Annotated in this window: 47 protein-coding genes and 1 CRISPR repeat array (1 of these 48 cut by a window edge); of the genes, 4 read left to right on the plus strand and 43 right to left on the minus strand. The window is 35.6% G+C overall.

Annotation, left to right across the window (positions count from 1 at the left end):
• Positions 1–166: direct repeats of the CRISPR family, unit length 33 nt; unit sequence TTGGAACCATTCGAAACAGCACAGCTCTAAAAC.
• Between the two features lie 100 nt (positions 167–266).
• The 13 genes from csn2 to cdaA form a co-directional block, all read right to left on the minus strand.
• On the minus strand, positions 267–932 hold the full coding sequence (csn2, locus tag HMPREF2818_RS07835) for a type II-A CRISPR-associated protein Csn2 (RefSeq protein ID WP_000590706.1): 666 nt from the start codon (positions 930–932) through the stop codon (positions 267–269).
• A complete protein-coding gene (gene cas2, locus HMPREF2818_RS07840) occupies positions 919–1,260 on the minus strand; it encodes a CRISPR-associated endonuclease Cas2 (RefSeq protein WP_000122197.1) in 342 nt (113 codons plus the stop codon). Before cas2 ends, csn2 begins: the two co-directional genes overlap by 14 nt.
• Complete coding sequence (gene cas1 / locus HMPREF2818_RS07845) at positions 1,257–2,126, minus strand: type II CRISPR-associated endonuclease Cas1 (protein ID WP_000929491.1); 870 nt, start codon at positions 2,124–2,126, stop codon at positions 1,257–1,259. The genes cas2 and cas1 overlap by 4 nt, the downstream gene beginning before the upstream one ends.
• A gap of 1 nt (position 2,127) precedes the next feature.
• Positions 2,128–6,261 carry a type II CRISPR RNA-guided endonuclease Cas9 gene (gene cas9, locus HMPREF2818_RS07850; RefSeq protein WP_001040102.1) on the minus strand — a complete coding sequence of 1,378 codons (4,134 nt, stop codon included), beginning with the start codon at positions 6,259–6,261 and terminating at the stop codon, positions 2,128–2,130.
• 388 nt (positions 6,262–6,649) lie between these two features.
• The gene (locus HMPREF2818_RS07855) at positions 6,650–7,306 is read right to left on the minus strand and encodes a TIGR01906 family membrane protein (protein ID WP_000653350.1); all 657 of its coding nucleotides are present in this window, start codon (positions 7,304–7,306) and stop codon (positions 6,650–6,652) included.
• Positions 7,296–8,066 (minus strand): TIGR01457 family HAD-type hydrolase, encoded by a 771-nt coding sequence (locus tag HMPREF2818_RS07860; RefSeq protein ID WP_000323544.1) that lies wholly within the window; start codon positions 8,064–8,066, stop codon positions 7,296–7,298. The genes HMPREF2818_RS07855 and HMPREF2818_RS07860 overlap by 11 nt, the downstream gene beginning before the upstream one ends.
• Positions 8,067–8,804, minus strand: coding sequence for an acyl-ACP thioesterase domain-containing protein (locus HMPREF2818_RS07865; protein WP_000523795.1), 738 nt, complete (start codon positions 8,802–8,804; stop codon positions 8,067–8,069). It lies immediately after the preceding gene.
• 3 nt (positions 8,805–8,807) lie between these two features.
• Positions 8,808–9,938: a radical SAM family heme chaperone HemW gene (gene hemW, locus HMPREF2818_RS07870; protein ID WP_000914658.1), complete on the minus strand. Its 1,131-nt coding sequence runs from the start codon at positions 9,936–9,938 to the stop codon at positions 8,808–8,810.
• Between the two features lie 91 nt (positions 9,939–10,029).
• On the minus strand, positions 10,030–10,410 hold the full coding sequence (locus HMPREF2818_RS07875; RefSeq protein WP_001241816.1) for a TIGR02328 family protein: 381 nt from the start codon (positions 10,408–10,410) through the stop codon (positions 10,030–10,032).
• 24 nt (positions 10,411–10,434) lie between these two features.
• Positions 10,435–10,806, minus strand: a complete 372-nt coding sequence (locus tag HMPREF2818_RS07880; RefSeq protein WP_000159235.1) for a YbgA family protein — start codon at positions 10,804–10,806, stop codon at positions 10,435–10,437.
• Between the two features lie 122 nt (positions 10,807–10,928).
• Positions 10,929–12,281: a phosphoglucosamine mutase gene (gene glmM, locus HMPREF2818_RS07885; protein ID WP_000521427.1), complete on the minus strand. Its 1,353-nt coding sequence runs from the start codon at positions 12,279–12,281 to the stop codon at positions 10,929–10,931.
• Positions 12,282–12,334: 53 nt separating this feature from the next.
• Positions 12,335–13,294, minus strand: coding sequence for a CdaR family protein (locus HMPREF2818_RS07890; protein WP_000713236.1), 960 nt, complete (start codon positions 13,292–13,294; stop codon positions 12,335–12,337).
• A 2-nt stretch (positions 13,295–13,296) separates the two neighbouring features.
• Positions 13,297–14,148 (minus strand): diadenylate cyclase CdaA, encoded by an 852-nt coding sequence (gene cdaA, locus HMPREF2818_RS07895; protein ID WP_000350949.1) that lies wholly within the window; start codon positions 14,146–14,148, stop codon positions 13,297–13,299.
• 139 nt (positions 14,149–14,287) lie between these two features.
• On the opposite strand from cdaA, the gene murT reads away from it, so the two are divergent.
• Together murT and gatD are read left to right on the plus strand one after the other, a co-directional pair.
• On the plus strand, positions 14,288–15,631 hold the full coding sequence (murT, locus tag HMPREF2818_RS07900; RefSeq protein ID WP_000700877.1) for a lipid II isoglutaminyl synthase subunit MurT: 1,344 nt from the start codon (positions 14,288–14,290) through the stop codon (positions 15,629–15,631).
• On the plus strand, positions 15,631–16,416 hold the full coding sequence (gene gatD / locus HMPREF2818_RS07905) for a lipid II isoglutaminyl synthase subunit GatD (protein ID WP_000222746.1): 786 nt from the start codon (positions 15,631–15,633) through the stop codon (positions 16,414–16,416). The genes murT and gatD overlap by 1 nt, the downstream gene beginning before the upstream one ends.
• Before the next feature lie 106 nt (positions 16,417–16,522).
• Here the strand turns inward: gatD and HMPREF2818_RS07910 are convergent, their stop codons facing one another.
• The 6 genes from HMPREF2818_RS07910 to HMPREF2818_RS07935 form a co-directional block, all read right to left on the minus strand.
• Positions 16,523–17,512 carry a lipoate--protein ligase gene (locus HMPREF2818_RS07910; RefSeq protein WP_000875296.1) on the minus strand — a complete coding sequence of 330 codons (990 nt, stop codon included), beginning with the start codon at positions 17,510–17,512 and terminating at the stop codon, positions 16,523–16,525.
• Between the two features lie 97 nt (positions 17,513–17,609).
• Positions 17,610–19,367 carry a dihydrolipoyl dehydrogenase gene (gene lpdA, locus HMPREF2818_RS07915; protein ID WP_000863368.1) on the minus strand — a complete coding sequence of 586 codons (1,758 nt, stop codon included), beginning with the start codon at positions 19,365–19,367 and terminating at the stop codon, positions 17,610–17,612.
• A 59-nt stretch (positions 19,368–19,426) separates the two neighbouring features.
• A complete protein-coding gene (locus HMPREF2818_RS07920; RefSeq protein ID WP_000257571.1) occupies positions 19,427–20,815 on the minus strand; it encodes a dihydrolipoamide acetyltransferase in 1,389 nt (462 codons plus the stop codon).
• A gap of 126 nt (positions 20,816–20,941) precedes the next feature.
• Positions 20,942–21,940 carry an alpha-ketoacid dehydrogenase subunit beta gene (locus tag HMPREF2818_RS07925; RefSeq protein ID WP_000005087.1) on the minus strand — a complete coding sequence of 333 codons (999 nt, stop codon included), beginning with the start codon at positions 21,938–21,940 and terminating at the stop codon, positions 20,942–20,944.
• Positions 21,941–22,014: 74 nt separating this feature from the next.
• On the minus strand, positions 22,015–22,983 hold the full coding sequence (locus tag HMPREF2818_RS07930) for a thiamine pyrophosphate-dependent dehydrogenase E1 component subunit alpha (RefSeq protein ID WP_000258166.1): 969 nt from the start codon (positions 22,981–22,983) through the stop codon (positions 22,015–22,017).
• A 148-nt stretch (positions 22,984–23,131) separates the two neighbouring features.
• Positions 23,132–25,042, minus strand: coding sequence for an ABC-F family ATP-binding cassette domain-containing protein (locus tag HMPREF2818_RS07935; protein ID WP_000584918.1), 1,911 nt, complete (start codon positions 25,040–25,042; stop codon positions 23,132–23,134).
• A 127-nt stretch (positions 25,043–25,169) separates the two neighbouring features.
• Between HMPREF2818_RS07935 and mnmE the strand changes: the two genes are divergently transcribed.
• Entirely contained in the window at positions 25,170–26,546 is a 1,377-nt protein-coding gene (gene mnmE, locus HMPREF2818_RS07940; RefSeq protein WP_000028890.1) for a tRNA uridine-5-carboxymethylaminomethyl(34) synthesis GTPase MnmE, read from the plus strand.
• Positions 26,547–26,576: 30 nt separating this feature from the next.
• Here mnmE and HMPREF2818_RS07945 read toward each other — a convergent pair whose 3' ends face one another.
• The 3 genes from HMPREF2818_RS07945 to rexB are packed head-to-tail and all read right to left on the minus strand — an operon-like array spanning position 26,577 to position 34,353.
• Positions 26,577–27,494: a magnesium transporter CorA family protein gene (locus tag HMPREF2818_RS07945; RefSeq protein ID WP_000634649.1), complete on the minus strand. Its 918-nt coding sequence runs from the start codon at positions 27,492–27,494 to the stop codon at positions 26,577–26,579.
• A gap of 12 nt (positions 27,495–27,506) precedes the next feature.
• Complete coding sequence (gene addA / locus HMPREF2818_RS07950) at positions 27,507–31,130, minus strand: helicase-exonuclease AddAB subunit AddA (protein ID WP_000143226.1); 3,624 nt, start codon at positions 31,128–31,130, stop codon at positions 27,507–27,509.
• Positions 31,120–34,353 (minus strand): ATP-dependent nuclease subunit B, encoded by a 3,234-nt coding sequence (gene rexB, locus HMPREF2818_RS07955; RefSeq protein WP_000772292.1) that lies wholly within the window; start codon positions 34,351–34,353, stop codon positions 31,120–31,122. Before rexB ends, addA begins: the two co-directional genes overlap by 11 nt.
• Before the next feature lie 177 nt (positions 34,354–34,530).
• Here rexB and HMPREF2818_RS07960 point away from each other — a divergent pair, with 177 nt between their 5' ends.
• A complete protein-coding gene (locus tag HMPREF2818_RS07960; RefSeq protein WP_000686767.1) occupies positions 34,531–35,433 on the plus strand; it encodes a KPN_02809 family neutral zinc metallopeptidase in 903 nt (300 codons plus the stop codon).
• Positions 35,434–35,501: 68 nt separating this feature from the next.
• Here HMPREF2818_RS07960 and pheT read toward each other — a convergent pair whose 3' ends face one another.
• The 21 genes from pheT to HMPREF2818_RS08065 form a co-directional block, all read right to left on the minus strand.
• A complete protein-coding gene (gene pheT / locus HMPREF2818_RS07965) occupies positions 35,502–37,907 on the minus strand; it encodes a phenylalanine--tRNA ligase subunit beta (RefSeq protein WP_000961585.1) in 2,406 nt (801 codons plus the stop codon).
• Between the two features lie 53 nt (positions 37,908–37,960).
• On the minus strand, positions 37,961–38,482 hold the full coding sequence (locus tag HMPREF2818_RS07970; RefSeq protein WP_000078403.1) for a GNAT family N-acetyltransferase: 522 nt from the start codon (positions 38,480–38,482) through the stop codon (positions 37,961–37,963).
• Between the two features lie 82 nt (positions 38,483–38,564).
• On the minus strand, positions 38,565–39,605 hold the full coding sequence (pheS, locus tag HMPREF2818_RS07975) for a phenylalanine--tRNA ligase subunit alpha (RefSeq protein ID WP_000365658.1): 1,041 nt from the start codon (positions 39,603–39,605) through the stop codon (positions 38,565–38,567).
• A 290-nt stretch (positions 39,606–39,895) separates the two neighbouring features.
• Positions 39,896–40,753 carry a DNA/RNA non-specific endonuclease gene (locus tag HMPREF2818_RS07980; RefSeq protein ID WP_000163019.1) on the minus strand — a complete coding sequence of 286 codons (858 nt, stop codon included), beginning with the start codon at positions 40,751–40,753 and terminating at the stop codon, positions 39,896–39,898.
• A 74-nt stretch (positions 40,754–40,827) separates the two neighbouring features.
• A complete protein-coding gene (locus HMPREF2818_RS07985; protein WP_000168511.1) occupies positions 40,828–41,019 on the minus strand; it encodes a DNA-directed RNA polymerase subunit beta in 192 nt (63 codons plus the stop codon).
• Position 41,020: 1 nt separating this feature from the next.
• Entirely contained in the window at positions 41,021–42,292 is a 1,272-nt protein-coding gene (gene murA, locus HMPREF2818_RS07990) for a UDP-N-acetylglucosamine 1-carboxyvinyltransferase (protein ID WP_000357884.1), read from the minus strand.
• A gap of 62 nt (positions 42,293–42,354) precedes the next feature.
• The gene (locus HMPREF2818_RS07995) at positions 42,355–42,585 is read right to left on the minus strand and encodes a DUF1146 family protein (protein WP_000602601.1); all 231 of its coding nucleotides are present in this window, start codon (positions 42,583–42,585) and stop codon (positions 42,355–42,357) included.
• Positions 42,586–42,649: 64 nt separating this feature from the next.
• A complete protein-coding gene (locus HMPREF2818_RS08000; RefSeq protein ID WP_000068053.1) occupies positions 42,650–43,063 on the minus strand; it encodes a F0F1 ATP synthase subunit epsilon in 414 nt (137 codons plus the stop codon).
• A gap of 12 nt (positions 43,064–43,075) precedes the next feature.
• Positions 43,076–44,482, minus strand: a complete 1,407-nt coding sequence (gene atpD / locus HMPREF2818_RS08005) for a F0F1 ATP synthase subunit beta (protein WP_000094375.1) — start codon at positions 44,480–44,482, stop codon at positions 43,076–43,078.
• Between the two features lie 73 nt (positions 44,483–44,555).
• Positions 44,556–45,437 (minus strand): F0F1 ATP synthase subunit gamma, encoded by an 882-nt coding sequence (locus HMPREF2818_RS08010; protein WP_000919082.1) that lies wholly within the window; start codon positions 45,435–45,437, stop codon positions 44,556–44,558.
• Between the two features lie 15 nt (positions 45,438–45,452).
• Positions 45,453–46,958: a F0F1 ATP synthase subunit alpha gene (gene atpA / locus HMPREF2818_RS08015; RefSeq protein ID WP_000996613.1), complete on the minus strand. Its 1,506-nt coding sequence runs from the start codon at positions 46,956–46,958 to the stop codon at positions 45,453–45,455.
• Positions 46,959–46,973: 15 nt separating this feature from the next.
• Entirely contained in the window at positions 46,974–47,510 is a 537-nt protein-coding gene (locus tag HMPREF2818_RS08020) for a F0F1 ATP synthase subunit delta (RefSeq protein WP_001036760.1), read from the minus strand.
• A complete protein-coding gene (gene atpF, locus HMPREF2818_RS08025) occupies positions 47,510–48,007 on the minus strand; it encodes a F0F1 ATP synthase subunit B (RefSeq protein WP_000025478.1) in 498 nt (165 codons plus the stop codon). The genes HMPREF2818_RS08020 and atpF overlap by 1 nt, the downstream gene beginning before the upstream one ends.
• 17 nt (positions 48,008–48,024) lie before the next feature.
• Entirely contained in the window at positions 48,025–48,741 is a 717-nt protein-coding gene (gene atpB / locus HMPREF2818_RS08030; protein ID WP_000446423.1) for a F0F1 ATP synthase subunit A, read from the minus strand.
• Positions 48,742–48,773: 32 nt separating this feature from the next.
• Entirely contained in the window at positions 48,774–48,974 is a 201-nt protein-coding gene (locus HMPREF2818_RS08035; protein WP_001046538.1) for a F0F1 ATP synthase subunit C, read from the minus strand.
• Positions 48,975–49,305: 331 nt separating this feature from the next.
• A complete protein-coding gene (gene glgA, locus HMPREF2818_RS08040; RefSeq protein ID WP_000699871.1) occupies positions 49,306–50,736 on the minus strand; it encodes a glycogen synthase GlgA in 1,431 nt (476 codons plus the stop codon).
• Positions 50,733–51,866 (minus strand): glucose-1-phosphate adenylyltransferase subunit GlgD, encoded by a 1,134-nt coding sequence (gene glgD / locus HMPREF2818_RS08045; protein ID WP_000687079.1) that lies wholly within the window; start codon positions 51,864–51,866, stop codon positions 50,733–50,735. The genes glgA and glgD overlap by 4 nt, the downstream gene beginning before the upstream one ends.
• Positions 51,856–52,995, minus strand: a complete 1,140-nt coding sequence (locus HMPREF2818_RS08050) for a glucose-1-phosphate adenylyltransferase (protein WP_000787295.1) — start codon at positions 52,993–52,995, stop codon at positions 51,856–51,858. Before HMPREF2818_RS08050 ends, glgD begins: the two co-directional genes overlap by 11 nt.
• Positions 52,996–53,036: 41 nt before the next feature.
• Positions 53,037–54,905: a 1,4-alpha-glucan branching protein GlgB gene (gene glgB / locus HMPREF2818_RS08055; RefSeq protein ID WP_000066071.1), complete on the minus strand. Its 1,869-nt coding sequence runs from the start codon at positions 54,903–54,905 to the stop codon at positions 53,037–53,039.
• Between the two features lie 205 nt (positions 54,906–55,110).
• The gene (pulA, locus tag HMPREF2818_RS08060; protein WP_000370740.1) at positions 55,111–57,411 is read right to left on the minus strand and encodes a type I pullulanase; all 2,301 of its coding nucleotides are present in this window, start codon (positions 57,409–57,411) and stop codon (positions 55,111–55,113) included.
• A 3-nt stretch (positions 57,412–57,414) separates the two neighbouring features.
• Positions 57,415–57,671 carry the 3' end of a diacylglycerol kinase family lipid kinase gene (locus HMPREF2818_RS08065; protein ID WP_000744288.1) on the minus strand. 763 nt of this gene lie beyond the right edge of the window, so 257 of the gene's 1,020 nt are visible here — the last part of the coding sequence; the start codon falls outside the window, past its right edge — the gene reads right to left on this strand; the stop codon is at positions 57,415–57,417.

Below are 57,671 nucleotides of genomic sequence, written 5' to 3' on the forward strand. Positions count from 1 at the left end.
TTGGAACCATTCGAAACAGCACAGCTCTAAAACTACGACAGAATACAGAAATCAGGTATCGTTTGTTTTGGAACCATTCGAAACAGCACAGCTCTAAAACAGTGCAAAAGCGCCCGTTTCATTTGCGATAGTTTTGGAACCATTCGAAACAGCACAGCTCTAAAACCTCGTAGAAAATTTTCTTTTGAGCTTTCGTAATCGCGCCATTCGTCTCAGCAGGACTTCAGTTTCGATGATTCCTTGTTATTACTGTGCTTTTACTAATATTATACCATATTTTCGCCTATCAAGAAATAATCCTTATCAATAACATATTGCGGTAAATCATAGAGTCTTCTAGGTTCTAGAAAGAGTACTGACTTTTGCATTAAATTGATGTATTCACATAATTTTATAACTTCATCTTTGGTAAGATAAGCTCCGCTATTAACAAAAACTAAGAGATTCTTTTTCGTTAAATAATGGTAAACTTGTATAATTTCAAAACATTTTTCAAAGATAGTGTCGCTCTGTGTCTCAATTTTGACTCCCAGTGCCTTAATGAGTTCTAAAATCGTAATTTCATCGTATTCTAAATCAAGCTCATTCTCTAGACACTCAAATGCGATAAGTTCTGTAATAGTAGCTGCTAATTTTTCTACCATTGATTTCACTTCTGGCTTTTCGTTGAATTGATTTTCTAAGTCACCATGTATCAACTTTAGAATAGGTGCTGAGTTGACATCGTATCCTAAGATATCTGTAACTAACATTAACTCCGTTGCCTTCAGACTTTTCTGCTTATCATCAAATAATTTCAAATGTTCATCTACGTCATATTGATAAAAATGTTTCACCAATGAAGAATAAACTGAAACATCTTCTATCGTTAAAATCGTAGCATTACTTAACACTAATGGTTCATCTAAAATTGGAAAATTAATCTTGATCATAAGAATCTCCTAGGAAAACCAAGCGACTATCAGAGTTGGCAACACTCATATTATGTTCACCATGTAGATAAACCATCCTTGCAAACTGCTTCTCGGTAACTGTCAAAAGAGTTATACTCCCTTTCTTAGGATTATTCACTTTAAGCCGACCTATCATGGCATTATTAGCTGTATTATTGAGCAATAATTTACTATAAACAGAGAACTGATGCATAATAAAACCTTCGCTCAACAGAAACTTTCTAAACTTACGATACGCCTTACGTTCTTCTACTGTTTCAGTAGGCATATCAAACATTAAAATCATTCTCATATACCGATAACTCATATCCTAAACTCCGGAATTCCATTCCCATCACTATTTAGCGACTTAATAACTTTTTTGGTGTAATCGCTGACAATATTTGAAAGATACATTTCTTTACCGTTGTAGCTGTATGTCTCTGAAAACATAGAAAAGAGTTCTCTTTTCATTTTGACAAAATCACTCTGCCTATTTTCATAAATAATCCTATCAACGATTGGGCGAAATGGTTCCATAATATCGCTTGCTAGGTTGAACTGATTAAATTGATTAGCATGCTTTAAGCCAAATTGTGTCATGCAACCACACTTAACAACTTCACGCGCAAACATACTCAAAATCAGAGAATATCCATAGTCTAAACCAGCATTTATTGGATTATCCTGCTCTCTTGAAAAATCATTTCCAAAAAGTGTATTGAAATAAAGCCTAGCTGCATGACCTTCACGATTGGAAGGGTCAAAAGATTCTAAATCATGATAGAGATTCATAATAGACTGGGATTTTTCAAAGAAAGAACACTCACCGAGATAAAAGGACTGATTCAAAATTTTTTGTGCAATAATTGATGTCCAAACATCCGCTTTGACATCCTCAATCCATGACATCTGCCTAGATAATTGTAAACTCGAATCATGTCTAGCATAGTACGGCATTAACATAGCTGTTGGCAAGCGTTTATCATCACAAAATATGACTAAAATATTTTCATCAACCAAACGTTTAATCAGCATAGTCGACAAAACAATATCTGTCGTTTCCATGATTAGAATATCAATCTCTGAAAGATGAATCATTTCCGTCTGATAAGAATCTTTAAAAATCAGATGATTATTTTTATAAGAGAGCTTAGAATGTGTATTTACAACAACAGTTCGCCAACCTGCCATATCAATCTTCTCCTAATTTACCCAAATCAATACGTGTTTCATAAAGTCCAGTAATAGATTGATGGATTAGAGTAGAATTAAGTACTTCTTTAGTTGATGTATAGCGTTTTCTATCAACTATTTTATCAAAAAATTTAAAAGCTGCTGGAGCTCCTAGACTGGTAAAAGTAAATAGATTGATAATATTATTAGCAAGTTCATCTACTGGTATATTTTCCTTATTATCCTGGTAAAGCTTATTGATTTTCTCTAAATTAGCATCTGCTAGAATAACTCGTTTTGAAAAATCATTAATTAATTGAAGGATGTCATCAAAATAAGAGACATGTTGATTTACAAATTCTTGTTTCTTCTCAATCTCCTCTGGTTTACCTTTTGACTCATTATAACGACTTGCAAGGTATAAGAACTTCATAAATTGTGTTGGTAAGGCTAGCTCGTTACCTTTTTGTAATTCACCAGCACTAGCAAGTAATCGACGACGCCCATTTTCTAATTCGAACAGACTATACTTCGGTAAAATCATTAATTTATCGTCCCTAATATTTAAATAACCTTTTGATTCAAGGAAAGCTGATGGATTTTTCTCAAATCTGGACCTCTCCATGATGGTAATTCCTAAAAGTTCCGTAACTGTTTTTAGTTTTTGTGCTTTACCTTTTTTGATATCAGCTACAACTAAAACAGAGTAAGCTACTATCGGACTATCAAAACCTCCATATTTCTTAGGATCTAAATAAATATCCTTCGTTTTTCTTGGAATCAACTTATCTGAGTTACCATGCGCCAAGATTGATTCCTTAGAGAAACCACCTGTCTGAATCTCTGTCTTCTTCACGATATTGTTCTGAGGGTATGACAAGACTTTTCTAACTGTCGCAAAGTGTTTCTTTTTATCCCATGCAGTTTTTCCCATATATCTACCAGTTTCTATTACTGGTCTTACAACAATAGAACCATCTGCTAACCTCACAACTCTTTTGAACATATTCATCAAGTTGGAGTAGAAAAACATTTTCCTGGTTGCTTCACTATATTTTTCTTCCTTATCCTCATGAACGATTTTCGAAAGTTTTTTCTGTCTATACATTCCGTAGACAAACTCTGGCTCTAACTGTGGATATTTGGTTAGAATAGCTTTGGCAACTACTGCATTAAGATAAGCATCGTGTGCATGGTGATAATCATTAACTTCACGAATTTTATAGAATCCAAATTCTTTTCGGAAATTTGAAACCAAATTTGACTTCAAGGTTACAATTTTAACCTTGCAAATCTTTTTACCATTATCAACTTCATTATTGAAGCGTTCATCCAAGATACGAGCTACATGCTTGGTAATTTGTCGAGTCTCAACCAACTGACGTTGGATAAATCTTGCCTTATCATCGGAAGTTAGGCCTCCGCGCTCTGCCTTAGTCAAATTATCATACTTACGCTGACTCATTAACTTAGCATCCAGTAAATTTTTCCAGAACATTTTGCGAGCTTTTACAATTTCAATGCTAGGAACATCATCTGATTTTCCACGATTTTTAGCAGATGATACCAAAACACGATTATCAATAGAATCATCTTTTATGAAAGCTTGAGGAATAATGTGGTCAATATCATATTGACTTAAATTATCAATATCCAGAGCCTTTTTTGTATACATATCTCTTCCGTTTTGTAAGTAGTAAAGGAAAAGACGGTCATCAGATAAATGATGATTTTCAACTTGATCTTTCACATACTTAGGCTTTTTCTCTTCCAAAATATTACTCTTCAAATTAGCAAGAGATTCTCTCAAGGTTGTCAAGCGTTGTCGTGAACGACTTAATCCTTTTGCTGTCGTTTGGTTCTCACGTGCCATTTCAACCACGATTTGTTCAGGTTCATAGCCCATGACTTTAACCAGCTCATCAACTATTTTCAAACTTTGTAGAATCCCTTTTTTAATAGCAGGGCTACCAGCAAGTTCACCTACAACTTCTTTCAGATTATCCGAATGACTACCAGTTCGTGCCTTGTCAATAATTGGTTTAAATGATAGATCATCATCATTTATCAACTGCATGAAGTTTCGGTTTGCACTTCCATCATCAATAAGATAGTCCAAGATTGTTTTTTGATTCTCTTTATTTCGGATGCCATTTATTAGCTTAGCAGACAATCGTCCCCAGCCAGTATAGTGACGGCGATAGAGCTTTTTAAGCTGTGACTCTGTAAAAAAATCTTTATAGATGTCAAGACACTTCTTAATCATTTCTCTATCTTCAAATAAGGTTAGAGTTTGGACGATATCTTCCAAAATAAGCTCGTTATCTGTATTATCAAGGAAATCCTTGCCAAGTATTTTTTTAAGATCATGATAGGTTGAAAGGCTAGCGTTAAACTGTTTCTCAATTCCTTTGATTGCAATTCCTTCATATCCATCAACTTTATTCAAAAAACTAATAATATCCTTTTCAGTTACTTTACGTTTTTCCTTAAACAAGCTGTTAAAGATAGTTTCTTTTTGCTTCCTATTTAAAAATTGAAAATCTTTAAAGCCTTCTGCCAAAAATCTAACCTTCGTTAATTCATTGTAAACAGTAAATTTTTCATAAATAAGACTATGCTTTGGTAAAACTTTTTCTTCTGGAAGATAGAGGTCATTGTTGGTCATGCGATGGATAAAAGCTTCCGCAGATTTTTCTTTATCAACCAAGTCTTCAAAATTCCAAGGTCGAATACTGTCATCTGTTTTGCGAGTCATCCATGCAAAATCACTCTTCTCACGTGCTAGTGGCCCGACATAATAAGGAATTCTAAAGGTAAGGATTTTTTCAATCCTATCTTGATTCTCTTTCAAGAATGGATAGTATTCTGATTGACGTCGAATAATAGCCCTCAATTCTGTCAAATGGACTTGATGCGGGATTGAGCCATTATCAAAGGTTCTCTGTTTTCTCAAAAAATCTTCATTCTTAATTTTCTCAAGAAAATACTCGCTACCTTCTTGTTTGGTCAACAATTTTAACAGATATTTATAAAAAGCTTCTTGATTAGTTTTGCCTTCAATATAGCCAGCGTAGCCATCTTTTGATGAATCAGCAAATACTTCCCGATAATTTTCAGGTAATGAAGCTTTTACGAATTGTTTTAGATGCTTTAAGTCCTCATGATGTTCATCATAACGCTGAATCATAGAGGCAGAAAGTGGCGCCTTGGTACTGAGATCAGTTACTGTAAGAATGCCAGATAAAAGAACACTATCATATAGCTTTTTCGCTACTGAGAATAAGTCTGCAAATTCATCACCAATCTGTCCAAGAAGATTTTCTAAATCTTCATCGTAGCTATCCTTAGCGAATTGAAGCGGTGTTTTATCCTCCAAATTGAAATGTTTCTTGAAGTCAGCTTGATTTCCGACAATCAATTTCAAAAATTCTGCAAAAATACCAGTAGATTTTTGGTTAGGATACTGCGCTAAGATGCGATCCTTCTTCGCAGACTTGCTAATCTTATCTGTTAGAATTGCTTCTACATCTACATTTTGAGATAACAAATGATTATTTTCAAAGGTAGTATCAAAAATTTCTAAAAAGGCTTGATATTGTTTTTGAATATCGGTATTCCTCACATCAAATCTATCATCCTCAATTAGGAAATGCCCTCTGAATTTAATGATATGAGCTAGAGCCAGATAAACAAGACGAAGGTCTGCTTTTTCTTTCTTGTCAGCCAATTCTTTTCTCAAATGATAGATTGTCGGAAATTTTTCATGATAATATTTCTCCTCCTGCATTGTTGCAAAGATAGGATACTTGCTACCTCTCTTATCTTCCTCAACTAGAAAAGAATCCTCTAATCGATGAAAGAAACTATCATCAACTTTACTCATTTCCTCTGCAAAAATTTCTTGTAAATATAGAATACGATTTCTACGACGTGTATAACGACGACGAGCAGTTCGCTTCAAGCGTCTATCTGCAGCAGTATTCCCGCCATCAAAAAGCAGAGCACCTATGAGATTCTTCTTAATATATTCTTTATCAGTGTTCCCTAAAACTCTCATCTTCTTAGCAGGTACTTTATAATCATCTGTAATAATGCTCCATCCGACGGAATTAGTACCGATGTCAAGGCCTATTGAATATGGCTTATTCATAACTTTTCTCCTTTTATTTAAAACACCATTCTAAAAACAACACCTTTAAAACATACTTTAATTATATATTATTTTTTTGAGTTTTAAAAGCATTATCTTTATCTTTCATCTGTTATTTGTTAAAATATCCTAAAGTATGTTTTAAGTTTTAAAGCTTTGCTGATTTTTATTTTTTACTTGATTATTACACTAAAATAACATATAATAATTTTGTTAGAACTATTCGAAACAGCACAGCACGTTAAAATAAGGCAGTGATTTTTAATCCAGTCCGTATTCAGCTTGAAAAAGTGAGCACCGATTCGGTGCTTTTTTTATGTCATTGTTATAATTCCGACATTTCTCATATTTGTATTATAAAAAAATAGCAAACAAAATGCAAGCGCTATTATAAGGCTTGCATTTTGTTTTTATATTTTCTTAATTTTAAATGTTTTCTACCTATTATCAAAAGAATTATAGTTATTGTTTCATAGATTAACAAAAAAATGATGAAACAATGGAGGAAAAAAGTTTCAGGAAGTATCCAAATTACTGGATCCGTTAGAGGATTAAATTGCCAAGTAGAATCTCCTGGAAAAAGCACCTCATGAAATAGAGTGAAAAACTGATCAAAACCCAACAGAAAAGCACATACTACAATAAAAATAGGCAACATAATAGCTATCTTGAAGAAGCCTTCATATAGAAAGATACTTTTTTGCTTCCATCCACGTCTTAAAAAATAAATAACTGGAAAAGTTAGTATAACAAAAAGCCCATGCGCTAGAGTAAAAAGATATTTTACATCCGCAAAATGCTTTAAACCATCCTCTGAAGAAGGAAAGCTAGGCATATTTAAATCAGAGATAAAAGGATGAGTCAGATATATCATCAACTTATTAAAATTATAATAAATTGTTTCAGCCTTTAAATACACAACCTTTTCTAATTTTAAAAACTGAATTTCTATAGGATAGATCAACCAAGCAATATAAATTGTAGCTAGAGTTGCTAACGATATAATCCAAATCCAAGTTAAAACTATTAATAACTTATCCTTCATTAAATGTCCATTCATCTAAACTTGCTAAAACATAACTTGGTTGAATTGGTAAATCTGGTACTTCTTCAACTGTTGTAAAACCCGTTGTTACTAACAAAGTATCAATATCATTATTAATACCAGCCATGATATCTGTCAAATAATTATCACCGACCATGACTGCTTGATTCCTAGGGATATTTAAAATTTCAAGTGCCTTATTCATAATGATGGCATTTGGCTTTCCAATAAAGACTGGTTTTATACGCGTTGCGGCTTCTAATAAAGCATTTAAGGAGCCAGCACCGGGTAACAAACCACGTTCAGTAGGAATATTCAGATCTGGATTGGTTCCAATAAATAAAGCACCATTTTGAATTGCTAACGTAGCAGTTGCCAATTTATCATAAGTAACATTCCAATCTAAACCAACAACCACATAGGCTGGATTTTTTGTATCCTCCACATAACCTGCATCTGCAATAGCTTTTTTAAGCCCTTCTTCACCAATAACGTAAGCTGTTTTTCCACGGTTCATATCATTCATATAGTCAACCGTAGCCATAGTTGCGGTATAGATTGTTTCAAGTGGTGTTTCAACATTGAAACCTCGAAGCATTTCCTGAACGCTTTCTGGTGTGCGAGTCGTGTTATTAGTTACTAACATATAAGGAATGCCTTTTTCTTGCAAGCGTTCGATAAAACGCTCTCCTGCTGGGATACGACTTTTCCCTTTGTAAATAGTACCATCTAAATCAATAAGATATCCTTTATAAGCCATTTAATCCTCCTTTTTTTCCTGCCATTCAATCCTAGCTTGAGCATGAATAGCATCGCCACCAATAATATCATGACGTGTCACAAGACCATCTTGATACCAATGAGACTTAATATCCGTACCATATTGGATTTCCTTAATATATTTTAAATCAATTTTTTTAGGAATGTGGCTACTTAGAAAATCTAAGTCCAACACATCATACATCCATTCTAGGTACTTACTATTATTAACATGTCCATTCATATCTAAATCAAAATAACGAACATGGTATTGTTTAACCTTACTATCTCCAATGGGATGATATTTCGGCCCTCGAATAACTTTTTTGATTCTTTGGGATTGGTAAATTGAAGTAATATCATCAAGAACAGGATGAATCTTCCGTGTTTTAAAATCCATTAAGACAAAAGCAGATGAAATCGTTATTATTTTTTGCCCGTCTTCACCATAAATATAAAAATAGCGGTAACACAATAATTTATTATGAGCTTTGGCTTCAGTCTCAATGACTATCTTTTCAGCATGCTTGGGTAAACGCTCAATATCAATAATATAATCTGTAACGACCCAAACCAATCCGTATCTTTTAAAAACGATGTCATCGCCTATTCCTAATTTTAAAGATTGTTTGGCTGAAATTTGTAACGCTAAAGCCAACAACTGCGGTAATTTCATATAATGATTAGTGTCTGATTCATAAAAAGGCACTTCGTAAGTTTCTCGATATAATAAACCCATTTTTTACTCCACAATAAATTTCTCGGCAACCGTATCTCCTAAGAAGAGACCTTTTTTAGTCATCTGGATAAAACCATTATTTTCTTTCAAAAGCCCATCACTTTGGAGTTCTTGAACAATCTGACCGTAACGTTTCTCAAAGGACGTTCCAAATTTTTGTTCAAATTTTCCGATGGAAACACCCTCTTTTTTACGAAGACCGAGGAAAAGCTCCTCTTCCATCATTTCATTTTTTGATAATACTTCTTCAGATAACCTTGCATTACCTTCTGAAACACCCTTTAGATAATGTTGTATTGGCCCTCTATTACGATAACGAATACCATCAAGATAACCAGAAGCACCTGCACCAACACCATAATATTCTACATTATCCCAGTACATCAAATTATGACGACTTTCAAAACCCGGCTTTGTAAAATTAGAAATTTCATAATGCTCAAAACCATTTCTTTCCATTTCAGAAATGATATATTCAAACATCTCGGCTTCTAAATCTTCTGTTGGCAAATGTAATTTCCCACGACGCATTTTATTCATAAATACAGTATGGTGTTCTAAAATTAAACTATATAAACTCAAATGAGGAATATTTAGAGAGAGAGCTTTGGCTACATTACTTCTAACATCATCCATCGTTTGTCCAGGTAAGGCATAAATTAGGTCAATAGAGATATTTTGAAAACCGGCTGTTTTAAGAGCATCAATTGTAGAATAAATTTGTGCCTCATTGTGACTGCGTCCAATACGCTTTAAATGTTTATCATTAAAGGTCTGAACTCCTAGAGAAACTCTATTGACAGCTGACTTTTGAAGCACCTCTATTTTATCAACGGTTAAATCTCCTGGATTAGCTTCGATAGTGAACTCCTCTAAAGTATTTAGGTTTAAATCTCTAATTAACTCCGTCAATAAATAGTCCAGTTGCACAGCGCTTATAGATGTAGGTGTCCCTCCTCCAATATATAAGGTGCGCAATTCTGTAATATCATAAGACCGAAATTCACGGATAAGAGCCTGAAGATAAGCGTCTACAGGCTGATTTTTAATAAAAACTTTTGAAAAATCACAATAATAACATATTTGGGTACAAAATGGAATGTGTACATATGCTGAGGTTGGTTTCTTTAACATGTTTCTATTTTACCACTTTGCCCTTAAAAAAACACTCCTCTAAAACTTGATAATATAGCTTTTTATTCCAAAATAAAATAGAGATAAATCTCTATTTTATCTTATTTATAGGAAGGTCAATTCCTTTTGCTTTTAAATTCCATAGACATTCTTGTAGATAGTCTTGATTGTGCTCAGGATAGATAGGTGTCTCCAAGTCAACAGGATTAAGTGTATCATATCTTGGGCACTTCATTCCCCTATATTCTGCAATTAGCCATTCTTTAGATACACGATACCCACGCTCCATCATTTCTTCCATAACTAATTGATGATATGCAAATAACCTATAAGGTGAATATCGAAAAACATAATCAACAGTCTCATGTTTTCTCCCCCACCCATTCCCTCTCAATGCACAACACTCTCTATGCTGTCCTAAAAGTTGCTGCCTAGGCAATAACTCAATAATATCTTGATGCCATAATCTCATTTATATACCTCAACTATCAATCTTTTACTCTTCTTCGAAAATAGAAGAGTTTTGTAAATAAGAATTTGGGTATTTAGCTAATAGCTGTTTTAGAAAAGCTAACAGTTTTCTTCGTTGATAACCTGTTTTCCTGTATTTTTCCAGCAAGGTTAAAAATTCTTCTTTTTCTTGACGCTCTGCCTTATTTTTAAAATAGCCCCATATATGCATATAAGCATTAGTCACTTGTGATGGTGATTCTTCTAAAAGCACTGCTTGGTCAATGAGTGACTGAACGTCTAAAACGGTACAATTTGGTGATTTCAAAGTTTGTCTAATATCCAAATAAATTTTCTGAGATTTACTTAAGACTAAATACTTGTGTTTAGCCCATAATAATTTTGCTTCTTTAGTCATTTTCTCTAAACTCCCTTCTCAAATCAAAAAGAGAGAGAAAGGCGTATGCTTGATGCTCCACTCCAATTCCCTCTCTTTATTATTTTATAACATTGACGACTTTATAGCAGAATAACGCCGTTTTAATCTAAACCAATTTCTGTACGAACGACATCTGCGATAGTATCAACATAATAATCAACTGCTTCATTTGTTGGCGCTTCTGCCATAACTCTAAGAAGAGGCTCAGTACCACTAGGACGTACTAGAATACGACCATTGCCATCCATCTCTTCTTCCATTTTAGCAATAATTTCCGCAATTGCAGGAACTTCCATCGCTTTATCTTTCATGTTATTTTCAACACGAATATTTACTAATTTTTGAGGATAAATCGTCACTTCACTAGCTAACTCTGATAATTTCTTACCAGTTTCTTTCATGACCTTAGTCAATTGGATGGCTGTTAATTGTCCATCCCCTGTAGTATTGTAATCCATGATAATAACGTGGCCTGATTGCTCCCCGCCAAGATTATATCCTGATTTACGCATTTCTTCAACCACGTAGCGGTCTCCTACAGCGGTAATCGCTTTATGAATACCTTCACGGTCGAGCGCTTTATGAAAGCCGAGATTTGACATAACCGTTGTTACGATTGTATTCTGAGCAAGCTGCCCTTTATCAGAAAGATATTTCCCAATGATAAACATAATTTTATCACCATCTACAATCTCTCCATTTTCATCAACAGCGATCAAACGATCACTATCACCATCAAAAGCTAGACCGATATCGGAACCATTTTCTCTAACTAAACTTTGTAATTGCTCAGGATGTGTCGAACCAACACCATCATTGATATTCAAACCATCTGGTTGATCACCAATAACACTTATATCAGCATTCAAGTCTAAAAAGATATTCCGAGCTGAGGCTGTTGCTGCTCCATTTGCTGTATCCAACGCAACCTTCATACCTTCTAAATCAATACCAGTTGATTCCATAAACTTCTCATATTTCCGAAGTCCTTCAGGATAATCTACTAAAGTACCTAAACCTTGTGCTGATGGACGTGGTAAAGTGTCTTCCTTCGCATCAAGTAAAGCTTCAATTTCTAATTCACGATCATCATCAAGTTTAAAACCATCACTACCAAAGAACTTAATACCATTATCAAGTGCTGGATTGTGGCTTGCTGAAATCATAACCCCTGCACTAGCTTTTTCTGTACGGACAAGGTAAGACACTCCAGGAGTGGCTAAAACACCAAGTTTATAAACCTCAATACCTACTGAAAGTAGACCAGCAATCAAAGCAGATTCCAGCATTTCACCAGAAATACGAGTATCACGAGCTACAAAAACTCTCGGACGATCAGTTTCGTGTTGACTTAGAACATATCCTCCAAAACGTCCTAATTTAAAAGCCAATTCTGGCGTCAGTTCAACATTAGCTTCACCGCGAACACCATCTGTACCAAAATATTTTCCCATAATTTTTTTCTAGCGAAAAACGCTACCTCCATTTTTTTCGTTTTTATTATCTATTATTTTTTAGTAGTTGTCAATTGAACTGTTACTTGAGCAGGATCAACTGAAACATTGTTTGCAGAAAGATTAATTTTCTTTTCTGTATTTTTAGTTACGTCTGAAATATCTACCTCAGCATTAATAACAGAAATAGCTTCTAAAGCCTCTTTTGTTCCTGAAATTACTGCTTTTTCTTGACTCAACTTGTAGTTAATTTTTGAAATACTATCGCTGAATTGTCCTACTGGTATCAAATTAATCGGTACTGTCTTGGTCAATTTTTTTACTTTGACAGATAAAGTTGCTTTAGAAGGGTGAATAATACTTGCTAATACTGTACCATCTGCTGTTACAGCTTGTAAAGTAACTGTCTTGTTAAAATCATCATCAAGAACTTTATCATCAGGGATATTGGCAGCGACATGGTCAATACGATCTATAATAGATTCATCACTAGTAACTTTAACTTTTGACACATCAACTGACATCTTATCGACTGCATAACCAGCTTTAATTTGCTTATCATTAACATGTCCATAAACCGGAAACTCTTTTGTTTTCTTTTTACCCATAGTTACTGTAATTGTTGTTGGAGAAACCGTAGCATTTACACCAGATGGCAAATTTACTACCTTTAGTGGCACTTTGTGAGTCCCTGGTTTCATATTTGTCAAATCAGCGACTACTTTAAATTTTCGTGTATCCTCATTTATTTCAGAATCTAACTTAACACGATTAACCGATGACATATAGACATCTGCCCCATAAGAATATCCACTAATAAAGTAATCATCACTATCGTATTTGATGTCTATTGGCACATCTGTTAGGGTATGTGTATATGTCTCAGACGCTCCTGCAATCTTACTATTGTCTTGATGGTTCATACTTGTTGCAGTTGCCGTTAAAAATAATAAAATAGCCAGAAAGAGTGAGACAACGCCTAACCAAAATTTATTTGTAAAAAATTTTTTCATGTCTACTTCCTCCTCAATAGTTGATTATACCAAGCTAATTTTGAGTTTTCCTCTTGATTTTGAATCAACTGAGTTCTCAGAATTGCTTCAAAGCTATCTTTAGAAAGATCATGTAAAAATTCACCTTTCAAAGCGACAGAAATACCACCAGTCTCTTCAGAAACAATAACTGTTAGTGCATCTGAATTCTCTGATAGACCAATCGCTGCTCTGTGGCGTGTTCCAAATTCTTTTGAAATCGAAGATGATTCTGATAGAGGTAAGTACGAACATGCTGTAGCAATTTTTTTATCTTTTACAATAACAGCACCATCATGCAGTGGTGTATTAGGAATGAAAATATTAATTAACAATTCACTGGAAATATCTGCATCTAATGGGATACCTGTAGCTATATACTCTTGCAAAGTTTGGGTACGTTCAATTGAAATCAAGGCTCCTATTTTACGCGGACTCATATAAGCAACTGCCTTAACAAGGGCATCTACTAGCTTTTCATCACTGCTTAATTGAGAACGTTGCGTAAATAGTTGTGGTGTTCGCCCAAATTTTTCGAGACCTGTTCTAATCTCTGGAGCAAAGATGACAACACCTGCAATTACACCATAAGTAACAATCTGATTCATCAAAAATGTAATCGTTGTTAGCCCTATCCATTCTGACACAAATCTAATGATGATAAACAAAATAACGCCCTGAATTAAGGACATAATTTTTGTGCCTGCTAGCGCTTTGATAAATTTATAAATCAGAACAGCTACTATGATAATATCCATGAGATGAATAAGGATCATCCATGGATTTTCCATAATGCTCGCCCAAAACTTTGAATCAATAGCTGAAAAAATATCCATATCTTCCTCTCTACTGGTAGCCTGTCGAAGAGTTTCTTGCTTAACTCCTTGATTTCTTATTTTCTATCGTCTACATTATACCATGTTTTCATAATATTTTCTTTAGCAAGAAAGCATCTTTTTATGATAAAATATCTTTATGAAAATAAATACAGCACTAGGAGTGGCTGCCGGTAAGTCTGCTCATTACCTTTTAAGTAAAATGGGACGTGGCTCTACTTATCCGGGTAGTTTAGCACTCAAATTCGATAAAGATATACTAGATACAATTGCCAAAGATTATGAAATTGTAGTTGTGACTGGTACTAACGGTAAAACCTTAACAACAGCTTTAACAGTTGGTATTTTAAAGGAAGCCTTCGGTCAGGTGGTAACCAACCCAAGTGGAGCAAATATGATTACAGGTATTGTTTCGACCTTCCTAACAGCTAAGAAAAGTAAATCTGGTAAAAAAATAGCTGTTCTTGAAATAGACGAAGCGAGTTTACCCCGTATTACACAGTATATAAAGCCTAGTTTGTTCGTCTTTACCAATATTTTCCGTGATCAAATGGACCGTTATGGCGAAATCTACACAACTTATCAAATGATTTTAGATGGAGCTGCTAACGCTCCGCAAGCTACTATCTTAGCTAACGGTGACAGTCCACTTTTTAATTCTAAAAGCGTGACTAACCCTGTGCAATTCTATGGATTTGATACCGACAAACATGAGCCACGATTAGCACACTATAATACTGAGGGTATTCTCTGTCCAAAGTGTCAAGCAATTTTAACTTATCGATTGAACACATATGCCAACCTTGGTGACTACACTTGTCCTAATTGTGATTTTGAACGTCCAAACCTTGATTATGCCTTAACAAGGCTAACACATCTGACAAATACTTCATCAGGTTTCGTTATTGATGGCCAACAATATAATATCAACGTGGGTGGCCTTTATAATATTTACAATGCTTTGGCGGCAGTATCTGTTGCTGAATATTTTGGTGTAGAACCAAGTCAAATTAAGGATGGATTTGATAAAAGCCGTGCCGTTTTTGGTCGTCAAGAAACCTTTACAATTGGAAATAAAAAATGTACTTTAGTTCTGATTAAAAATCCGGTAGGAGCTAGTCAAGCTCTTGATATGATTAAACTTGCTCCATACCCGTTCTCTCTCTCAGTACTACTGAATGCCAATTATGCTGACGGTATTGATACTTCTTGGATTTGGGACGCTAATTTTGAAACTATTCTCACGATGAATATCCCAGAAATATTTGCTGGTGGTGTTCGCCACTCTGAAATTGCTCGTCGCTTACGTGTAACTGGTTATGATGAGAAACGCATAAAACAAGCTGATAAACTGCAAGATATTATGGCAATGATTGAGCAGCAAGAGACTGAGCATGCTTATATTTTAGCAACATATACAGCTATGCTGGAGTTTCGTGAAATTCTTGCTAACCACAACGCTATCAGAAAGGAGATGAATTAATGACTTATACCTCACTAAAATCTCCTACTACCAAAGATTATAAATACACTCTTAATGTAGCTCATCTTTATGGTAACCTATTAAATACTTATGGCGATAATGGGAATATCTTAATGATGAAATATGTGGGAGAAAAACTAGGATGTCAAATGACATTTGATATCGTTTCATTAGAAGATAGATTTGATCCCAACTATTATCAGATGGCATTTTTTGGTGGTGGACAAGACTACGAACAAGCCATTGTTGCACGCGATCTTCCCAGTAAGAAAGAAGACATTAACAAATTCATTCAAAATAATGGTGTAGTACTTGCTATTTGTGGAGGTTTCCAACTTTTAGGACAATACTATATTCAAGCTAATGGAGAACGAATAGAGGGCATTGGCGTTATGGGACACTATACGCTAAACCAAAATAATAATCGCTATATTGGTGATATCAAGATTCACAACGATGAATTCAATGAAACATATTATGGCTTTGAGAATCATCAAGGACGTACCTTTTTATCAGAAGATGAAAAACCTTTAGGAGCTGTCATTTATGGAAATGGGAATAACAAAGAAGATGATACTGAAGGGGTTCATTATAAGAATGTTTTTGGGTCATACTTTCACGGTCCAATCCTTTCTCGTAATGCTAATCTAGCTTACCGTCTTGTGGCAACTGCCCTCCGTAACAAATACGGTAAAGAGATTGTCCTCCCTAGTTATGAAGAAATTTTATCTTTAGAGATTCCTGAGGAATACGGCGACGTTAAATCAAAAGCAGATTTTGAATAATATAAAAACCAGCGTTATCAATAACGTTGGTTTTTTACTACTATAAGGCCACTTAACCATACAAAAACCTAGCCAAAGGCAAAGACTTTGACTAGATTTTTTGATTTTAGTCTACAATAGCTTTTGTAATCTCTTCGGGTGTCATACGTGAGAAGTATTGACTTGTATCAACTGTTTTAAGCGCTGCTAAAACATCTTTGTAATCGTAGCGGACACCCTCCAACATTTTTTCAATATCATCTACAGGTTTCACTCCAAAGAAGTCACCAAAGATTTTGACAGATTTTATCGTTGAATTTTCAACATTAGCATAAGTCGTAATTTTTCCAGCTGGATAACGGACACCACGTTCAATGGTGTATTCAGGTGCTTTACCATACGTCCAATCCCATGTAGCAAATTGATTATCGCGCATAGCTTGGATTTCTGATAACTCGGCATCACTCAAAACATATTCATCCATCTCTGGATATTCTTCCTTCATTTGAGCTAAAATGGCATCGCTAAATTCTTGTACTGTAATTTTATCTGAAAGATGGTCAACAATATTTGTAACACGTGCGCGTACAGATTTTATCCCTTTAGATTCAATTTTGTCTTTAGATACTTTGAGTGCTTGCCCTAAGACTGACATATCAACATCAAATAAAAGACAACCATGATGCATCATACGACCTTTGTAATAAGCTTGAGCATTTCCTGCAAATTTTTGTCCATTGATTTCTAAATCATTACGACCAGTAAATTCTGCTTTAACACCTAATTTAGCAAGAGTATCAATAACTGGTTTTGAAAAAGTTTGGAAATCAAAGGCACCTTCTTGTGTATTATTAGAAATAATAGTGTAGTTTAAATTATTCAAGTCATGATAAACTGCTCCGCCTCCTGACAAACGACGGACAACATGGATGCCATTTTTATCAATGAACTCTTTGTTAATTTCTTGAATTGTATTTTGATGGCGTCCAATAATGATAGCCGGTTCATTAATCCAAAGAATAAAAATTTCATCGATATCTGTCAACTTTTGAAAGGCGTAAGCTTCTAAAGCAACATTGTAAGCCGGATCATTAGACGTGTTAACGATATATTTCATTTTAAATTCCTAACTAATATTTTATAATATTCAGATAATATATACGTGAAAAGAGATTGAAGCTATAAAAGCTCAATCTCAAATATATTAAACAAAATTATTTGCGTTTTGGAGGGTTGTGAATAGCTTCACCGAGAACATCTAAGAAAGCTTCGTACATAACTTCAGAGAATGTTGGGTGACCATGGATAGATTGTGCTACATCATAGACAGTCAACTCATTTTCCATAATCGTAGAAGCTTCATTAATCAATTCCGCTGCAGCTGGACCAATAATGTGAACACCAAGAATCTCTTTATACTTAGGTTCAGCAATTACTTTTACAAAACCATGTGCTTCGTTTGAAGCGATAGCACGACCATTGCCTGTAAAGCTATTTTTACCAACTAATATGTCACCATATTGTTCACGTGCTTGCTCTTCTGTCATCCCCACCATTGCTACTTCAGGATGAGTATAAACAGCTGCTGGAGTGAAATCTAGATGTGCTTTACGCTTATTACCGCCGAGTGCGTTTTCAGCAGCTACTTCACCCATACGGTATGCAGCATGAGCTAACATACGAGTTCCATTAACATCACCTGGTGCATAGATACCTGGAATTGAAGTTTCTTGATAAGCATTAACTTTAATACGTCCACGTTCCATCTCAAGTTCAGGCTCAAGATTTTCAAGACCATTCATTTGTGGAACACGTCCAATTGAAAGAAGAGCTTTATCAGCAACAACTTCTTCGCCGTTGTTTAATTTAAGCGTTAATTGATTATTGGCTTCAACAATTTCAGAAACACCAACTGATGTTTTAATCTTCATTCCCTTCTTAGCAAGGATTTTTTGAAGTTCTAGCGATACTTCTTTATCCATTGCTGGAATGATGCGATCAGCCATTTCAATAACAGTTACGTCAACACCATATGAAGCCCATACAAGACCAAGCTCAATACCTACGACACCACCACCCATAACAGCAAGTGACTTAGGAATTTCACGTAAATCAAGAATATCATCTGATGTTAATACTAATGGTGATTCAATACCTGGAATATTAATACGAGATACCTTAGAACCAGTCGCAAGAACGACGTTACGACCTTTGATAACTTTATCGCCAATAACAACAGACTTATCAGGGTTTACTTGTCCAAGTCCATTGAAAATTTCAACTTTGTTCGCTTTCAAGAGACCACGTACACCGCCAGTCAGTGTCTTAACTACAGAATTTTTAAAGGCAACAGTCTTATCCATATCAATTGCATAGTTAGTTGAAGCAAGGTTGATACCACGTCCAGCTGCTACTTTCAAACCATCTAGGATTTCAGCATTTTTAAGATATGTTTTTGTAGGGATACAACCAACATTCAAACACGTACCACCAAATTCAGTTTTCTCAACAATGGCAATTTTTCCTCCAAGTTGAGCACCGCGGATTGCTGCGTAATAACCTGCAGGTCCACCACCTACGACTACGATATCGTACTCATCAGCTGCAAGTTCTTCTTTAGGAGTTGCTGCTGCAACTGTCTCTTGTGAAGGAGCAGCAGGTCCAGAAACTGATTGACCATCTTCAGCTGTGATAGTTGCATCAGCTGAAGGTGATGACGTACCTACTTCTTCACCTTCTTCTCCGATATAGGCAATCACTTCAGTGACGGGAACAACATCTCCTGCCTGATGTACAATTTTTAAAAGTACACCAGTGTCTTCTGCTTCAATTTCCATATTGGTTTTATCAGACATGATTTCAAGAAGGACATCACCTTCATTAACGGTGTCACCTTCATTTTTTTTCCACTCAAGGATTTCGCCTTCTTGCATGTCAACCCCAAGTTTTGGCATAATTACATCAAAAGCCATCTTTTATTTCCTCTTTCGTTTTTCGAATAACTTATTATATCAAATTAAGACCTACGGAATCAAATAAGTAAACCAAATGGGTTTTCCATTAAGTTCTTAAGATCAACCATAAACTTAGCACCATTCATTCCATCAACAATACGGTGGTCAATTGTTAAACACATTGCCATGATTGGTCGAGCTACAATTTCACCATCAACCACTGTTGGAGTCGGAATAGTAGCGCCTACTCCAAGGATTGCTGAGTTCGGTTGATTGATAATTGGGTTAAACGTCTTAGTACCAAACATACCTAAGTTAGTAATTGAGAATGTTGAACCTGACATTTCAGCTGATTTTAATTTACCTTCTTGAGTTTTCTTAATAACATCTTTAGATGCTATAACAAAGTCAGAAAGTGACATTTGATCAGCATTGTGAACAACAGGAACAATCAAGCCATCATCAAGACCAACTGCGATTCCAATATTAACAAAATTATGAAGCTCAATTTCTTGTGCATCGTTAATTAATGAAGCATTTAGGTATCGATGCTCTGGTTTCATCAATGTCTTAACAACGGCCATTCCAATCAAATCAGTAAAGCTGACTTTCAAGCCTGTTTTAGCCATGATTGGATCAATTAATTTCTTGCGAAGAGCCATCATTTCAGTCATATCAATGTCATAGTTAAGTGTAAAGCTTGGAGCAGTGAGGTAAGAGTTAGTCATACCTTTAGAAATAGCCTTACGCATTGCAGACATCTTAATGACTTCAACACCTTCTGGTAATTGTTTTTCTTCTGTTGTTGGTGTAGCTTTCGTTTCTACAGGAGCCTCTGCTGCTTGCGGTGACATAGCAGCCAAAACATCATTTTTAACAATTTTACCACGAATACCACTGCCAGTGATTTCTGCTATATCAACTCCTTGATCTTCAGCAATTCGACGTGCCAATGGTGTAATACGTGGTTGAGCACCCTTGAAGCTTTCAACATCTTCTCTGTGAACGCGACCATTTGCCCCTGTTCCAGATACTAGTGCAAGGTCAATAGACATCTCTCTTGCTAATTTACGAGCTGCAGGAGTGGCACGTACTTTTTCACCACTTGTAGCTGCTGGCACACTTGGTTCTGATGTTTCTTCAACTTTTTCTGGTTCTGAAGTTACTTGTGTCGCGTTTTCTTCAACTGATGTATTTTCAGAAGAAGATGCTTCTGTTACTTCTTCACCTTCAGCACCGATATAGCCAATTGTCTCAGTTACAGGAACAACATCTCCATTCCCATGTGTGATTTTTAGTAAAACACCTGAGTCTTCTGCTTCAATCTCCATATTTGTTTTATCTGACATAATTTCAAGTAGGACGTCACCTTCATTAACAACATCACCTACCTGTTTTTTCCACTCAAGGATTTCGCCTTCTTGCATATCAACCCCGAGTTTAGGCATAATAATTTCGACAGCCATAGTTTTCCTTTCACACTAAACTATATCGTCAAATATATGTTTCATCTAACGATATAAATTAAAACCTATAAACAAGGAAAGAGGCTAAGTTTTCACTCATTCCTCAGTCCCTCTTTGTTTTATGAATTATTTACCTTTGTTAACTACTATGTAGATAGCATCTTTAATTTTTGCTACATCAGGTAAGATTCCTTGTTCAAGTACACGTGAATACGGTACTGGAACATCTTCACTTGCAAGACGCACGATAGGATGATCAAGGTAATCAAATGCTTCACTTTCAGCAACCATAGTTGCAATTTCACCAGTGAAACCACCAGTTTTATAAGCATCGTTAACCAAAATCAATTTACCAGTTTTCTTAACAGAATCGATAATTAATTCTTTATCAAGCGGAATAAGTGTACGTGGATCAACAACCTCAACGTTAATACCTTCCTCAGCAACTTCTTCAGCAGCTTGCATAACACGCTCAAGCATACGGCCATAAGAAACAATTGTTAAGTCAGTACCCTCACGCTTAATATCCCCTTTACCAAGTGGAATATAGAAATCAGGATCCATGTTAACTTCTTCTTTCTTACCATAGAGAGCTTTTGGCTCTAAGAAGATAACTGGGTTATTGTCAAGAATAGAAGATTTCAAAAGTGCTTTTGACTCATTAACAGTACCAGGTGCAACAACTTTTAGACCTGGAATGTGTGTTAACCAAGCTTCTAATGATTGTGAGTGTTGTGCAGCCGAACCAATACCTGACCCTGATGCCACACGGAAAGTAACTGGAGTTGATAGACCTCCACCAAACATATAATTCGTTTTAGCACCTTGGTTAACGATAGCATCCATTGCGATTGTTACGAAATCCATGAATGTCAAATCAACGATAGGACGCAAACCTGTTTGTGCAGCACCGATAGCTGAACCTGCAATCGCAGCCTCTGAGATTGGTGTGTCGCGAACGCGCTTAGCACCAAACTCTTCTAACATACCAACTGATGTACCGAAGTCTCCTCCATATACACCTACATCTTCACCCATTAAAAATACTTTTTCATCTTTGCGCATTTCTTCGCTCATAGCGACATTAATCGCTTCGCGCAAAGCCATAACTTTAGTTTCGCTCATTATTTCCTCCGAATATCCGTTTTTTAATCAATTGAATAATAGAACGAGATAAATCTCATCTACTTTAGGTTATTTTAGTCCACAAAAACGTCTTCAAATGCAACAGACATATCAGGGAATGGACTTTCTTCAGCGAATTTAACCCCTTCTTCAACTTCTTTAATCACTTGTGCTTCAATAGCTGCAAGCTCTTCTTCAGTAGCGATTTCATTTTCAATTAAGTATGCACGGTAGCGTTTTACTGGATCTTTAGCTTTCCATGAATCAACTTCTTCTTTAGTACGGTATACCCCAGCATCAGCAGTTGAATGACCAAACCAACGGTATGATTCAACCTCTACAATAGCTGGTCCATTTCCTGAACGCACGTAATTGATAACTTCATGCATTTTCTCGTAAACAGCCATAAGGTCATTACCATCTTCAACGTAATGCCCTGGAATACCGTACGCATCAGCACGCATGTAAAGGTGAGGAATTTTAGTTGAGTATGTGATGTCTGTTGAGATACCATAACGGTTGTTGATGATAAAGAAGATAACTGGTAAGTTCCAAACAGCAGCTAAGTTAACTGACTCATGGAATGAGCCCTCGTTAGTCGCTGAGTCACCCGAAAAGGCGATAACAATGTTATCAGTTCCTTCATATTGCTGTGTAAGGGCAGCACCTACTGCAAGCGCATATCCTCCACCGACGATACCGTTTGTTCCATAGTTACCTTTTTCAAGGTTTGCTAAGTGCATTGAGCCTCCACGACCTTTTGATGTTCCTGTTGCTTTACCAGCAAGTTCAGCAAACATTCCACCAATATCAATACCTTTTGCAATAGTTTGTCCGTGTCCACGGTGGTTTGAGAAAATGATATCTGAATCTGTTAAATCTTGGATAGCACCTACTGAAGCAGCTTCTTCACCAACAGAGAAGTGAGTCATCCCTTGGACGAAACCACGACGAACCAATTTGTTAAATTTCATATCAACATCACGAATACGTTGCATTTTTAGAAACATATCCAAGTGTTGTTCTTTAGATAGAGTTACCATTCTAACCTCCAAAAAATCTTTATTACTTAATTATTGTATAAGTTTTTTTCACAAGATGCAAGAATTTGAACCGCTTTCTTTGTTTTCGTAAAAGGCATCTCAATTTAAAATGTACTTTTTTTCACAAACTATTGTTTTTGAAATTTTCTCACAAATCTAGTCTCATATTTAGATTTTCCCATTCTTCCATTAATAGCAATTGTTCTTCTTGGATTGATTCCAGCTCTTTTTGTAAGTCAGAGAGTTTTCCGATGTCATTGGTTTCTAACATTAAACCATTGATATTGTTTTCATTATTTTCAAGAACTTCCAAACGCGCCTCAATTTCTGCAATGCGACGGGTAATTTTCCTAAATTCCTTTTGATTTGCTTTTTGTGTCTCATAATCTGATGTAACGTCGATTTCTGTTTTTGAAGCACTCACTTCTTCTTCATTTAAACGTGCTAATTCCTCTAGTTCGGCTTTCTTAGTGAGGTAATAATCATAATCTCCTAGATAGAGAGTACTTCCCTTATCAGAAATTTCGAGAACCTTAGTTGCCACACGATTAATAAAATAGCGATCGTGACTAACAAAAAGTAATGTGCCATCAAATTCGATGAGTGCATTTTCTAAGACTTCTTTACTATCAATATCCAAGTGGTTTGTTGGCTCATCTAATATGAGGAAATTATTATTTTCCATAGATAATTTTGCCAATAGCAAACGCGCTCGTTCACCACCGGATAGCATTGAAACTAATTTTTTAACATCATCACCTGAAAAAAGAAAAGCTCCTAAACGGTTTCTAATTTCAACTTCTGGCGTTGTTGAAAAAGCATTCCATAACTCATCTAAAACAGTATTCGTTTTTGTTAAATTACTTTGACTTTGATCGTAATACCCAGTTTCGACATTTGCTCCTAATTTTGCTTCTCCTTTGATAAAAGGAATTTGCCCAACAAGCGATTTGATTAAAGTTGATTTCCCGATACCATTTGGACCTACAATTGCAATAGCATCAAATTTCTTCACGTCCAAATCGATTAGCTCCGATAAAGAAACACCTTCATAACCAATAGCTGCATTCTCAAGTGTTAAAACAACATTCCCTGAGACTTTCCCAGCATGAAAAGTCATATTAGCTGATTTTTGCTCTACATTCGGTTTGTCGAGTCGTTCCATCTTTTCTAATTGTTTACGACGAGCTTGTGCTCGTTTAGTGGTTGAAGCCCTAACAATGTTACGTTGTACAAAATCTTCTAACTTAGCAATTTCTTTTTGTTGCTTTTCAAAATTCTTTTCTTCAGTCGCTATTTTCTCTGCCTTAAGATCCATAAATTTCGAATAATTGCCTACATAGCGGTCTAGAGAATGTGTCGTTAAATCATAAGTTACTGTAGCTACCTTGTCTAAAAAATAGCGGTCATGGCTGACAATAATAAGGGCTCCTTGATAATTTACAAGATAATTTTCTAACCAAGCAATCGTATCAATGTCTAAATGGTTCGTTGGTTCATCTAAAACAAGTAATTCTGGCTTTTCAAGTAGCATTTTTGCAAGCGCTAATCGTGTATTTTGCCCGCCAGACAATTCACTAATAGGCATTTCCCACATATCACTGTTAAACTTAAAGCCATTTAAAATAGCCTTTATATCTGATTCATAGGTAAAGCCACCTTTTTCACGAAACTCTTCTGACAAAATATCGTATGTTTTCATCAATTGTTCCAGGTCACTTCCTGAAACTTGCCCCATTTGTAATTCCAATTCACGTAAGCGTTTCTCTACTTCTCTTAATGAGTCAAAAACTTGTAACATTTCTTGGAAAATTGTATTTTCAGATTGAAAACGACTATCTTGTGCCAAGTAGGACAAACTCAAATCACGCTTTTTATTTATTTCTCCTTTTGTCGGAGTCTCTTCACCAACTAAAATTTTAAGAAGCGTTGATTTGCCAGCACCATTACGTCCAACAAGAGCAATACGATCACGTTGATCAACTTGAATATTAATATTATCAAAAAGCACATCACCTGAAAATGAGCGCTCAATTTTGTTTCCTTGTAGTATAATCATAGTTTTATTATAGCATACCTTCAAATAAAACCATTATGGAAATCTTCTCTTTTAATCAAATGATTGCACCTTTTAGGGCTTTAGGTTACAATGAATGTTAGTAATTCCCAAGAAAGAGAGAGACTTTATGTCTATTACAAAAGAATTTGATACCATCGCAGCTATTTCAACTCCTCTCGGTGAGGGAGCTATTGGTATTGTCCGTATATCTGGTACAGATGCCTTAAAGATAGCATCAAAAATTTATCGTGGAAAAGATTTATCCGCTATCCAATCCCATACCTTAAACTATGGTCATATTGTGGACCCAGATAAAAATGAAATCTTGGATGAAGTTATGTTAGGCGTTATGCTTGCTCCAAAAACATTCACAAGAGAAGATGTTATTGAAATTAATACGCATGGAGGAATTGCAGTTACTAACGAAATTCTTCAGTTAATTTTACGACATGGAGCACGAATGGCTGAACCAGGAGAATTTACTAAACGTGCTTTTTTAAATGGTCGAGTTGACTTGACTCAGGCTGAAGCTGTTATGGATCTTATTAGAGCTAAAACAGATAAAGCAATGGATATTGCCGTTAAGCAATTAGATGGTTCTCTAAAGACACTAATCAATAACACTCGACAAGAAATTCTAAATACTCTAGCCCAAGTTGAAGTTAATATCGATTACCCTGAATATGATGACGTTGAAGAGATGACTACAACACTGATGCGTGAAAAAACACAAGAGTTTCAAGCACTTATGGAAAATTTACTTCGAACTGCCCGACGTGGAAAAATTCTTCGAGAAGGACTTTCAACAGCAATCATTGGTCGTCCAAATGTCGGTAAATCCAGCTTACTAAATAACCTCTTACGTGAAGAAAAGGCGATTGTGACAGATATTGAAGGAACAACTCGTGATGTTATTGAAGAATACGTCAATATTAAAGGAGTTCCTTTAAAACTAGTTGACACTGCTGGTATCCGTGATACAGATGATATCGTTGAAAAAATTGGTGTTGAACGTTCAAAGAAGGCTTTAGAAGAAGCCGACCTTGTGTTGTTGGTTCTCAATAGTTCCGAACCACTAACATTACAAGACCGCTCCCTTCTAGAACTAAGTAAAGAAAGTAATCGTATCGTATTACTCAATAAAACGGATCTTCCTCAAAAAATAGAAGTTAACGAATTACCTGAAAATGTTATTCCAATTTCGGTTTTAGAAAATGAAAACATCGATAAAATCGAAGAACGTATTAACGATATTTTCTTTGACAATGCTGGTATGGTAGAACATGACGCTACTTATCTATCGAATGCTCGCCATATCTCACTAATTGAAAAAGCCGTTGATAGTTTAAAAGCTGTCAATGAGGGCTTGGAATTAGGAATGCCTGTTGATCTCTTACAAGTCGATATGACTAGAACTTGGGAAATACTTGGAGAAATCACTGGGGATGCAGCTCCAGATGAACTAATAACTCAGCTCTTCAGCCAATTCTGCTTAGGTAAATAAAAATATTCGGTGCTTACGCACCGAATATTTTTATTTTCTTAAGTTAAAAACTCGTTTTAAAATTTGAGCAATAATAACCCAAAGTAAGACCGAAGTAGCAATAACAATTAACCATGAACTCCGTGATTCTGTAAGAGGTAATGGAATATTCATCCCAAAAAAGCCAGTAATTGCTGCAATAATCGCTAAATTAATCGAAATGATATTCAAACCTGTTAAGTTTTCGTTCAAGTTATTATTTAAGACATTGTTAAAAGTAGATGATAATTGTGAAAGTACCTGACTGTTTAATTGTGTCATACTGACTAACTGATGCGCTTCAATGAGAGCATCTGATAACTGTTCTTTTTCCACTTCAGAATTAAATCGCTGACTAGGATGAACATCTAATTGCTCTAATACCAATGCATTTTGATTGGCAGCTGTCAAAAGATAAACGGATCCTGTCTCTAGGTCACTCATGGCTAATAAGCGCTTATTGGTTGTTTGTTCTCTCAATTGACGGTTGAGAATATCCTTTTCTCTATCAATTTTCGATACAACATTAAAATATTGTTTTGTAATCAAAGTTAAAGCTGCAAATAAAAATTTTTTAGGAGAGACATCTGGATTACGGTCTAGATATTTTTGCAATAGTTCTAGCATATAACTATTTCGAGACCGTGTCACCGTTATCAAACGGTCGTGTGATAAGCAAAAGGTCATCGGAACGGTCTCATAATAACTTTCTTTCTGCTTTAGATCAATAGTATTAAAAATAATCGTCAAGACTTCTTTTCCTTTAATATGAGAACATTCCATAAAGGCTCGTTCATAATCATCCAGAGCATATGTAATAATCTCACTATCCAAATATTTTGCTTGAATTTCCGATGTTTCTGTTCGCAATTGCTCTGCTTCAATATTAATCCAAGTAAAACCATTTCCAAATTTTTGTTCGACTATCATTTTTTCCTTTCTTTAATCCATTTTTACCACTTCTAGCTGTTTACCACCTAAAAGAATTAAGTATTTGTCTATCTTTTCTATCTCGTAAGATTTTTTTAAAGCTTCTGCATATAAAGCCATTTGTCCCTGATAGCGTTCTTTTAATTCCAGAGGATTGACAAATTTATCAGTCTTATAATCAAATAGAATTATCCGATTTTCTAATAGTAGATACCCATCAATAATACCACGTACAACGAATTTCTCACCACTCTCCGGATCTTCTTTTAACATGGCAAAAGGTGCCTCTCGATGCAGATGTTCTACTTCTTCTTGTATATACTTACCGAGTGAGGTTTCTTGGAAAAAATAGTTGATTTTTTCAATCTGAATAGCCGCTTTGACACTTGTTTCAGCATTCACTTCTGTCAAGGCTTTTTGAATATCTTCCATTTTGACATGAGATGACATCTCTATGCGTTGCATTAATTCATGTACAGCAGATCCTAAAGCTGCTGGGTCTTGCTTTTTACTTGTAGAAAAATCAGGTAACTTAAAATCTACTGATGTTTTAGTAATAGTTTCCATCACATCAACGCCTTCTATATCTAGAATAGGCTCATAGAATTTTTTGACTTGACTTGGTGTTCTTACTGTCGGTAACTCAATAGCCGCTTTATAAGTTTGATTAATCTGTTCAACAGATTCTAACACGCTAATCGCGCGCACGATATCTTCAGACTGACGATTCTCTGCCTTATTATCGGGATTGAAAGGTAGACTAGGATTAACCATCCCTATGTGGTGATCTGTTAATTCCTCTAATGATACGAAGTTGATGTCATAAAACAACTCTTGTTTCTTATAGGTTTCATGAACAGCCAGTAACCAATCTTGAAAGGTCACAAAAGTCTCACGACTAGCTAATGGGAGATGATTATTTTCAGATACTAAGTCATAATGATCAGCCCATTTGGTTTGACTAGCCTTACCAACCAGATATAATTTTTTCTCTGCACGTGTCATAGCTACGTAAAGTAAACGCATTTGCTCTGATAAAGTAGCTAAGCGTAACTCTCTTTTATTAAGTTGGTAAGGAAGTGTTTCCATGCTAACCTTTACTGCAGGCAGTAGCTCTTCTTCGAGTTCATGTCGCATATCAGCAACATATTTAATACCAATCCCTTGATTTCGGCTTAAAATAAGAGGGGAAGTTATGTCTACCATTGAAAATTTCTTATCAATATTTAAAATAAATACATACTTAAACTCAAGACCCTTTGATTTGTGTATAGTCATTAGGTTAACAGCATTTTGCGGTAATGCCACCTCAACATCTGCCAAATCATTTTCATTTTCTAAAACTTTATCAATCATTCGAATAAAGCGTGATAAACCCTTGAAACCTGTTTTTTCAAACTGATTTGCTCGAAGTGCCAAGGCATATAGATTGGCTTGACGTTGCTCAGCTTTAGGCAGAGCTCCTACATAATCATAATAAAAACGGTCATTATATATTTTCCATATTAAATCATAAAGCGAATGCCATTTAGCAAAATCACGCCAAGTCTGGAATGTTTTCATAAAGTGATCTATTTTAGAAGATAATTCTGGAGTAATTAAATCACTATGATGACCTTCTTTATGATAAGACAATTTCACTTTATGATAAAAAGCCATTTTGACATCCTGAATAGCAATTCTTGTTAAATCATCTTCATTAAAGCCAAACATGGGAGATCTCAAAAGAGCAACTAGAGCATAATCATTTAAGGGATTATCAATTGACCGCAAAGTATCAAGCATTACCATCACTTCGACTGATTTTAAGTAATTTTGCTCCCCACCGTCAGTTACCAAAGGAATACCATAACGGTCAAAAGTTTGTAAGATACCATCATTCCTTGTCCTTGAAGAAACTAAGAGGGTGATATCTTGAAAGGGAACATTCTCTTCTTTATGCAATCGAATAATTTCTTTTGCGACTAACTTTGCTTCAGCTGGGCTAATATCATATTGTTGACTATCACTGTCATTTATATCATCTTCATCAGTATCTAATAGTAAAACTTGTGTTTTATTATTCGGATGTCTTTCTTGCTGTCTTGGACTACCAGCTTTTAATTGGTGACTTTCATCATAAAGAATGTCTCCTACTTCTTCATCCATAAGATGTGTAAACACACTATTTGTACTGTCTAAAACCTCTGATTGACTCCGAAAATTCTCTTTCAGAATAATTAATTTCCCTTGACTTGGATTGTCTTGGTAAGCTTTGTATTTATCATTAAAAATTTGTGGATCAGCCTGACGAAAACGGTAAATTGATTGTTTTATGTCTCCAACCATGAAACGATTATGTCCATTAGACAATAATTCTAACATTCTCTCTTGGGTATGGTTATTGTCCTGATACTCATCAACCATTACTTCATGATACTTATCTTGATAAAGTTGCCTAATATCATGATTTTCTTCCAATATTTGAATTGCAAAATGGGCAATATCAGAAAATTCAAAAGCATTTTCTTGAATCTTCTCCTGTAAATATTGTTCTGAGAAATCTAGAACAAAGGATTGCAATAATTCTAACAAGAAAAGAGATTCTCCTTGATACTTAAAAATAACTTCTAAGTGCTTAAGTCCAACGATACGATTATGCAATTGTTTAAAGATAGGATATTTAACGCCAGCAACTGTAACATCATTGCCTGAAGGAATCACATTAGTGATATCACGTGCCAAATTAGCCAATCCTTTTTTTCCATACAGCAAATTAAAGTCTTGAGACCAATGGACTAAATTTTCAATTATTTTAAGGTGTTTTTTGTAATTTGCTGTCGGAACCCCTTTAGCAGTTAATTGCTTATAATCTTCTTGATCCGTTAAATCACGTAATTGATTAGCAGTTGTTTGCATTACATTTAAAAGGCTTGAAACTTCTTGATCTGGAATAGCTTCAAAATCAGTGTAAGTTTGTGCACCTTTTAGAAAAACTGTTTGCATCCAGCGCTTGGGGTTATCGGTGGACTGGCTAAAAGCATAAACTTTATAAACCATTTCTCGAAAAGCTTTGCTATCTTTACGATTACCTGAGAAATTTTTGACTAATTTTATGAATGAAGCTGCATTCTTCCCAGTCATGTAGTCAGAAAATAAATCAGCATAGACCTCATTCTTTATGACGTCTTGCTCATTTTTATCTTGTAAAATCCTAAATATAGGTGATATGCCCAAAGTATAACCATATTGGTTAACTATTTTTTGCGTAAAAGCATCCATAGTACCAATATCAGCTGTTTGAATGCCTACAAGTTGCTGGGTGAGAAACTGTTTTAAATCATCTGATTCTGCGGATTTCAAAGACTCGTTTATTTTCTTTTCTAAACGTTCTTTGAGCTCACCTGCCGCTTTTACTGTAAATGTTGAGATAAACAAAGAGTCAATCGGAACCCCTCTTAAAAGTTTATCTAAAATCCGCTCAACCATTACAAAAGTCTTTCCAGAACCAGCCGAAGCTGATACCAGGACATTGTTACCAAAAGTATAAATGGCTTCAATTTGTTCAGGCGTTCGCTTTTGTTTTTTATCAGAATTTTTTTCTTCTGTCTGAATAACAGCAATATCTTCTGGATTTAAGAAAGGCTTAAAGGTCATCATTTTCCTCCTCTTGCTGCATTAATGTTAAGAAACCTTGACGTTTTTCCTTAGCAGGTAATTTATAAAGCGCTCTGGCACGCGCCATATGCCTATCCGCCTCGAACCCCGTAATACTCTTAAACTGATCACCGTCAACTGTTTTAGCATCTTCTGTATATGGATTGATCAAAAACTTACCTGACTTAATAGTCTCAGATGCTTTTTTGTAAAGCAATTGGTTATGTGCTTGTAAAATAGCAATTTCAGCCTCTGAATAAAGGGAATCTTTGAGATGGTATTTCCCATTTGCTAAAAATTCTTTTTCAGCTTCTGAAAATAATCCTTTATAAGTTAAAGCTTGATGATTTTTTGTTACTAAATCATCTAAATTTTTAATTTTAGACAAGTCTTGTTTAGGTTCTTGCATATGTAAATACATAGCTCCAAAAATCGGTGGTTTTTGTTCAACCTCCTTGTCACGACTGATAGCATCAATGTAGGTAACTAATTGTGGACTTAGACCGTTATAAAATTTTTGGATATCGAATTTTTGAGCGCTTGATTTATAGTCCACGACACCCAAAGAACCATCAGATAAACGATCGATACGGTCAATAATACCGTTAATTTTTATAGTATTATCAATCATTAGTTCAAATCGTTCTTCTTCACTTTCAACAGTCATCTGACTATCTTGTCGTAATATGGTTGCAGTTGCACGCGCGATATCTTCTAAAATTTCTAAAGAATAACGACTTTCTGCATCTTCTGAATACAAGGATTTGAAAACATCTTCTTGATTGGTTTTATTAATTGCAGAGTTGAGTTTCTCTTCAAAAGATTCTATCCCTTGGTTTTTCATCAGAATTTCAAAAACACGATGAAGGTACGTTCCATGGTGCCGCATATCTGGATGAATTGAGTCTTGTTCTTCCAAACCTAACACATATTGTAAAAAATACTTATATTGATTATTATAAAAAGTTGTCAAAGCAGATGAGGATAATTTAAGTGGGTCATCTTCTGGGAAGCGTCTGGTCATCACATCTGATGAAACTGTCACAGTATCAAGACTATCTGTAATTATTGGTATCTCAATCCCTTTAGAAGTTAATTGACGACGCAAATAACGAACAGCAACTGACCAAAAAGTTTGTTTTTCTTTAGTCATCTCTTTGTCAATAGCAGAGCGATACAAGTCAACAACACGCGATAATAAAGCTTTGTAATTCCCAATATTATCAGCTTCTTCTTTTAACGATTGGCGTCCTTTATGATTAAAAGGAACACCTATATCTCTTAGTTCGATAAGATATGGTGACATCTGATCTTCAGACTCATTCAATAATTGTGGTATAGTCAACACTAATGCTTGTTTAGCAGCATTAAAAAGAGAGAGAGCAGCAAAATGGTTTTTCTTCAAATTTTCTCGCGTCATAATGTCAAAATGACCATCAGTGTCATTGGCATCATTTATAAGCTGACGTTCAATATCAGATATTAAAGATTTGTTTTGAGCAATCTTTGGAAAATGTGATTGTGTCATGCCTAGGGCATAGACAAATTGATTACTATGTGGTTCTACCAAGTCGTAAGACTTAACAGTAACCACATCAACAGTAGCAGGGACCATACGATACTCGGCTTGCATCATACCTGAATTTAATAACGATAAAAATTCATCTAAATTTAATTTTTCTTGACCAAATATTGTTTGAAACTGCTCTAAAATATCTGTAAATGTTTTCCAAACTTCTTGATGTTTTTCTTGTTCATTTTCAGACATTTGACCAACTAATCGCGATAAATTGTCACTCAAACCTACCTGAGTAAGGAAAAACATGAATTGGTTGAGTGTTTTTATACCGTCTTGTTTTTTCGTTTTAACAAAACTTTCCAGTGGAGCAAGGAGGGACTGACGAATAGTGTTAAGACGCCCTAAATCAAATTTTTTAGCCCCCACAACAAAATCTGTAAAGAACTTCTTAGGACCTTTAATGTCTGCATATGAGATATAAGCCTCAAAATAATCTAAATCATCTTGACTAATCTCTCCATAAATACCTGTCTTAAAAAGATTTAAAACATCTTCAGCTCTAAATCGATAACGTTTTATTCGAGACAAGGAATCCATAAAATGAACTAAAGGGTGCGCAGCCATTGTTTCAGCTTTACCGAAATAATAAGGAATATCATACTGCTCAAAAATCTTGCTTAATTGTAGTTTATAACTATCTACATCTCCTAGTAAAACTAAAATATCTTTGTAGCGATATCCCTGATAAAGTTTCTGACGTATAGCTCTAGCCACATGTTCCACTTCATCTTTTTGATTAATGCACTCCCAAATTGTTATACAATCTTTAGCAGTGTCGTCTAAAATGTGACTACTATTTGTAAAATCATGTTTACCTTCGATATTTTTCGAAATCATTTCAAAACCAGACTTACTTTCCCACTTAGACAAGATAAATTCTGGTTTTGTTTGAAATGTCGTTGCTAGATATCTTAAAAAATCAACCCCTGCAGAATAAATATTTCCATTAGTAAAGTTAGCCTTATACGCTTTTTGGCTAGCATAAGCTCCGATGATAATCTCTTGACAACGTGAACTCAGACTTTTAATTAAAGCTTCTTCTTCAGCTGAGAAACGGGTAAAACCATCGACTATAAGGATAGTGTTCTTTAAATCCACATCTAGCTGGCCTGACCTTACTTGTTCTGTAAAAAAGGCAATTTTAGATTGATTGTCGTATTCTCCTTCTCTTAAAAGATCTGAAACCACTAGAAAAATAGCTAATAAATCTTCAAATTTTTCAGGAGAATGTAAATATTTTAAATCTAAAATACTCAGATTTGCTGTCTGCAATTCTTTGTATAGGTCTACCAATTGACTGATAAAGGAAGCATCTTGCTTCAATCGTCCAAAAACTTTTAATTGTCCATCTTCAAAACTTGCTAAAGCACGATAAAAGATCATTGCTAATCCAATATCGTTTAAACTTTCTTTTTGATTAGGCTGGTTTAAAGTAAAATAACGTGCCAATTGAGCAAAGCGAGTAATTGTAATAGCAAAAGAGGCTTCTTGAGGAAGGTTCTCTAATACTGCACGCTCTTTTTCAAAAGATAAAGAGTTTGGAGCAATATAAAAAATACGCCATCCAGCTTCAGCAGCATGCGCGGCCTGATTGACTAAGATTTCTGTCATATCATGATTAATATCAGTATAAAGTAATTTCATGAATCTCCTATCTAATAAGTCAACTGAGAAGTAAACCTTCTTCAACTTATCCTTTACAGTTTATTAATATTATACCAAAAATAGCTTCAAATCTAGGGGAAGATATTTAGTTAAAAATTCAAGCATTTCTTATTAAAATAGTTTATAATGAGCCTATAAAACACTTTGGAGATACTTATGAAAATAGATGACCTAAGAAAAAGCGACAATGTTGAAGATCGTCGCTCCAGTAGCGGAGGTTCATTCTCTAGCGGAGGAAGTGGATTACCGATTCTTCAACTTTTATTGATGCGAGGGAGTTGGAAAACCAAGCTTGTGGTTTTAATCATCTTACTGCTACTTGGCGGAGGGGGACTAACCAGCATTTTTAATGACTCATCCTCACCTTCTAGTTACCAATCTCAGAATGTCTCACGTTCTGTTGATAATAGCGCAACGAGAGAACAAATCGATTTCGTTAATAAAGTCCTTGGCTCAACTGAGGATTTCTGGTCACAAGAATTCCAAACCCAAGGTTTTGGAAATTATAAGGAACCAAAACTTGTTCTTTACACCAATTCAATTCAAACAGGTTGTGGTATAGGTGAATCTGCTTCAGGACCATTTTATTGTTCAGCAGATAAAAAAATCTATCTTGATATTTCTTTTTACAATGAATTATCACATAAATATGGTGCTACTGGTGATTTTGCTATGGCCTACGTCATCGCCCACGAAGTTGGTCACCACATTCAAACAGAGTTAGGCATTATGGATAAGTATAATACAATGCGACACGGACTTACTAAGAAAGAAGCAAATGCTTTAAATGTTCGGCTAGAACTTCAAGCAGATTATTATGCAGGGGTATGGGCTCACTACATCAGGGGAAAAAATCTCTTAGAACAAGGAGACTTTGAAGAGGCCATGAATGCTGCCCACGCCGTCGGAGACGATACCCTTCAGAAAGAAACCTACGGAAAATTAGTGCCTGATAACTTTACCCATGGAACAGCTGAACAACGCCAACGTTGGTTTAACAAAGGCTTTCAATATGGTGACATCCAACACGGTGATACTTTCTCCGTAGAACATCTATAAATTTTAAATAAAAAAACAGCATCTTAATTGATGCTGTTTTTTATTTATTTTTCAACGTAAAATATAAATTATCTTATTTCTGCATTAACTTTCTCAACGAGTGATTTAGTGATTTTTTCCATATATTTAGCCACTTCTTCGTCCGTTAGATTGTCATTAGGGTTTTGGAAAGTTAAGCTATAAGCCATTGATTTATACCCTTCTGCAATATTATTTCCAGCGTAGACATCAAACAGTTTAATCGCTGTTAGACGTTTTACCCCTGATGTCTCAATTGCTGACACAATATCATGATGACTAACAGATTCTGCAAGTAATAATGCAATATCGCGAGATACAGACGGATACTTCGTAATATCTTCAAAAATCAACGCTTGGTTCATTTGACTTTCAATAGTTGATAGATTGATTTCAGCAACATAAGTTTCAGGAATATCATATTGTTTTGCAGTTTGTGGGTGTACTTGACCAACAAAACCAATCTCTTTCCCATCTAATAAGATAGTTGCTGTACGACCTGGGTGCATACTTGCTAAACCTTTTTGTGCTACAAAAGTAACATCTAATTTTAATTTAATAAAGAGCGCCTCTACAATACCTTTGGCGTAGAAGAAATCAACTGGCTTGGCTTTTGTTTGGAAATCTTTTTCCTCTACTAGACCTGTTAAGGCAAAAGTAAACGTCTCTACTTCAGTTGGTAAATCTTCTTTTGGATTACCAGTTTGTTCAAAAACTTTTCCTATCTCATAAACTGCAAGGTTACTGTTTTTGCGAGCAACGTTATAAGCAATTGTATCAAGCATTCCTGAAACAACATTTTGGCGAAGTGCTGAGCGATCAACAGTCATCGGCCACATAAGTTCAGTTATATTAGTTGCTTGAGTTGAGAACTGCACTGCTTTTTCTGGAGTTGTTAAAGCATAGGTGATAATTTCAGATAATCCTGCTCCTTCAGCAACCGTACGGACTCTACGACGTAAGCGTTGCATACTCGTTAATTCTCCTGCAGTCGCTCCGGCTTCTGGCAATGTTGTTGGTAATTTTTCGTAACCATAAATACGGGCAATCTCTTCAACTAAGTCAGCTTGAATGGCAATATCCCATCTACGACGCGGTACCAACACAGTAAATTTCACTTCTGAACCAGAAATAGCAAAGCCGAGTTTTTCAAATACTTCTTCAATATCAGTATAGGTAAGTTCTGTTCCCAAACGAGTATTAACGTAACCAAGAGTCGTTGATACCTCTACCGGCTCAGTTGGAAGAACTCCTTCTGTAACTTGACCAGAAAGAACTTGACCACCTGCCAATTCTTGTAACATTGCAGCCGCAAAATCCATAGCCTCTGAAACTGTATCATAATTGATACCTTTTTCAAAGCGAGAAGATGATTCTGAACGAAGGTTGAGTCTTCCACTTGTTTTGCGGATACTTGTTCCATTAAATACTGCCGCTTCAAGGACCACTGTCTTAGAAGAACTACCAATTTCAGTTGATTGTCCTCCCATAACGCCTGCCAAAGCAACTGGTTGATCATTTACCGCAATGACCAAGTCATCAGCTATTAAGTCACGCTCTTCACCATCAAGAGTAATTAACTTTTCCCCATTCTCAGCATTACGTGCTACTATAGTTGTCCCATCAAATTTATCAAAATCAAAAGCATGCATTGGTTGACCATAAGTCAAAAGAACATAGTTTGTCACATCAACAACATTATTAATTGGACGTATACCAGCATTCATCAGTTTATTTTGAAGCCATTGTGGACTTGGTGCAACTGTTACATTCTTAACAATACGAGCCGAGTAAGATAAAACTTTATCTGATTCAATGACAACAGAAATCTTATCAGCTGCTCTTTCTGCTTCTTCAATGAGATTTTTTTCTTCAAAATGAACTTTTTTCCCATAAATTGCTGCTACCTCATGGGCAACACCACGCATTGAAAGAGCATCTGCACGGTTTGGTGTAATTGATAATTCAATAATTTCATCATCTAAGTCAAGATAAGAGAAAATACTATCACCAGGTATAGCTCCCTCAGGTAAAATTTGGATACCATCAGAAAACTCTTTTGGAATGATACTTTCCGATAAGCCCAACTCTTGAAGTGAACAAATCATTCCAAGTGACTCCATACCACGGATTTTACCTTTTTTAATCTTATAGTTATCTGCAATACGAGCACCAGGAACCGCTACGATAACATTAATACCAGTCTTGACATTTGGAGCACCACAGACAACTTGACGAAGTTCATCATCCCCTGTATCAACTTGACACAAATGTAAGTGGGTATCTGGAACATCTTCACACGAAACAATATGACCTACAACTAATTTTGATAAACCTTCCGCTGGTGTCTCCACACCTTCAACCTCAATACCAGTGGTTGACATTTTCTCAGCTAGTTCTGCTGTTGTAACATCAACATCCACTAACTCTTTTAACCATTTATACGATACTAACATGTAATTTCTCTCTATTTATTTTCTTTTATTTTTATACAAGTGCTTTGTAGTTTTTAGTGTAAACTTTTTCTTAATAACCAATCCGTATCCACTTTATCACCTACTGAAAATTGGTGCTCAGAAAATTTTTCAAATCCGTATTTAGCGTAAAATGCCTGAGCTTTATGATTAAACTCCCAAACACCTAACCAAGCCCAATCTAAGCCTGATTTATAAGCTAAATCCAAAGCGAATTCGAAAGTAGCCTTACCTATACCTTTCCCTTGGTAGGCATCTAGAAGATAAATCCTTTGAATTTCAAATGCTTTATCAAGATCTTTTTCAGTTTGCTGACTTCCCCAGTTTACTTTTAAATAACCCACTAAATCTGTATCAAGATAAACAAAATAAGTATCAGATTCAGCATGGGTAATTTCCGATTTTAATACTGGTAAAGTGTAAGACTCATTGAAAAATGCTTGAAGTTGTTCCTCACTATTATCATGAGAAAACGTCTGCCGAAAGGTTTCTATAGCAAGATTCTGTAAAATATTCACATTATCAAGGCCAACCTTTTTAAAAGTAATTTGAGACATTAGAAAACCTCCTATTGAGTAAGGTAATAGCGTTAACATAAATTTATCATCACACCAATGATACTACTTGCTATCTAAAATCTTAAAATTGATCTGTGAAGCGAACATCACCTTGATAGAAGCCACGAATGTCATTGATACCGTAGCGTAACATTGCAATACGTTCTTGACCTAAACCAAAGGCAAAACCGGAGTATTTCTCAGAATCAATACCAGACATTTCCAAAACACTTGGGTGAACCATACCAGCACCCAATATCTCAATCCAACCTGTCTGTTTGCAGACATTACATCCTTTACCTCCGCACTTGAAGCAAGAGACATCAACTTCAACTGAAGGTTCTGTGAATGGGAAATATGAAGGACGAAGTCGGATTTTACGCTCTGCTCCAAACATTTTTTGAGAAATCAGTTGAAGTGTTCCTTTGAGATCGCCCATTGAAATATTTTCTCCAACAACTAAGCCTTCAATTTGATGGAATTGATGGCTATGAGTAGCATCATCAGTATCACGACGGAAAACACGTCCAGGAGAAATCATTTTTAAAGGCCCTTTAGAAAAATCATGTTGGTCCATTGTTCGTGCTTGAACAGGCGAAGTATGAGTACGTAGCAAGATTTCTTCTGTAATATAAAAAGTATCTTGCATATCACGGGCTGGATGATCTTTGGGTAAATTCATTCGTTCAAAATTATAGTAGTCTTTCTCAACTTCAAAACCACCAACCACTTGGAATCCCATACCTAAAAAGATATCTTCAATCTCTTCACTAGTTTGTGTTAAGACATGACGGTGACCTAATGTCATTTGACGACCAGGCAAGGTAACGTCAACACTCTCAGACTCTAACTGTGCTTGAATCTTCGCAGCTTCCACTACTTTAGCTTGTTCCTCAAACGCTTTTGTTAAAATATCACGTACTTCATTGACTTGTTTTCCAACAACTGGTCGTAAATCATTAGATAAATCTTTCAGACCTTTTAGTAATTCTGTTAGAGAACCTTTTTTTCCTAAAACTTGTACACGTAAGTCTTGTAATTCTTTAGTGTGGTTCCCAGTCATTTCTTTAAGCTTTTCTTGAGTTGATATTTTCAACTCTTCTAATTGTTTTTGTAAATCCATCTTTCCTCCAAGTCAAAATAAGTAGCTTTGAAAACAAAAAAAGCGTGCCACTACTCCTTAATCGGAGCGTTGACACGCGGTACCATCCGTTTTCTATCTGATCGACCAATCAGACCTTAATTATAGTCCTATTTGTGAGTGAATTCCACCCTCTTTCACTGATTCAGCTTGCAGTCACGGCTGAACTCCCTAAGCAGCTTCCCTTGGTTTACTAGTCTCACAGACCTCTATTCAATTAAAGACTATTTTATCAAATTTTTCAGTCTTTAACAAGCACTATTAGATAAAGATTACTTTGTCTGCTTCACTTTTCCTGTTGCATAATCAAATAATAATCCCGATTGTACATTAGGAATAAAAACGTTAAATTCTAAACTTCCATCTGAAGATTTAGCCTCAATATGTGATCCCGAAGATAAAAGATTATCTCTATCATAAATTAAAGTCACACGATACCTAATAGTTTTATGACGATCCAATGCTTTACGAACTAAAGTTTCATAATAATTTTGCCCTGTTGATTGGTTGCTATTAGCTTGGTTTGCCCAAGCTGCTTGTGTGGCAATATTTTTAGGATTACTTGTGGAGGCATCAAATCCTCTTAAACTCCCTACTAAAGCATAACCAATTAAATGGCCTCTGTCCACAGCATGGTTATAGCTCCCTTTTAATCCATTTATCTGATGCCATCCAGCTGGTTTCCAATAAGTTCTACCATTCCCTGTTTCTTCTCGATTTCGATATTGACGAGTTGCCTTTGTTAATAAGGCATTTGCTTTAGTCGGAACAATTTGGTTATTAACCTTCTTTATTTCATTAATAGCATATGGTGCACTTGACACTTTAGCATTCAAATCTGTTTTATTTTGATTAATGATAAAAGCACCTGACTGGTTCCAAGCTATATTTGTTCCCAATTGTTTTTTAACATTGCTAGTCAAAACAGATTCAGATAACTCTCTACTAGGGGTTCCTGATACATTTTTAAGGGAAGTATTTTTGCCAGATTCATTACTAATAATTAAATCTGTCACCTGTTTTAAAATGTGATCATTAGGCAAAGATTTGCTTTCACCTAACCCTATTGCTAGTAATGAAAAAAGCAAAGTTACAATCGAAGCTGTTATTTGTTTTTGTTTTTTTGTCATTGTATTATTCTACTGCTAAAATTAACTCTCAAAGGAAACCACTATAAGCATCAAATAACTTATAGTGGCTCTTTCTATTTTCCTAAAAATTTTCCAATAATATTTTGCCATTTATCCAGCGATAAAATAGAGTAAGCATGCTCTCCGTCACCAAAAACACTATAACCCAACATCAATCCAACCGCTAAAAACAGCAAGGCTAATAGTATGACTAATACTATTAGACCGATTTGTTTTAATACATATTTCCAACCACTAGATGCCATATTACGCCTCACTTACACGTTTAATATTAGCACCAAGAGCCGCTAATTTTTCATGGAATTGATAATAACCACGGTCTAAATGGGTTAATTGGCCAACTACTGTTTGCCCTTGCGCAACCATTCCTGCCAAGATTAAAGCTGCACTAGCTCGTAAGTCAGTAGACATGACCGGTGCACCTTGTAAAGCTCTCCCACCATGAATCATTGCAGTATCTCGTAAAATTTCCGTTTGTAATCCCATGCGACGCATTTCTTCCAAATGTTGAAAACGATTTTCAAAAACTGTCTCAATCATAGTTGATTCGCCATTAACTACTGCCATTAGAGCTGTAAATTGAGCTTGCATATCAGTAGGAAATCCTGGATGAGGGAGTGTTTTCACAGTCACTGGCTTCAATTTTTTAGTATCAGCTTTTACACGAATACCATCTTCTTCCTCTGACACTTCAACACCCATCTCCATCAATTTAGAGATTAAAGGACGGTTATGTTCCCAAATAGCATCCTTTACTAGAACATTTCCAGAAGTCATAGCAGCTGCCACCATAAAGGTTCCAGCTTCAATACGATCTTGGACAACATCATGTTCTGTACCATGTAAAGCATCAACACCAATGATCGTTAATGTTTCCGTACCAGCACCCTTGACTTTAGCTCCCATTTTATTTAGTAACTGCGCAAGGTCTACAATTTCTGGTTCACGTGCAGCATTCTCTATCGTTGTTGTGCCTGAAGCAAGTGTAGCAGCCATCATCAAGTTTTGAGTGGCACCGACTGAGGGAAAATCCATGTATATATTAGCCCCCTTAAGCTTTTCAGCTTGGGCAGTAATATCACCACCATTTTGTGTAATCGTAGCTCCCATAGCTTCTAAACCTTTAAGATGAAGGTCAATTGGTCGGCTACCAATTGTACAACCGCCTGGCATTGAAACCTTAGCATGGCCATTTCTAGCTAAAATAGGTCCCAAAACAACAATAGAAGCTCTCATTTGACTAACAAATTTATAAGGTGCAACATCTAAAATATCACCTGAGGCATCCACTAAGATTTCTTTTTTATCGCAATTAAAATCAACTTGAATATCTAAACCACGAACAACATTGTTCATTGTAAATACATCAGACAAGATAGGAACATTGGTCAATAATGTTTTCCCTTGGCTTGGTAAAATTGTGGCTGCTAAAAGAGGTAAAACTGCATTTTTAGCTCCTTCAATAACAACTTGACCTTGAAGCCGTGTTTGCCCACCTTCCACAATAATTTTATCCATTTGAATCTCCATTCTTATAACAATAGTAAGTTGATTATATCATAGTTCAGCTAATATTTCCTTTATTGGAGAGCCCAAAAGATTGATTGACACAACTGAATCACTTCCAATAAAAAATGACTAACCACATAGCCACCAACTATACTTATCAACAAAATAAAAACTTTTAATTTTGAGATGTTTTGAGGGGACATTTTAATCATTTTAGACCAGTCAAATAAATCTACAAAAAGTTGATAAAAAAGGGCAATAAAAATAAAATTACTAACTATAGTTACTATATTTAATATCATATTCATGCCTTCTATTATACACTAAAAAAGCCTAATTAGTCACAAAACTAATTAGACCATTTTTCTACTTTTTACCGACGCTAATACGGTTAATTGCGCGACGAAGAGCAACCTCAGCTCTACGCATCTCATCAATATTCTGAGTTGTTTGAGCTTTTTCTAATGCACGCTCTGCGCGTTCCTTAGCCCGTTCTGCACGGTTAAGGTCTATATCACGTGCTCGTTCTGCTGAATCCGCAACAATTGTCACCTGATCCTCATTAACTTCAATTATACCACCATTAACAGCTACCCAGTCTACACCTTCTTGATGAGAACGATTAATCTTCATCTGATGAACAATAAGGGGAGCAATCAAATTTATGTGACCTGGTAAAATTCCCATTTCACCATCTGGCGTTCTAACAGTAATGAGACTAGCGTGATGGTCATATCTAATACCATCTGGTGTTACTACTTGAACAGTCAATTGTGCCATAGCATCACCTCATTAATAGTTCATTTTTTCTGCTTTTGCGATAACATCCTCAATACCACCAACCATACGGAAGGCATCTTCTGGAATTTGATCATGTTTACCATCTAAGATTTCTTTGAATCCGCGAACAGTTTCTTCAACCGGAACATATGAACCTGGTTGACCAGTAAATGTTTCTGCAACATTGAAGTTTTGAGAAAGGAAGAATTGGATACGACGTGCACGTCCAACTAACGTTTTTTCCTCATCTGATAATTCATCCATACCTAAAATCGCAATGATATCTTGCAACTCACGGTAACGTTGAAGAACACGCTGTACTTCTGTTGCAACTTCATAGTGCTCATCTCCAACAATTTCTGGTGTGAGTGCACGAGAACTTGAAGCTAATGGGTCAACGGCTGGATAAATCCCCATTTGTGTCAATTTACGTTCAAGGTTAGTTGTTGAATCTAAGTGAGCAAAGGCTGTAGCTGGCGCAGGGTCAGTATAGTCATCTGCTGGCACATAAATAGCTTGGATTGAGGTAACAGAACCTTTTTTAGTTGAAGTGATACGCTCTTGTAATTGTCCCATTTCTGTAGCAAGTGTTGGTTGATAACCAACGGCTGAAGGCATACGACCTAAAAGCGCTGACACTTCTGACCCAGCTTGTGTGAAACGGAAGATATTATCAATGAAGAGAAGCACATCTTGTCCTTCTACATCACGGAAGTACTCAGCTATTGTAAGACCAGTAAGTGCCACACGCATACGTGCTCCTGGTGGTTCATTCATTTGACCAAAGACCATAGCCGTTTTTTCAATAACGCCAGATTCTTTCATTTCCCAATAAAGGTCATTCCCTTCACGAGTACGTTCTCCTACACCAGTAAATACTGAAATACCACCATGTTCTTGGGCGATGTTGTGGATTAATTCTTGAATAAGAACGGTTTTACCAACACCTGCACCACCGAAAAGTCCAACTTTACCACCTTTTAAGTAAGGTGCTAATAAGTCAATAACTTTAATACCTGTTTCTAAGATTTCTGATGATGTTGATAATTCATCAAACGATGGTGCTTTTTTATGGATTGGTTGACGTTCTGCATCTTCTGCAAAAGGCTCTTCAAGGTCAATAGCATCTCCAAGAACGTTGAAGACACGACCCAAAGTATCCTTACCAACCGGCACACTAATTGCGCGACCAGTATCTAATACTTCCAAACCACGTGTAAGCCCATCAGTTGATTCCATAGCGATTGTACGAACGAGGCCGTCACCAAGTTCAAGAGCAACTTCAAGTACTACTTTTTGTGACTTATCGCCATTTTTATAGACAATCAATGCATTATTAATCTCAGGAAGTTTGTCGCCACTTGCAAATACAACGTCAACGACAGGTCCAACTACCTGAGCAATTTTGCCTGAGCTCATGTATTTCTCCTTATCATATGATACAAAGGATTTAAAATACCTTTGTTCACTATTTTTTCTATAGACTAATTAATTATTCAAGTGCATTAGCACCTGCAACAATTTCTGTAATTTCCTGTGTGATAGCTGCTTGACGAGCACGGTTATATTGAATAGTTAAATCATTGATAACATTTTTAGCATTATCAGTTGCAGTCTGCATAGCTGTCATACCAGCCGCATGCTCTGCTGTTTTAGCATCAATAATAGCTCCATAAATCAAACTCTCAGTATATTGAGGCAATAATTGCTCCAATATAACTTCACGGTTTGGCTCAAGTTCAAAACCAGTAATCACTCTATCCTCAGAAGCCTCGTCTGCATCCAATTCTTTGATAGGAAGCATTTGTTGCATTCTGACTTGGCTAGTTAAACTGTTAACATGGTGATTGTAGCAAACATATAATTCATCGAACAACTCATTTTTGTACATTTCAACTGCTTGAGCAATAATTTTACCAACTTGATCAAAACTTGGTTGGTCCTCTAAACCACGTAATTCGAAAGAAACATTCATTCCACGTGCTTTGAAAAAATCAGAACCAACGCTACCAATTGAAATAATGGCATAATCATCATTCTCAGTATGATAGTCAGTTATAGTGTCCATCATCGCTTTTAAGATTTTTGAATTGTAACCACCAACTAAACCCTTATCAGAAGTAATAACAATATAACCTGTTTTCTTCACCGGACGTGAAGCTAACATAGGGTTATCTGATCCAGATACTAAGTCTGACTTCAAGAGGTTAGTAGTAATTTGACGAATTTTAGAGGCATACACTTGAAAATCTCTAGCAGCTTGTTCAGATTTAACCAACTTGGCAGATGAGACCATCTGCATCGCACTAGTAATCTTACTTGTTTTTTCTGTAGAGAGAATCTTGTCTTTAATTTCACTAAGAGAGCCTGCCATATTAGAACCCTCCTATTATTTAAATTGTGATTGATCTTTAAATGCTTGAATAGCAGCATCTAATTCTGCTTCTTCTGGTAAATCTTTTGTTGTGCGGATTGTTTCGAAGAGATTATCATAATGAGCATCAAAGTAATCATACAAAGCTTCTTCAAAAGCTAAAATATCATTTACAGGTACATCATCAAGGAATCCATGTGTTAGAGCATATAAAATCACAACTTGTTTCTCAACTGGTAATGGTTTGTGTAATGGTTGTTTTAACACTTCCACTGTGCGACGACCACGATTTAGTTTTGCTTGTGTTGCTGCATCAAGGTCTGAACCAAATTGAGTGAATGCCTCAAGTTCGCGATAAGAAGCAAGATCTAGACGAAGCGTACCTGCAACTCTCTTCATCGCTTTAATTTGCGCTGCACCACCAACACGAGATACTGATGAACCTGCATCAATCGCTGGACGAATACCTGAGTTAAAGAGATTTTCTTGCAAGAAAATTTGGCCGTCAGTAATTGAAATAACGTTTGTAGCAATATATGCTGAGATATCACCTGCTTGTGTTTCAATGAACGGAAGCGCTGTAATCGAACCTCCACCTAAAGCATCTGATACTTTAGCTGAACGTTCCAAAAGACGACTATGAAGGTAGAAAACATCCCCTGGGTAAGCTTCGCGACCTGGAGGACGGCGAAGAAGAAGCGAAAGTTCACGATAAGCTACGGCTTGTTTTGATAAATCATCATAAACAATCAAAACGTGTTTCCCGTTATACATGAATTCCTCAGCCATTGCTACTCCTGCATATGGAGCAATGAAAAGTAATGGAGATGGTTGTGATGCTGAAGCTGTCACAACGATTGTATAATCAAGGGCACCGTATTTACGCAAAGTTTCAACTTGTGTACGTACTGTAGACTCTTTTTGACCGATAGCCACATAGATACAGATCATATCTTGACCTTTTTGATTCAAGATTGCATCAATCGCTACAGACGTCTTACCAGTTTGGCGGTCACCGATAATCAATTCGCGTTGACCACGTCCGATAGGAACCAAAGCATCAATCGCTTTGAGACCTGTTTGAAGAGGCTCAAAAACTGATTTACGTTGCATAACACCAGGTGCTGGTGTTTCAACTGGGCGTGTTGCTGTCGTCTCAATTTCACCTAGTCCATCAACTGGTTGACCAAGCGGATTGACGACACGTCCAATCATAGCTTCCCCTACTGGTACTTCCATAATTTTACCAGTACGTTTTACCACATCACCTTCACGAATTTCTGAGAAATCACCCAAAATAATGATACCCACGTCATTAGACTCAAGGTTTTGAGCCATACCGTACGCACCATTTGAAAATTCAAGAAGTTCTCCACTCATAGCATTATCTAGCCCACGAGCACGAGCAATACCATCACCGATATATGTAACAATACCAGTTTCTGTGACGTCAAAATTTGGCTGGAAGTCTTCAATTTGCTTTTTAATTAAAGCGCTAATTTCTTGTGCATTAATTGCCAAAAGTCACACCACTTTCTATTTTAATTTCATTTTAAATTGATGTAATTGATTACGAACACTTGCATCAATTACTTTATTGTTTGCATTGACAACAAATCCACCAACAATAGATGGGTCAATGTGCTCAACTAACTGTCCATTTGGTAAAGCTAATTTAGTTTTAGCAATATCAAAAAGACGTTCTTTTTGTTCTGGAGACAAAGCAACTGCAGTTGTAATTTGAATTGGATATTGACCATTCACTTTGATAAGTTCCTGATCAACTGATTTCAAAATAGGATATAGAAGTGCTTCACGTTCATTTTGTACAATAACCTCAAGGAAATTAACAAGATAAGTTGAACATGATGTTTGCAATGTCTTCACAAAATGTTGTTTTTCATCATGTGAAACGGCAAGACTTGACAGGACACCCTCAAGCTCGCTTGTTTCAAAAATATCAATTAAAGCTGCTACTTCTTGTTGGATTTTTTCAACAATTTTATGTTCAATGGCAACTTCAACAAGGCTTTTTGAATATTGCTCAATTAGAGCCTGCGTCTTTTTATTCATTAGGCATCTCCTAGCTTTTTAATATAGCTATCAATGAGATTACTCTGAGCTTCTTTATCAAGATTTGATACCATAATTTTTTCAGCTAATAAAACTGTTAAATCTGCTACTTCACCCTTAACATCTGCTAGTGCTTCTGCCTTATTTTGGGCAATATCTTGATGTGCTTTTTCTTTTAATCGATCAGCTTCAGTTTTTGCTTCTGAAATAATTTGATCACCTTTTGCAAGACCTGTCTCTTTAGCGTTATCAATGATTTGATTAGCTTCAGTTTTAGCGTTAGATAGTTCTTCCTCACGCTTAGTTGCAAAAGCTTCAGCTTGTTGACGTGCCTGTTCAGCAGTATCAATATCATTAGCTATCTTTTGTTCACGGGCTTCAAAAATACCTGTGATTTGTTTCCATGCAAAAGTCTTAATTAAGATAAATAAGAGAAGCACAGAGCCAGATACGATAATGATATCACCAATCGTTGTACTATTAATAAGTATTGACATATTTCTCCTCTCTTTTCTTATTCTTCTTCGTCACCATGAACTTTGTGTCCAATATAACTTGAGCTCAAGATAATGAACACATACGCTTGGATGAAACCAATAAACATTGAGAATGCTGTCCAAACGATATTCAATGCAAAAGCTAGTGGACCTGTAAATGGTGATAAAACTGCAAGTTGTAAAAGTAATCCAGTGACAACTTCACCAGAAAAGATATTACCAAAAAGACGCAATGCTAATGAAGCAACATTAGTAACTTCTTCCAATAAATTCATCGGAAGCATTGCTGGAGTTGGTGATAAGAAACCTTTGAGATAACCACCAATTCCTTTTTTGCGAATACCTTCAATATGACAAATAAATGCTACTAATAATGATAATGTAATATCTACACCAAAATTAGCGGTCGGAGATGTCCAAAAATTATGCTCATGTGTTTTCAATGATGTCATCAATCCTAAGTTGTTAGCAACGAAGACAAAACTGAATAAAATAAACATCAATAAACTATAATTTTTAGTATAATGTCCTAAATTTTGTGAGATTGTATTATTAACAAGCTCATAGACATATTCTAAGACATTCTGCTTACCTTTTGGTTTTATTGTCATCTTACGACTAGCCCAGAAGACTAAGATAAAGATAATAGTAATTGTCAAGAGAGACATAGCTAGGATGGTTAAATCAAAATCAATGCCTAAAAAAGATACGGTTGGATTACTTGTAGATTCCAATCCTCATCCCTCCTTTTTTTCTAAATTGTCGTCTATCTTACTAAGAATGTAAACGCAAATAGAACGAAGAAGGTACCTTCAATGAAGGCCACACCTGTAAACATCAATGTTTGCAGTTTGCTAAACATTTCAGGCTGACGAGCCGCTGATTTGGCAATATTTGCAACCAAAATTCCTTCACCGATTGAAACACCCATCACGGCGAAACCAAGTGCTAAAATAGCTAAATTCATAATAGAATTCTCCTTTAAAAAATATTTACTCCGTTATTTTATTCCTATTTCTTGTGCATGTCAATGAATTTCCTCATTTGATTACGTTTTCATGAAATAGTTTGAGATGGTTTACACAATCCTTTTCAAATAACAATTTTTAGTTTTTTTAGCTTTAATTTAATCCCTTATTAAGATATGACAACACTTTATTTTTGATATAGTGTCTCTTTACATTAATAATATTTTACCTTATAGGATAATAAAATCTCTATACTAAAGTGGTTTTACATAAGAAACGTTTAGCATAGAGATTCGATAAGCTTATCAACTAATCACTAAAATAAGGTGATTATTGTAGTTGCTGATACAGTTGTTCGTAAGCAACACATGCTGTATCCCATGAAAAATCTTTTGACATAGCTTGCCATTGTAACTTTTTCCACGCTTCAGGATAATCATTATAAACTTCTAATGCTAGTTTTAGAGTTTGCATTAACCAATAGCCTGAAAAATGATTAAATGAAAAACCTGTACCACTACCATCAAATTGATTGAAGGCTACCACAGTATCTTTTAATCCTCCAACTTCATGTACCAAGGGCAAGCTACCATATCTCATAGCCATCATCTGCGAGAGACCACAAGGTTCAAAAGCACTTGGCATCATGAAGATATCTGAAGCCGCATAAATCTGTTGCGCTAATCTTAAGTCAAAAGTAATATTAGCAGATAGTTTTTCAGGGTAACGACTAGCAAAATAAGAGAACGTTTCTTCAAAATGGTGATAGCCTGTTCCTAAAATAACCATTTGAATATCTTGTTGAAGCATATTGTCCAATTCAGAAGCAATAATATCAAATCCTTTTTGATCGGTAAGTCGTGAAACAATACCAATTAATGGTACATTTTTATCTTGAGGTAAGCCCAAATTTTCCTGTAAAGCCAACTTATTTTTAATTTTGCCCTCTAAGTTGCTTTTTGAAAAATGATATGGCAAAAAAGCATCTGTTTCTGGATTTAACAAATCGCTGTCAATACCATTTACAATTCCAGATAATTTGCCTGCTTCCATACGCATAATTTGGTCTAAACCTTTACCAAATTCTGGAGTTTTTATTTCATTTGCGTAGCTTGGTGATACCGTTGTCACTCTATCTGAGTAAAGAATTGCTGCTTTCATCCAATTAAGACAATTATTCCATCTAAGAGTTCCATCTTCATATCTCTCAGCGCCAACTCCAAATAAATCTCCTAACATTTCTGGACCAAACTGCCCTTGAAATTCAATATTGTGAATAGTAAAAACTGTTCTTATATTATTATAGGCCTGAATCCAGTGGTACTTCTCTTTCAATAAGAAAGGAATCATTGCTGTATGATAATCATGGACGTGTAAGACATCGGGAATAAAATTGATTTTCTCCATCAACTCTAAAGCAGCTAATTGGAAATAAGCAAAACGCTCCCCATCATCCCAATCACCATAGACATGACCTCTATAAAAATAATATTGATTATCAATAAAGTAGAACGTAACATTATCTTGAGAAAGTCTCTTAACTCCTACATATTGATGACGCCAGCCAACATCTGTATAGAAATACATGAGGTTTTCTATTTGGTCTCCAAATTTTTGGTCTACCATATCATAATATGGCATGACAACAACGACATCATGACCTTTTTTACTAAGTGATTTTGGGAGTGCGCCAATCACATCTCCCAAACCACCTGTTTTAGCAAAGGGAGCACCCTCTGCCGCAACAAACATTATTTTCATTGTATAATATCCTCATTAATCTCTGAAAATTTAGGAATCACTAACGGTTTATCTAAACTACCTTTCAATGTAACTCCGGGTGCAACCTTAACGCATTTGTCAATAATAGTATTTTCAATGGTTGCCCCTTCCCCGATTTTTACTTTTGGAAAGATAATACTATTGACTACTCGAGTCCCATTTTCAAGGAGACAATTTCTAGAAACGATAGAATGGTCTAAATAACCTTTAATAATACTTCCAGAAGCTAGTTGCGAATTAGAGACATTTGATTGTTTATCAAAATAAGTAGCTTCCTCATTTTTCACCTTAGTATAAACTTTTTGGTTTGAAAAGAAGAGCGAATAAAATTTATTTGGTGTTAACATGTCCATGTTAGCATCATAATAGGATTTAATAGAAGAAATGTTTGACAAATAACCAGTGTATTCAAAAGCCAAAGCATTACTTTCAACAATTAAATCACGAAGTAAGAAGCGGAGTTTACGTGGTTCATTATTTTGAGCTTCCTCTTCCATTTTTTCGATTAACCAAGGTGTGTTGATAACATAAATCTCAGCAGACATTTTTTGGTTATCGTCATTATCTACAGCTTTACCTAGACTCACTACATGATCAGATTCATCAATGGTCAAGACTTGATTAGCCTCTGCAATAGCTGATCTCGGCATTTTTTTATAAACCACGGTGGCTTGCGTACCATTTGCATTATGCAAGTGGATTACTTGACTTAAGTCAATATTACAAAGCATATCACAACTCATATATATCGTCTGGTCGCTACCCGAACGCCTCAAGTAAGTTAAAATTTGATCGTAATAATCCCCATTGACTGTACGAATATCATCGTCTGTATCATAAAATCCTAAAGAATAGTGACTCAACAATGTACCTAAGCCCCACTCACGACCACTTCTAATATGGTCAAAAACAGAGCGAACATTATTCCCACGAAAAATACCATAAATACTTCTAACGCCTGCATTAGCTAAAGAGGATAATTGAAAATCAATTAAACGATACTTACCATCAAAAGGTAGAGAAGCAAGCGGACGATTATCCGTCAAACTGTGCATATCTGGGTAACTAACAGTATTTCCTAAAATCGCAGTATATTTATCAATCTTCATTTGGAACCCCCACTACTTCTTTATAACCAATAACTTCTACTTCTTTACTTCCATCAATCACAACACCATCACCAATAACAGCATCCTCACCGATAATAGCTCGATTTATCTTTGCACCTTCACCGATAGTCGCGCCACTCATAACAAAGGAGTCTTTAATAATAGCATTTGGTTTTACCTGGACATTAGTTGACAAAATGGAGTGCTCAACATTCCCTGCAACAAAGCATCCATCTACAACTAAAGAATCTTTAACATTTGCATCTTCTGTCATGAAATTAGGTGGTGCAATCAAATTTTTAGAATAGATTTTCCATGAACGATCACGACTATGTAATTTGTTATCTTCTCCAATATATTCCATATTAGCTTCCCAAAGGGATTCAATAGTACCAACATCTTTCCAATACCCATCAAAATTATAGGTATAAACACGTTCACCCGATTCAAGGTATGCTGGTATAACATTTTTACCAAAGTCTGACATGTCTATGCCGTTCTTTTCACCATCAATTAAAACTGTCCGTAATCTCTTCCAGTCAAAAATGTATATTCCCATTGAAGCTTTTGTTGACTTAGGATGTTCAGGTTTTTCTTCAAATTCGACAATACGGTCGTTTGAATCAGTATTCATAATTCCAAAACGGCTTGCTTCTTTTAAAGGAACATCTAAAACAGCGACTGTTAGGCTTGCTAAATTATCTTTATGTGTCTGTAGCATGTCATCATAGTCCATTTTATAGATGTGGTCCCCAGAGAGAATGAGCACATATTCTGGATTAATACGATCAATGTAGTCAATATTTTGATAGATAGCGTGGCTGGTACCTTGGAACCAACGATTACCTTCTGTTGCAGAATATGGTTGTAATACAGTTACTCCCGAATCGATACCATCTAGTCCCCAGCTAGATCCGTTTCCAATATGAGTATTGAGTTCCAGCGGTTGATACTGAGTAATAACCCCAACATTATTAATACCTGAATTCGCACAATTTGAAAGCGCAAAGTCAATAATACGGTAACGACCTCCAAATTGAACATCGGGTTTCGCAATGCTTTGAGTCAATTTTCCGAGTCGAGTGCCTTGTCCTCCGGCGAGAATGAGTGCTAACATTTCATTTTTCATATTATTCTTTCCTTTCAAAATGAGGTTACTAAATTGCAGACTTATTTACGAAGCCGACGTTTTATTCTCCAAACACTTGCCCCAAGGGCTGGTAATGTAAAACTTAAAGTATGATCATAATCTTTCCATGTAGCCACTTGTGTTTTCGTTACAGGATTGTGGTTTTTCCAGACACCTCCAAACTCTTCCATTTCAGTATTTAAAACTTCTTCATAAATACCCGCTTGTGGAACACCAATAGTAAAGTTAGGGCGTTCTACAGGAGTCATATTAAAGACACAAAGTAACAAATCCCCTTTATCATCTTTTCGTATAAAAGATAAAACAGTTTCAGATTTATTATCTGCATCAATAATTTCTATCCCATCAAAGGAATCATCAATACGCCATAGGCACTTATGATCTTTATAAAATTGATTCAATTGTTTAGTATAGCGTTGCATCTTTTGGTTCATATCATCATTTAAGTTTTCCCATTCTAGTTGATCATTATATTTCCATTCTAAAAATTGACCGAACTCACTTCCCATAAAGAGAAGTTTTTTTCCAGGATGACACATTTGATATGCATATAAGTTACGTAAACCAGCAAATTGATTATAACGGTCACCCCACATTTTATGCATCATACTCTTTTTACCATGTACTACTTCATCATGTGAAAAAGCTAGTACAAAGTTCTCATTGAATATATACATAAAACTAAAAGTCACTAAATTAAAATCATATTGCCTATAGAGAGGATCTTCTTCATAAAAACGTAGGATATCATTCATCCAGCCCATATTCCATTTAAAGTCAAAACCCAATCCTCCAGACTCTAAGTCTTTAGTTATTGGGGTAGAAGCTGTTGACTCTTCAGCAATCATCATAACATTAGGATGACGCTCTTTAATTACTTTGTTAAGTTTCCTTAAAAAGTAATACCCTTCCAAATTACGATTATCCCCAAATTGGTTAGCTTCCCATGGTCCTTCATCATAATCGAGATATAACATATTACTAACCGCATCAACACGAATACCATCAATATGATAATGTTCAATCCAGAATAAGGCACTCGAAATCAAAAAGGATTGTACTTGATTTTTTCCTAAATCAAAGTTCAGAGCTCCCCATCGATAGTTATGCGCACGATCATGATTTTGATACTCATAAGTAGCAGTTCCATCGAAATAGGCTAAAGCATCATCATTCTGAATAAAGTGTCCTGGAACCCAATCTACAAGAACTCCTATATTATTTTTATGACATGCTTCTACAAAGTCTTGAAATTCTTCTGGAGTACCATAGGTATGTTCAAAAGCAAAATACCCCATTAATTGATATCCCCAACTCATATCAAGCGGATGTGCCATTAAGGGCATAAATTCAACATGAGTATAATTCATCTCAACAAGGTAGGGGATTAAGTAGTCTTTTAACTGAGAAAAAGTCATAGGATGTCCAAAATCATCTTTTTTCCATGAACCAGCATGAACTTCGTAAATATTAATTGGACGCTTCTGAAACCCCAGACGTTTGCGCCTTCCCATCCAAAGGCCATCTTCCCACTTTTTATTTCTAAGCACTTTAATAACACTTGCAGTTCCAGGACGTCTTTCCATATAAACTGCCATAGGATCGATTTTCTCAACTACTTGACCACCTTTACGAGTAACCAAATATTTATATAAATCACCTTCGCGCGCATCCAAACTATTAGCTTCCCAAACTCCTGCTTGATTTTTGTTCATTTGGAGAGGACGATTTCGCCAATCTGTAAAATCTCCAATAACTTGAACATTTTCAGCATTAGGAGCCCAAACTCTGAAACAAAAGCTTTCATTTTCGCTATGTACGCCTAAATAATTCTGGAGATGAAAATTTTCACCTATTCCAAAAGTATATAACTCATCTTTATTGGACATCTACTCACCTCACAGGTCCTACTAGTCAATATAAGACAAAAATATTTCCTCAATGGTACAAAAAAAGAGGAATGCATTTTCCTCATACAGACGCATCTGAAAATATTTCACCCTCTATATTTCCGAAAAATTAACTAAAATATAAGAAACTCAAATTCAAATCAAATTCCTTAATATACACAAAAATAACCTGAATGTTTTCAGGTTATTTTGTGATATCAAAGATCATTACAGAAAGCTCATCATCTAATGAATCTATCGCTTTTCCTTCTTCATGATTTGATATTATTATATCACCTATGAAAGGATTCTGCAAGCGTTTTCCTTTAATATTGAAAATTATTTTTATTTTCTTATGTTCTTCAACTGTAAAACTTATGAAACCTGAATGGTATTGAGCAGACTCTACAAAAACATGTTTGCGAATCTCTTCAAAGCTAGAGTAAGAAAAGTAAGGAGAGTTTGTCTTCAAAGTAATTATTTTCCTAATAAAATTAATAGTACTCTTATGAAAGGTAACATTATCCCAGTTGACCTGATTAACTTGGTCTGGGGCATTGTAAGAATTCATAGCCCTTTCTTTATCTGCTTGAGTAAGTTGACCTTTATCACCTGTAGGATAACACTTTGTTCGAAGAAACTCCTGACCTAATTGCATGAAAGCCATCCCTTGCATCAATAGATTCATAGCACTAGCTACTTCAACTCGGTAAATATGTTGTTTCTCGTTGTCATTAGGATGTAATTCCCATAGCAAATCATTTAAGTTGTAGTTGTCATGTGCTTCAACATAATTTAAAACTTGACTAGGATCAATGTATGATACTAACTCATCACTTCCTAAAATGCCTTTTGCAACAATATCTTCTGTACTGTTTCCAGAAACTAAGCCTTTTTTAAATTCTCCGTAAATTTCCGCACCTTTGACAGCGTCTCTTACATCATCATTGAAAAAGCCAATTCCAGGCATCTGATAAGCATTATCTTTTTTAGCTTTATTTTGAGGCGTGAGACCAGCTCCCATGTCCCATCCTTCTCCATAAACCAAAATACGAGGGTCGATTTTATTTAGCTCATTTCTTATAATGTTCATCGTTTCTACATCATGTAGTCCCATCAAATCAAATCGAAAACCATCGATATTATATTCTTTCACCCAATACAAAACTGAATCAAGAATATACTTACGACACATTTCTTTTTCACTAGCTGTTTCATTACCACAGCCTGACCCATTTTGAAATGTTCCATTGTGATTCATTCGATAATAATAATCTGGAACCGTTAGTTGAAATGCAGAATCAGTTGATGAAAAAGTATGATTATAGACAACATCCATAATAACACCAATGCCTGCATCATGGTACGCTTGGATAGCAGATTTTAATTCTAAAATACGCGTTGCAGGTTCATGTGGATTACTAGAGAAGCTTGCTTCTGGAACATTGTAGTTTTCAGGATCATATCCCCAATTATAAGCATAGTGACCATCATCATCAAATGTCTGATGATGATCGAAAATTGGTTGAAGTTGGATATAGTTAACTCCTAAGTCTTGCACATAATCAAAGGTCGTTTTATCACCATGCTGATTAACTGTATCTTTTTGATGCAATCCCTTAAATTTTCCTTGATAATCTGTCTTAACTCCTGAAGTCTCAGATATCGAAAAATCACGCACATGCATTTCGTAAATGACTGCTTGATTGGGGTTTTCGAGCCGCCACTTAGCTTCTTTTCCATGACTTATTTTAAACCCTTCCGGAGTTAATGCTTCTGGAGCAATAACAATAGACCTTTTACCATTTGCAGTCGTTGCAATGGAATAAGGGTCTCTCGTAATTTTAAAGGTACGTCGTCTATAGTAGACTCGATAAGTATATGCTTGGTAATTATAGTTTCCTTCAAGTTCAGTAAACCAGACGCCATGGGTGTTTTCTTTATGATTTTTATAATTGACGGCTGTCCCTCTTTTCATAGAAAGAACTTTTGATACACTTGCTGTTTCATCTGTCGAATGATATAAAATCAGTTCTACACGTTCCGCAGTAGGGGCCCACAATCTAAAAGCCGTTTTAGTTTCTGAATATTCAAAACCTAACCAACCATCAAATCCCCATTTTTTATCAAACGCTCTACTATTGATTGCCATATCGTAGGCATGAGGTTGGCGTCTACTATAATGATGGCTACTAACTGCTGCTTGACGAGAATAATACAGATTGTCATCCCCATCTACAATCCAAACTTCTTTACGTGCACCACCTTTAGTACAATCAATGCGATAATCTATTGTTTTATGATGCCAATTTTTATCCTTAACAATCACATAATAATGGCTTAAAAAATATGGCAAGGGATATTTTAGTATCGCAACAGCACCGAAACTGTCAAACCGTGAAAAATGAGCATCTTGACCCTCTGAGCCATCGCGCCACTGCCATAAACTTAAATTAAAGTAATTTTTCTTTCGGCTATGGTAATGTACAATGACAGTATTATCCATTCATCAATCTCCTAATCCTTCTAAATCATCTACCTCATTAGCAAACTTCTGTGCAATAGCTTCTATCGCTAATTCATCTTTATCTAAAACTAAAGCATCATCCGAAATTTCATCAGTATTAGCAAAGAACCTAATATGATTTTTAAGGTTTGCTAGAGTAATGGGAGCATCTCCTCCATATTCTCCATCTAAGTTAATCATCATACGCTCGTCTGATAGGGGTTCGATAGTTAGATAAGACGTTTTAATATACTCTACTC

Origin of the sequence: Streptococcus sp. HMSC076H09 (genome assembly GCF_001811765.1) — a bacterium.
Taxonomy (GTDB): Bacteria; Bacillota; Bacilli; order Lactobacillales; family Streptococcaceae; genus Streptococcus; species Streptococcus agalactiae.

What these genes read in the sequence shown, in the direction of transcription:
- csn2 (WP_000590706.1), bottom strand. Translation starts at nt 932, where the DNA reads ATGATCAAGATTAATTTTCCAATTTTAGATGAACCATTAGTGTTAAGT.
- cas2 (WP_000122197.1), bottom strand. Translation starts at nt 1,260, where the DNA reads ATGAGTTATCGGTATATGAGAATGATTTTAATGTTTGATATGCCTACT.
- cas1 (WP_000929491.1), bottom strand. Translation starts at nt 2,126, where the DNA reads ATGGCAGGTTGGCGAACTGTTGTTGTAAATACACATTCTAAGCTCTCT.
- cas9 (WP_001040102.1), bottom strand. Translation starts at nt 6,261, where the DNA reads ATGAATAAGCCATATTCAATAGGCCTTGACATCGGTACTAATTCCGTC.
- HMPREF2818_RS07855 (WP_000653350.1), bottom strand. Translation starts at nt 7,306, where the DNA reads ATGAAGGATAAGTTATTAATAGTTTTAACTTGGATTTGGATTATATCG.
- HMPREF2818_RS07860 (WP_000323544.1), bottom strand. Translation starts at nt 8,066, where the DNA reads ATGGCTTATAAAGGATATCTTATTGATTTAGATGGTACTATTTACAAA.
- HMPREF2818_RS07865 (WP_000523795.1), bottom strand. Translation starts at nt 8,804, where the DNA reads ATGGGTTTATTATATCGAGAAACTTACGAAGTGCCTTTTTATGAATCA.
- hemW (WP_000914658.1), bottom strand. Translation starts at nt 9,938, where the DNA reads ATGTTAAAGAAACCAACCTCAGCATATGTACACATTCCATTTTGTACC.
- HMPREF2818_RS07875 (WP_001241816.1), bottom strand. Translation starts at nt 10,410, where the DNA reads ATGAGATTATGGCATCAAGATATTATTGAGTTATTGCCTAGGCAGCAA.
- HMPREF2818_RS07880 (WP_000159235.1), bottom strand. Translation starts at nt 10,806, where the DNA reads ATGACTAAAGAAGCAAAATTATTATGGGCTAAACACAAGTATTTAGTC.
- glmM (WP_000521427.1), bottom strand. Translation starts at nt 12,281, where the DNA reads ATGGGAAAATATTTTGGTACAGATGGTGTTCGCGGTGAAGCTAATGTT.
- HMPREF2818_RS07890 (WP_000713236.1), bottom strand. Translation starts at nt 13,294, where the DNA reads ATGAAAAAATTTTTTACAAATAAATTTTGGTTAGGCGTTGTCTCACTC.
- cdaA (WP_000350949.1), bottom strand. Translation starts at nt 14,148, where the DNA reads ATGGATATTTTTTCAGCTATTGATTCAAAGTTTTGGGCGAGCATTATG.
- murT (WP_000700877.1), top strand. Translation starts at nt 14,288, where the DNA reads ATGAAAATAAATACAGCACTAGGAGTGGCTGCCGGTAAGTCTGCTCAT.
- gatD (WP_000222746.1), top strand. Translation starts at nt 15,631, where the DNA reads ATGACTTATACCTCACTAAAATCTCCTACTACCAAAGATTATAAATAC.
- HMPREF2818_RS07910 (WP_000875296.1), bottom strand. Translation starts at nt 17,512, where the DNA reads ATGAAATATATCGTTAACACGTCTAATGATCCGGCTTACAATGTTGCT.
- lpdA (WP_000863368.1), bottom strand. Translation starts at nt 19,367, where the DNA reads ATGGCTTTTGATGTAATTATGCCAAAACTTGGGGTTGACATGCAAGAA.
- HMPREF2818_RS07920 (WP_000257571.1), bottom strand. Translation starts at nt 20,815, where the DNA reads ATGGCTGTCGAAATTATTATGCCTAAACTCGGGGTTGATATGCAAGAA.
- HMPREF2818_RS07925 (WP_000005087.1), bottom strand. Translation starts at nt 21,940, where the DNA reads ATGAGCGAAACTAAAGTTATGGCTTTGCGCGAAGCGATTAATGTCGCT.
- HMPREF2818_RS07930 (WP_000258166.1), bottom strand. Translation starts at nt 22,983, where the DNA reads ATGGTAACTCTATCTAAAGAACAACACTTGGATATGTTTCTAAAAATG.
- HMPREF2818_RS07935 (WP_000584918.1), bottom strand. Translation starts at nt 25,042, where the DNA reads ATGATTATACTACAAGGAAACAAAATTGAGCGCTCATTTTCAGGTGAT.
- mnmE (WP_000028890.1), top strand. Translation starts at nt 25,170, where the DNA reads ATGTCTATTACAAAAGAATTTGATACCATCGCAGCTATTTCAACTCCT.
- HMPREF2818_RS07945 (WP_000634649.1), bottom strand. Translation starts at nt 27,494, where the DNA reads ATGATAGTCGAACAAAAATTTGGAAATGGTTTTACTTGGATTAATATT.
- addA (WP_000143226.1), bottom strand. Translation starts at nt 31,130, where the DNA reads ATGACCTTTAAGCCTTTCTTAAATCCAGAAGATATTGCTGTTATTCAG.
- rexB (WP_000772292.1), bottom strand. Translation starts at nt 34,353, where the DNA reads ATGAAATTACTTTATACTGATATTAATCATGATATGACAGAAATCTTA.
- HMPREF2818_RS07960 (WP_000686767.1), top strand. Translation starts at nt 34,531, where the DNA reads ATGAAAATAGATGACCTAAGAAAAAGCGACAATGTTGAAGATCGTCGC.
- pheT (WP_000961585.1), bottom strand. Translation starts at nt 37,907, where the DNA reads ATGTTAGTATCGTATAAATGGTTAAAAGAGTTAGTGGATGTTGATGTT.
- HMPREF2818_RS07970 (WP_000078403.1), bottom strand. Translation starts at nt 38,482, where the DNA reads ATGTCTCAAATTACTTTTAAAAAGGTTGGCCTTGATAATGTGAATATT.
- pheS (WP_000365658.1), bottom strand. Translation starts at nt 39,605, where the DNA reads ATGGATTTACAAAAACAATTAGAAGAGTTGAAAATATCAACTCAAGAA.
- HMPREF2818_RS07980 (WP_000163019.1), bottom strand. Translation starts at nt 40,753, where the DNA reads ATGACAAAAAAACAAAAACAAATAACAGCTTCGATTGTAACTTTGCTT.
- HMPREF2818_RS07985 (WP_000168511.1), bottom strand. Translation starts at nt 41,019, where the DNA reads ATGGCATCTAGTGGTTGGAAATATGTATTAAAACAAATCGGTCTAATA.
- murA (WP_000357884.1), bottom strand. Translation starts at nt 42,292, where the DNA reads ATGGATAAAATTATTGTGGAAGGTGGGCAAACACGGCTTCAAGGTCAA.
- HMPREF2818_RS07995 (WP_000602601.1), bottom strand. Translation starts at nt 42,585, where the DNA reads ATGATATTAAATATAGTAACTATAGTTAGTAATTTTATTTTTATTGCC.
- HMPREF2818_RS08000 (WP_000068053.1), bottom strand. Translation starts at nt 43,063, where the DNA reads ATGGCACAATTGACTGTTCAAGTAGTAACACCAGATGGTATTAGATAT.
- atpD (WP_000094375.1), bottom strand. Translation starts at nt 44,482, where the DNA reads ATGAGCTCAGGCAAAATTGCTCAGGTAGTTGGACCTGTCGTTGACGTT.
- HMPREF2818_RS08010 (WP_000919082.1), bottom strand. Translation starts at nt 45,437, where the DNA reads ATGGCAGGCTCTCTTAGTGAAATTAAAGACAAGATTCTCTCTACAGAA.
- HMPREF2818_RS08020 (WP_001036760.1), bottom strand. Translation starts at nt 47,510, where the DNA reads ATGAATAAAAAGACGCAGGCTCTAATTGAGCAATATTCAAAAAGCCTT.
- atpF (WP_000025478.1), bottom strand. Translation starts at nt 48,007, where the DNA reads ATGTCAATACTTATTAATAGTACAACGATTGGTGATATCATTATCGTA.
- HMPREF2818_RS08035 (WP_001046538.1), bottom strand. Translation starts at nt 48,974, where the DNA reads ATGAATTTAGCTATTTTAGCACTTGGTTTCGCCGTGATGGGTGTTTCA.
- glgA (WP_000699871.1), bottom strand. Translation starts at nt 50,736, where the DNA reads ATGAAAATAATGTTTGTTGCGGCAGAGGGTGCTCCCTTTGCTAAAACA.
- glgD (WP_000687079.1), bottom strand. Translation starts at nt 51,866, where the DNA reads ATGAAGATTGATAAATATACTGCGATTTTAGGAAATACTGTTAGTTAC.
- HMPREF2818_RS08050 (WP_000787295.1), bottom strand. Translation starts at nt 52,995, where the DNA reads ATGAAAAATGAAATGTTAGCACTCATTCTCGCCGGAGGACAAGGCACT.
- glgB (WP_000066071.1), bottom strand. Translation starts at nt 54,905, where the DNA reads ATGTCCAATAAAGATGAGTTATATACTTTTGGAATAGGTGAAAATTTT.
- pulA (WP_000370740.1), bottom strand. Translation starts at nt 57,411, where the DNA reads ATGGATAATACTGTCATTGTACATTACCATAGCCGAAAGAAAAATTAC.